Genomic DNA, 57,671 nt, shown 5'->3' on the forward strand with positions numbered 1-57,671 from the left:
AACCGCCCAGCCACCACCACCATCGACATCCAGCCGATCTTGACAACACCGCCGCCGACCTAACTGAACGGCTTTGGCTCTAACCCCCCCCACACCCCCGCGAGTCCGGCTTTCACCGCGGGTGAGTCCGGCTTTCACCGCACCCGAGTCCGGCTTCCACCCCGGACCAACGCCGTCACAGCAGGGAACGCAGTGTCGTCAGCGCACGATGCTGCGCCACCCGCACCTGGTTCACCGTCAGGCCCAGCACCACCGCGGTGTCGGCGGCCGACAACCCGGCCGCGACCCGCAGCAGCACGATGTCACGGTCCAGCGGCGGCAAGGTCGGCAGTAGGCTCGTGAGATCGGAATCGGCAGCGGGCCCGTCGACGGGCGCCAGTTCGTCGACCGTCGTGGTCACGACGGAGTACAGCAGCCGAAGGAACGGGCCGTCGCGATGACGGGGCACGGCCGCGAGCACCGCCCGCCCCGCCTCCGCGGCGACTTCGTCCGCCTCGTGATACGAGGTGCCGCGCCGGCCCAGCCGCGCCCGGCAGTACCGGACCACCAACGGCGCGACCTCCGCCAGCAGCCGGGCGACGAGCTCCGGTTCGCCGGTGGCGGCGTCGCGCGCGAGCCGGTCCAGCCGGGATTCCGGCTGGACCGGCACCGGACCGCTCGTCAGCTCGCCGTGCACGGTCAAGCGGGCATCGGGTTCGTCTTGATGACGCAGAAGGCCGCCCCGGCCGGGTCGCTCAGTACCGCGAACCGGCCCACCGGGATGTCGACCGGCGCCACCGTCACCTTCCCGCCGAGCCGGCTGGCGGCGGCGACCGTCTCGTCGGCGTCGTCCACCACGAAATAGGGGATCCAGTACGACGGCACCTCGGCCGGCCAGCTCTCGTCCATCGCCATCATCCCGGCGACCTGCCGCTCACCGACACTCCACACCGTGTATTCGCCACCCATCTGCTGATCGGCGGACTGCCAGCCGAAAATCGCCTGGTAGAAGCTTTTCGCGGCGTCGAGATGCCGGGTCGCGAGCTCGTTCCAGCCCAGCGTGCCGTGCTCGTTGACCAGTTCGGCCCCGGCGAACTCGCCAGGCTGCCACACCCCGAACACCGCCCCGCCCGGGTCGGCGAAGACGGCCATCCGGCCCGCGGACATGACGTCCATCGGCTCCACGAGCACCTGTCCCCCGGCCGCGGTGACAGCCTTCGTCGCGACGTCGGCGTCGGTGACCGACACGTAACCCGTCCAGCTCGGCGGCATGCCCGGCTGCTGCTGCGCCATCATGCCCGCCACGGGCTTACCGCGCAGGTGGCACATCCGGTAGCCGCCGACGTCCTCGCCTCCTTCGATCACCTCCCAGCCGAACAGCTCGCCGTAGAACCGCGCCGCTCCCTCGACGTCCGGTGTGGTCAGGTCGACCCAGCACGGAGTGCCGGGTTCGTATCCCGTCATCTCCACGTCCTTACACCCCTTCCCATTCCACGCACGCCCTCCTGTCGAGAATCGCTTTTCCGGTCCGCTTCCGGTTAGGGCCTAAAGGCCCCTATCCGGATGGGCCACCCGGACCGGCCCCGACCGGCTCGCCACTCCACTGTGGACCGGCCGGGTGGTGAGAAACCCTGATGTGACAGCGGGAAGTGACCACAAGTTCGTCCATCCGGTGCCTTGTCAGTCCCGCCGCCCGGTCCGTACCCTCAACCGAGGGTGATGGACATGACACGAGAAGTGATGGTAGACGTACTGCCCGCGCTGCTGCGCCGCGCCGTCCGGGTGGTGCCCGCGCAGGAGGACGACTACGGCACCCCGCTGCATCCGGGGCTGATCCGGCTCGCCGGCGCCGGAATGCTGCACCGGCTCACGCCCGGCTACTACGCGCTCGTGGCCAGCGACCGGATCGGCCGGTCCTGGCTGCCGGACCTCGAATCGGCGGCGTGGGGCATAGCCGCGGCGGACGACGGGCCCCGTTCGGTCGCGCTGATGGGCCTGTCGGCGGCGCGAGTGCACGGCGCGTTCGAGGACTCGCCCGGAGTCGGCGTGGTCGCCACCACCCGCAACCGGCCGACCCTGCGCCTGACCGACCGCGAAGCCACGGTGTCCTTCGTACGACGGGACGCGCGGCGGCTCAAGATCGAGCGCTACACCAGCACGTTCGGCGCCGGCTGGGTGACCACGGTCGAGCAGACCCTGCTGGACCTCGCGGCGTACCCGCAACTCGGCGGCAGGCCGGACCTCGCGGCGGAGGGCATCACCACGCTGATCGACAAGGCCGATCCGCATATCCTGCACAGCCTGGCCAATGCCCAGCGCCGCCTCGGCGCGCTCGACCGCATCCTGCTCCAGGTCTGAACGAGCGCTACTCGCCGTGCCTCGCCAGAGCCGCGGCCAGTAGCGCCTGCGCCGACTCGCGCATGAGAGCCGCGGCCTCCTTCCGTGAGACCGCGGCGATGTCGACCATCCAGATCCACGACTCGATCCCGCAGCCCGCGCGAATGGCCACGGCCAGCCGCCTGCGGTCGAGTGCCGGATGGGTCCGCGCCAGTGGCGCCAGTGCGTCTTCGATCCAGGCGATGGCCCTGCCCTGCCGCAGCACCGGCCGGGCGTCACGCGGGGTCCGCGGTTCCTGATCCAGCGAAAGCCGCAGCGCGGCCCGAAGCTGCGGTTCCCATCTGCGGAGGATCGCCACCTGCCCGGCGATGACCAGGTCGAGCCGGGCGCCGGCCTCGTCCGGCGCCTCCTCGCCGAGCAGGCTGGGCCGGTCGATGTCGGGGATCGCCGCCAGGAGCAACTGCCGCTGGTTCGGGAAGTACCGGTACGCCGTGGTGCGCGAAATGCCGGCCGCGTCGGCCGCCTGTTCCACGGCCGGGGTCTGCCCGCCCTCCAGCAGCGACCGGGCGGCCTCGACGAGCGCGTCACGAGTGCGCTGCTTCTGCCGGGTCCGCCCCGTCGATTCATATGGTACTGGCATCCCTTCATGGTATCGTAGTCCCATGAATGATCCAGTGGTGACCGACCCGCGGCTGTACCGGGTCGTATGGGAGAACGAACGCGTGCGCGTGCTCGAGTACCGCGACGCACCGGGAGACATGACGCATCTGCACGGCCATCCGGACAGCGTCATGGTGACCCTGTCGTCGTTCCAGCGGGTGATCTCGGCCGAGGGCCGGGAGGTGCCCGTCGAGCTCGAGGCGGGGCAGGTCCGCTGGCTGGACGCGCAGGAGCACCAGGGCCGCAACGCCGGCCGGACGGAGACCCATGCGCTGTTCGTCGAGCTGAAGGAACCCAGGCCCGGCGCCGGACACCCGGAGGCCGTGCTGGGTCCGTCCTGAACGCTCAGCCGGTGAAGTTGCGGCGGACGCCGCGCCAGACCGCGTCGTAGTCGGGCTGCAGGTACGAGGCCGAGCGCGCGAGCTCCGTGGTCACCACGGGCCAGCGCGTCTCGAACATGAACGCCAGCGTGTCGTCGATCTTCTGCGGCACCAGCTCCTGCGTGCTCGCCTTCTCGAACGTCTCGGCGTCGGGCCCGTGCGCGGACCACATGTTGTGCAGGCTCGCCCCGCCGGGCACGAAGCCCTCGGCCTTCGCGTCGTAGACGCCCTTGACCAGGCCCATGAACTCGCTCATGACGTTGCGGTGGTACCACGGCGGGCGGAAGGTGTCCTCACCGACGAGCCAGCGCGGCGCGAAGATCACGAAATCCGCGTTCGCCTGGCCCGGGGTGTCGGTCGGCGAGGTCAGCACCGTGTAGATCGACGGGTCGGGGTGGTCGTAGCTGACCGTGCCCATCACGTTGAACCGCGCCGTGTCGTACTTGTAGGCGGCATGGTTTCCGTGCCACGCCACGACGTCCAGCGGCGAGTGGTCGTAGTCCGCCGCCCACAGCCTGCCGCCGAACTTCTGCACGACCTGCACGGTCTCTTCGCGGTCCTCGAACGCCGCCACCGGATAGAGGAAGTCGCGCGGGTTGGCGAGCCCGTTCGCGCCGATCGGGCCGAGTTCGGGCAGGGTGAAGGCCTGGCCGTAGTTCTCACACACGTACCCGCGGGCCTGGCTTTCCAGCAGCGCGACGCGGAACCGCACGCCCCGGCCGATCACCGCGACCTCGCCGGGGTCGACACGCAGGCGGCCGTACTCGGTGTGCAGCAACAGCCCGCCCAACTGCGGCACGAGCAGCAACTCGCCGTCCGCGTCGACGAAGTAGCGGTCCTCCATCGACTTCGTCGCCAGGTACCAGTGGATGCCGATCCCGGCACGCTGCAGCACGTTCCCGTTGGCGCCCACCGTGGCCAGGCCGTCGACGAAGTCCGTCGGTGTACCGGGCAGCGGCGGCGCGCTCCAGCGCAGGCGGTTCGGATCCGCCACGCCGTCGAGGATCGGCGCGCTGCGCACGGCGCCGTCGGAGTACGGCCGGAACGCCGGATGCGCCGCGGACGGGCGGATCCGGTAGACCCAGCTGCGGCGGTTTCCCCCGCGGGGTTCGGTGAACGCGGTCGCGCTGTGCTGCTCGGCGTAGAGCCCCAGCGGCGCGCGCTGCGGTGAGTTCCGGCCTTCGGGCAACGCGCCCGGCACGGCTTCGCTGTGATGTTCGTTGCCGAACCCCGCCGAGTAGTCGAGCCTGGTACCCGTCCCCGCCTCGATCGTGCTCGTCATCGCACACCCCCGCCTCTCGTCTCCGCTGGCAGGGTTTCAGCCTGGTCCCAGCCCCTCCCCCGGTCAACCCGTGACGATCTAGAGTTGTGGCGTGGTGAAGACCAGCAGCGGTGAGCTCCGGGGCCTGGTCACCGCGTCCGGCCCGGCCGTGTTCCGCGGTGTGCCCTATGCCCGCGCGGACCGGTTCGCGCCGCCGGAGCCCGTTCCGCCGTGGAGCGGGGTACGGGACGCGACCGAGCACGGCCCGATGAGCCCCCAACCGCCGTTTCGCATCGGGGCGGTCATGGGCGAACCCCCGGCGGGCCTGCCCCAGGGCGAAGACTGCCTCAACCTGACAATCGTCACGCCCGCCGCCGACGGGCGGAAACGGCCGGTGCTGGTCTGGCTGCCGGGCGGCGCCTACGTCACCGGCGCGGGCTCGCTCGACTTCTATGACGGGCAGCGGCTCGTGACCGAGGGCGACGTGGTGTTCGTCGGCGTGAACTACCGGCTCGGCGCGCTCGGCTACCTCAAGCTCGACGGCCTGTCCCCCGGCAACCTCGGGCTGCTCGACCAGGTCGCCGCGCTGCGCTGGGTGCGGGACAACATCGCCGCGTTCGGCGGAGATCCGGACCAGGTCACGGTGTTCGGGCAGTCGGCGGGCGCGCATTCGATCGCGTGCCTGATGGCCGCGCCCGCGGCGGACGGGCTGTTCCGCCGCGCGATCCTGCAGAGCGCCCCGATGGCGATGAAGATCGCGAAACCCGCGCGGGCGGAACGGATCGCGCGGCTGTTCCTCGCCGCGCTGGGCACCGACCCGCGCACCGCGAGTATCGAGGAAATCCTTGCCGCGCAGGAAAAGGCGCTCGCGCGCGCGGCCGGCCCCGGCGGGCTGTACTCGGTGCCGCAGTTCTGCCCGGTCGCGGAAACCGATCCGCTGCCCCCACTCGCCGGCTGGCAGCCCGCCGCGGTGCGCCAGTCGCGTGAGGTGGACCTCATCATCGGCACGGTGCGGCACGAGACGAACGCGTTCCTCAACGGAAAACCGGGAATCACGCAGATCGAGGCGCTCCCGTTCGGCCCCGCAGTCGCAGCCGCGGCGAAGAACGCCATCACGCGCTGGATGTTCGACGCACCCTCGCGGCGGTTCGCCGACGCGCTCGCCGCGGCGGGCGGGCGGGTGTTCACCTACCGGTTCGACTGGTCCGCCCCGGCGTCGGGTTACGGTGCCTGCCACTGTGTCGAGTTGCCGTTCCTGCTGGGAGACCGGGAATCCTGGATCGGCGCCCCGATGCTCGCCGGCGCCGGATGGGACGATCTGGCGGAACTGGGCCGCAGGCTCCGCGGCGCGTGGCTGTCGTTCGCGAAGACCGGCGATCCTTCCCTTGGCTGGCAACGGCATTCGCCCCGGGGCCGGCCCGGGTACGTGTGGGCGCGAAGTGGTCCGGACCGCGCGCTCGCCCAGGCCGGGTCGCCGGAGTAGGGTGACGGGCGCCGATCCACGAGGGGGCCCTCATGCGAATTCCCGGCCGGTCACTGCAGGTCGCGCTCGCCATCGCGCTGGGCGGGGTGTTCGCCCTGGCCGGCTCCCACACCGAGGACGGGCTTTCGCCGCGGCAGCAAGCGGGCCAGCGCGTCATCTACTCGTATTCCGGGCTGACCCCGCCGCAGAGCCTGCTCGACCGCATTCGCGCCGGCGAGGCGGCCGGGGTGATCTTCTTCGGCGAGAACATCTCGGACACCGCGCAGATTTCGGGCGTGATCGCCCAGCTCGAGGACGCGAACGCGCAGAGCCCGGTGAAGGCGCCGTTGCTGCTGATGACCGACCAGGAGGGCGGCCAGGTCCGGCGGCTGCCGGGCGAGCCGGTGCTGTCGGAGAAGCAGGTCGCCGCGGCGGCCGATCCCGTCGCCGCCGCGACCGGCGCCGGGACCGGTGCCGGGCAGAACCTCGCCGGGGTCGGGATGAACGTCAACCTCGCGCCGGTGCTCGGTGTGTACCGCGCCGACGGTGACTTCCTGGACCGCTACGGCCGCTCGTACAGCAAGGACCCGGCACTGGCCGGGCAACTGGGCAAGGCGTTCATCGGCGCACAGCAGCAGGCGGGCGTCGCGGCGACGGCGAAGCACTTCCCCGGGCTCGGCGCGGCGACCGCCAGCCAGAACACCGACGCCGCGCCGGTGACCCTGGACGTGCCGCTGCAGACGCTCCGGGATGTCGACGAAGCGCCGTACGCCGCCGCGTTCTCCGCCGGGGTCAAGCTCGTCATGGTGTCCTGGGCGACCTATCCGGCGCTCGACCCGGACCGTCCGGCGGGGCTGTCGCCGGTGGTGGTGCGCCAGGAGCTGCGGCAGCGGCTGGGCTTCACCGGCGTGACGATCACCGACGCGCTCGAAGCCGGGGCGCTGCAGGGCAACACGGGCCAGCGCGCGGTGGCGGCCGCCGCTGCGGGGATGGACCTGATCCTGTGCTCGGCCCGCGACGCGACCCAAGGCGATGACGCCGCGAACGCACTCGTGGCCGCCGTGCAGTCGGGCCAACTGGACCAGAACGACTTCACCGCCGCGGTGAACCGCGTCTCCGCCCTCCGCGCAGCCCTGGCGCACTAGCCTGCCGCACCCCCGAACGTCGAGGGGTTACTCGCCGCGGTCTTGTTGTTCGGCGAGGAAGCGTTCGAACTCGGCGCCCAGCTCCTCGGCGGTCGGCATCTGGGCGACCTCATCGGCCAGCAGGTTCTTGCGGTCCATCGCCTCGGCGAACGTGTCGTACTGCCGCTCGAGCGCGCGTACCACCTCCGCGACCTCGTCGGATTCGGCGACCTGGCGCTCGATCTCGGCGTCGGTGCGCCGGGCCGAAGACACCAGGGCCTCGTCCGGGATCGACAGGCCGGTGGTCCGCGAGACCGAGCCCAGCAGCGTCAGCCCGGCGGCCGGATACCGCGACTGCGCGAGGTAGTGCGGCACGTGGGCGGCGAATCCCACCGCGTCGTGGCTGGACTCCCCGAGCCGGAACTCCACCAGCGAGGCCGCGCTGCCGGGCACCTGCAGCTGGTTGAACACGGGCCGGTAGTCCCCGATCAGCTCCCGCCGGGTCGCGTGCGCGGTCACCCCGAGCGGCCGGGTGTGCGGGGCGCCCATCGGGATCCCGTGGAAGTTCACCACCATCCGCACGTGCCAGCGGTCCACGAGGCTGCGCACCGCCACGGCGTACCGCTCCCATTCGTGATCCGGCTCCGGACCGGTGAGCAGCAGGAACGGCGTGCCCGCTTCGTCGTGGAACAGGCGCACGACCAGTTCGGGTGCCTCGAAGGTCTCCCAGTGGTCGGCGGCGAACGTCATCATCGGGCGGCGGGCCCGGTAGTCGACCAGGCGGTCCACGTCGAACCGGGCGGCCACGGTGTGCTCGAACTGGGACTCGAGATGCTCGGTGACGGTCTGGCCCGCCATGCCGGCGTCCACGAACCCGTCCAGCTGGTGCAGCAGCACCGCGCCGGACAGTTCGGGAAGCTCCGAGTCCACCTCGTAGAGCTCCTCGGGGTCGAACACCATAGCCTCCTGCGTCGGGTCAAGCTGTCCTTCTTCAGAATGAACGTAGCGTGGGGGCGAATTCATCCCGCGACGGGCAGCGGCCGGGCAACCCCCCTACTGAACCAAAACGCTGGGCCGGAAGGACGAAACCCGCACTTGTCGGCGCGTTGTGATGATACTTTGGGTGTCTCCCTGTCACAGCGGCCGCGAGTCCGCGGCGGAACCCGCCTATGTGCGCCGCCGCGATTTCCGGGGGGTGCACGATGAATTTGGCGAATCAGGCCCAGCGACTCCTCGCCGGGATGGCAACGGATTCCTTCGGGGATTTCTCCGCATCACTCTACGAAACGGGCCGGGTGGCCGCGCTGGCGCCCCTCCTGCAGGGCCACGAAGGCAGAATTCGCTTCCTCCTCCACGAACAGGGAAGTGACGGAAGCTGGGGCGGGCCCGGGGAGTATGCCCTGCTACCGACGCTGTCGGCGACCGAAGCCCTGTTCACCGAGCTGTCCCGGACGGCGGACACGCGGGTGGGCACGGCCGTACACCGAGGACTGGAGGCGCTGTTCGCGAAGCTTGGCGGCGAAGTGTCGCTGCCGGACACCGTGGCGATCGAGCTCCTCGTGCCGTGGCTGGTGTCCGCGCTCAACACCCACCTCGCCGCACTCGAGACGAAACCGTTGCCAGGATTGGAGATCTGGCGTGACGGCAAGCGGCTACCCTGCCCCGGCGGCACCTATCCCGAACTCCTGGTGCACCTGCGTGAGGCGGTCGAACACGGTGCGGTGCTGCCCGAAAAGCTCTGGCACTCGCTGGAAATGCTCGGTCCTCTCGCGCAGGGCGCTTCCTTCGTGCGAGCGGGCCGGTTCGGCGTCGGTTGCTCCCCCGCCGCGACCGCGGCCTGGTTCGGAACCGGGGCGCGGCGAGGGAATCCGCATCCGGGCGTGCGGTACCTGGAACAGGTTCAGGCTCGTCACGGCGGTCCGGTTCCGGTCGCCGCGCCGCTGGACGTGTTCGAACGCGCGTGGGTGCTCACCACGTTCACCGACGTCGGCCTGCCCGTGGCGGTCCCGTTCGAGCTCGTCGAAGGTCTGCGGTCGGCCTTCGGGGAGTCCGGGGTGGCCGGTGGCGCGGGTCTGCCGCCCGACGCCGACGACACGTCGACCGCGCTGCACGCGCTGGCGAACCTCGGCATGCCGTATCCCCTGGATTCCCTGTGGGAGTACCAGGTGGACGAGCACTTCAGCACCTTCCCGGAGGAGCGCACGCCTTCGGTGACGACCAACGCGCACGTCCTGCAGGCGCTCGCGGCGTACCCGCGCGGTGATCGCCGCACGGCCGACACGATGCTGGGGCTCACGGAATGGTTGTGCGGCCAGCAGCACGCCGACGGCAGCTGGACCGACAAATGGCATGCCTCGCCGTACTACGCCACTGCGACCTGCGTCGTCGCGCTCGCCGGCTGCGGTGAAAGCACGGCGGCGGAACGCAAGGCGGTGCGCTGGGTGCTCGAGACCCAGCATGCCAACGGTGCCTGGGGCTTCTGGGACGGTACGACGGAGGAAACCGCCTTCGCCGTGCAGATCCTGTTGCGCGCCAAAGGCATCCGTCCGGACGCTGCGATCGAGCAGGCGGCGGCCCGGGGCTGCTCGTACCTGCTCGAAGCCGGTGACGCACCCTCCCCGCCGCTGTGGCACGACAAGGACCTGTACACCCCGGGCCGCATCGTGCGCGCCGAGACCATCGCCGCGTTGCACGTCGCCGGGACCAATCCGCGCGTCGCCGCCCGTCTCGCCCGGTCACACGCCGAACGCGCGGGGCGGACGGCGTGATGAACCGGACGGAATTCGAACTCGCCTTCCGCACGCTGCCCTTCCTCGACGCGCATGCCGACCTGCCGGCAGGAGTGCTGCGGCAGAGCGCGGAGCCGCAGCAGCGGTACCTCGTGTGGGCGCCGGAAGCCGTCGCCGAACTCTTCCACGCCGATCAGCACCTCGGACATCCCGGCAGCCGGTCGTTCCGTCCCCTGCTGGGTCCGCGTTCCCTGCTGTGGCAGGAAGGATCGCGTCACGCGCAGTACCGCCGCGTGCTCGGCGCACCGCTGCGCGGCCGGAACCTGCGGGCCTACCACGGCACGATCGCGGAGACGGTGGGCACGGCGATCGACCAGTTGCGGCCGGGCGACGAACTCCGGATCGCCGACTGGACCCGGCAAGTCGCGCTGCGCGTGATGGCCTCGATCGTGTTCGGGCGCGCGCAAAGCGACTTGCTGGCGCCGTTCGCCCATTGGATGGACCGGGCGCTCGGTTCGCGCTACCGCACGCTCGCCTACCGCTACCTCCGCAGCCGACTTCCATTGCTGGACAATGAAGTCGCGGATCGGTTTGTCCACAGTGCACGGACAGCGGCCCGCGAGGACCCCACGACACTCGCGGGGCGGCTGCTGGCCCCAGGCGGTCCGTTCGCCGACATCGACGACGGCGAACTGCGGGACCAGCTCGTCTCGCTACTGTTCGCAGGACACGAGACCACGGCGTCGACGGCGGCGTGGGCGCTGTTCTGGCTGGACCGCAACGAGTCCATACGTGACGGCCTCCGCGCCGAGCTCACCACCACGGGCGAAGACGGCTTCGACGCCGAACTCGTTCCGCTGCTGAACGCGGTGGTGCAGGAGACGCTGCGGATAACCCCTCCAGTTCCGGCTGCCGGAAACCGTGTGCTGCCAACGGGATGCCCGCACGCCGGTGGGGAACTTCCGGCCGGGACCGTGCTCACCCCGAGCATCTACCTCGCCCACCATCGCGCGGAGTCCTTTCCGGACCCGCACCGATTCGACCCGGACCGGTTCCTGCACGGCCGTGTTCCCGCGGACCGGTACTTCCCGTTCGGGGGCGGGATCCGGTACTGCCTGGGCAGCCAGCTCGGACAACTCGAGGTCCGCATGCTCGTGGCCGCGCTCCTGCGCCGCCGCGAAATTCGCTGCGTGAATCCGCGGGCGGGCGTCCCGCAATTGCGCGGGCACGCGATGGCGCCATCGCCGAAACTGCGAATGAAGGTGATGTCTTGCCGCGATTGACCACGCGATCGACATGGCAGGATTTCGCCGTCGTACACCGTTTGCAGTTTCCGTTGCCCATCAATTACCTGTGCTACTCCATTTGGGGGTGCCTGTTTGCCGACCCCGATCCGCGCCGGTTACTCGATGCACCCGCCCTCCTGGCGATCGCCGCCGCGCTTCTGCTCATCGTGGCCCCGCTCGCGCTGAATGTCGCCGTCGACATGGCGACCGACGAGGCGCACGCGGACAAGCGATACCTCGCCGGCGCGGCCGGGCGATTCGGCAGTGCACGCGCGTTGCGCTGGGCCGGCGCCGAGATGGTCGCCGCTGTGGTCGCGGTCCTCGCGATCGGGATCGGCTGGGGACGGTGGTGGCCGCTCACGGTGGCCGAGGCGATCATCATCGCGCAGCTGATGTACAACCTCGAGCCCGCGCGCCTCAAACGGCACGGGCTGGTGGGTTCGGCCGCCTTCGGGGCCGCCTCGGTCGGGCTGCCCTGCCTGCTCGGGTACACGGCCGTGACCTCCGCCGTCGCGACACCGATCTGGCCGATCGCCGCCGGGGTCGCCGTGCTGTCCACCGGGCGCACGGTGTGGTGGGCCATACCGGACTACGACGCCGACACCGCGACCGGGGTCGGCACGCCGACGGTGCGCTACGGGCAGGCCCGCGCCTTGGTGCTCGCCTGCGCGATCCTGCTCGCCGGACTGCTGCTGACGGGCTGGGGACTGTGGTGGCGTTACGGGGTGTGGGGTCTGCTCGGCGTCGCGGCGCATGCCGCGTTCCTCGGGCTGGCGCTGGCACAACTGCGGCCGACGCTGCGGGGAAGACCACCACGCGCGGGCCCCATGCTCAGGCGCACGCTACCGGTGGCCACGCTCGGCGAGGTCATGATCGCGGTGGTACCGCTTGTCGCCTAGGCCTTGCGGCCGAGTCCGGCGTACATGTGCGCAAGCTCGGGGTTGCGGCCCAGCTCCTCCTCGGTGAGCGGATGCCACAGGAGCACCGGGACGACGCCGGGCTCGACCACCTCCGCGTCACCGAAGTACCGTTCGAGCTCGTCACGCTCCCGCAGGGTGACGACCGGTGGCTGCCCGAACATCCGGCTGAACATGTCGAGCCCTTCGCTCAGCTGCGAGTTCTCGCCACAGTGCGACATACCGAGGTAGCTGCCGCTGGGCAGCGCGGCCAGGTACGAGGCGACGAGTCCGCCGGGATCGTCGGAGTCGGGCAGGTACAGCAGCGTCTCGATGGCGAGCAGTGCGACCGGTTCGGTGAAGTCGATGAGTGCGCGCGTGCGGGCGTCACCGAGCACCGCGTCCCGGTCGCGGACGTCGGCGTGCAGGTAGACCGCGTTGTCGTTATCGGAGAGGATGGCGCGCCCGTCGGCGACCACACCGGGATCCAGGTCGACATACACGACACGGCATCCGGCGTTCAGCTCCTGCGCGACCTCGTGCACGTGACGCTGAGTCGGGATACCCGAACCGAGGTCGATGAACTGGCGGACGCCGTGTTCGACCAGGTAGCGGATCATCCGCCCGGTGAGCGCACGCGAGGCGCGGACGAGGTACGGGATGTGCGGTGCGCACAGCTCGATCCGCCCGGCGTACTCGACGTCGTCCGGGCCGTGGTTGTGACCCTCGAGCCAGCAGTCGTTGACGCGGGCGATGCTCGGGTATCTCGTCATGGTGCCATCAGCACCGCCGCGGCCAGGTGCTTCGGTAGGCGAGGCCACTTCCGGTACGCCTCCTCCAGGTGCTCTCCACCTATCGGTGACTGATCTTCAGTCACCGAGGTGAGCGATTCTACTGCGATATGCCGCGGTGTGGAGCGTTGCGTACCTCGGACTTCACTTACCGACCGATTGAGCGAAAGAATCCGCCGGACCGCCGGTACCACCTGACGGTCGGTGACCAGGAGATTCACCCACCTGGGTGGCGGCCAGGGTGGCGATTGCCGCCGGCTCTACCCGGCAGCAGCCGCCAGCCAGGTCAGCCCCCGCAACCCGATCGGGGCTGAATCTCGCCCGGCCGGACCATCGGCGCGCCCGGGCGTCCCACTCTTCGCCACTGTTCGGGTACGCGATCACGGGCTTGCCGCTGACCTCCCGCGCCACCGTGACGGCCCGCGCGGCGTCGTCCGGGTCGCAGCAGTTGACGCCGACCGCGACCACCTCGTCCCGGCCCGCGGCGACCGCGAACGCCTCCTCGATCGGCTGCCCGGCGCGGGTCCGGTCCCCCTCGATCGTGTAAGACAGCCAGGCCGGAAGCCCGAGGCCCTCGATCGCCGCGAGCATCGCGACCGCCTCGTCGACGTCCGGCACCGTCTCCAGCGCCAGCACATCCGGCTCCGCTTCGGCGAGCGCCTCGGCTCGCGGCTGGTGGAACGCCGTCAGCCGGGCCACGCTCAGCCCGTACCGGCCGCGGTATTCCGAGCCGTCCGCGAGTGCCGCGCCGTACGGGCCGACCGACGCGGCGACCCAGCGCCGGCCACCGGTGACGGCGCCCGCTTTCCTTGCCAGTTCGACACTTCTGCGCAACAGCGCCGCGGTCTGGCGGGCATCGAGCCCGCGCGCCGCGAACCCTTCGAAGCTCGCCTGGTAGCTCGCCGTGGTCGCGATCCGGGCTCCCGCGCGGAAGAACGCCTCGTGCGCGGCGACGATCGCCGCCGGATCGTCGGCGAGCAGCCGCGCCGACCACAGCGCGTCGGACAGGTCATGGCCACGGGCTTCGAGTTCCGTCGCCAGGCCACCGTCCAGAATGATCACCGCGGGGCACCCTCGCGCAACAACGTCAGCTCGCGGAACCACACATCTGCCAGGATGTCCAGCATCAGCTCGCGATCGTGCTCGACGCCACGGACGAGCCAGTGGTAACACAGCCGTTCCAGCTGCAGCACCAGCAGCGTCGCGCGGGTCAGCCCGACCCGCTCGCCGGTACCCGGCCACTCCGCGAGGCGCACGGCTTCGGCGATCCAGTGGTAATGCCGGGCCGCGACGGCGGGATCCGCCCCCATCGCGTGATTGACCGCCTCGACTTCGACACGGTACTGCGCCCAGAATCCGAGCACCTGCTCGCCGAGCCAGGCGCGCATGTGTTCCCGGGTCAGTTCGGGAAATTCCGCGACCCGGTGGTACATCGCGGCACCGGCCGGGAGCGCGCGCTCGAACAGGCAGGCCGCGATGTCCGCCTTGTCGCGAAAGTGCGCGTAGAAGGTCGCGCGGCTGCCGTTGGCCGCTTCGACGATGTCCGCGACGGTCGCTCCGTGGTACCCGAGCCGCTCGAAAACCGTGCGGGCGCAAAGAAGATAGCGTTCATGTGCCTCGCGCCGCTGCTGCTCACGGAAGGCGTTGCGCACCGGCGCGGCGGTCGTCGCAGAACTCACGTGTCCCATGGTAATGCCGCCAAAACCCCGGCGCCGCATGGAATCCGCAATGGACCGGTCAACCTACCGCGCGGTGGTCCGGGGACGCTCGTCGAGGGAATCGCACAGGTCCGAGAGCTGGCCCGCGAGCGCACCGCTGCCGGCGAGCTCCGCCTCGTGCGCGGCGACCCGGCGCCGCAGCAGCAGGTAGCGATCCTGCCCGCGGGGCGTGAGGTACGCGCGGACGCGGCGGCGGTCTTCGGCGTCCGCGCGGCGGTACACGAGATTGTCCGAAACCAGCCTGTCGACGAGCTTCGTCAGCGTCGGCGCGAGCAGCAGCGCGTACTCGGCCAGCTCGCTCATCGTGTGCCCCTCGGCATCCGAGAGGAGATCGAGCACACGCCATTCCTCGATCGACGCACCGTCCGGTTCCAGCGCCGCGCGCAGCCGCGCGGTGAGCCGGTGCTCCACCTGGCTGACCAGATGCGTGAGACTCCGAGGCGGTCGGTGAGGGCGCATTGCCTGAAACTCCTCCTCGGTCTACGTTCGGTCCTTGCCCAGTTAACCAGCCCCGGAGGCGCCCGTGACCGGTACGGCGCTCGCGATCGGTCTCGTTTTCCCTCTGCACGGCCCCGGCGGCGTTTTCGGCCCCTCGTGCGAGTTGTGCGCGCAACTCGCGGTCGAGGAGATCAACGCCGCGGGCGGGCTGCTCGGCCGTGAGGTCCGGCTGGTGCCCGTGGACGGTGGCGCCCCGCCCGCCCGGGTGGCGGCCGAGGTCGGCAGGCTCATCGCGACCGGGGAGATCCAGGCCGTCACCGGCTGGCACACCTCGGCCGTCCGGCAGGCTCTCGTCCCCCGCGTGGCCGGGCGGGTGCCGTATGTCTACACCGCCTTGTACGAAGGCGGCGAGCGCACGCCTGGTGTGTTCGTCACCGGCGAGACCCCGTCCGCGCAACTGCTGCCCGGGATGAGCGTGCTGGCGCGAGAATACGGCGCGCGCCGGTGGTGCCTGGTCGGCAACGACTACGTCTGGCCGCGCCACACGGCGAAGTACGCGCGCGGCTACGCCCGCGTGCTCGGCTGCCGCATCGAGACGGAAGCCTACGTCCCGCTGGGCACCGAAGACTTCCGTCCCGTACTGCGCATGATCGAGCGCGCGGCGCCCGACGCGGTGCTGATGCTGCTCGTCGGGGACGACGCCGTGCGGTTCAACCGTTCCTTCGCCGAGGCCGGGTTCGACCGGGACTGCCTGCGCCTGACCACGTTGATGGACGAGAACATGCTGCTGGCCACCGGCGCCGAGGGCACGCGCCGGCTGTATGCGACCTCCGGGTACTTCGAAACCCTTGCCACCGAGGAGAGCCTGGACTTCGCCGGCCGGTACGCGCGCCGGTACGGCGTCACCGCGCCGGCGGTCGGCAACCTCGGCGAGTCATGTTACGAGGGTGTAAGGCTGCTGGCCGCGCTGATCGAAGCGGCCTGTTCGGTCGAGACCGCAGCGATCGCCGGAGTCGCGGATTCCGTGTCGTACGAGGGACCTCGCGGTCGCTTGCGCCTGGAAGGCGGGCACGTCGCGCAGCGGATCTACCTGGCCGAGGCCGACGCGATGGATTTCACCGTCGTCACACAGCTTTAACACCGGTCGCGTTGACACTTCCCCGCGCGGTCACTTAATTTCCTAGGAAAGTACTTCGCATTCGGCCGATGCGCGCCCAACACCTCGCTCAACGACGAGCGGACACGGTTCCGTCCTCCCCGACCACGAGGTTTCCCGATGTCCGAAGCGCTCGACTCCCCGCCGGTGACCGCACCGGTTACGCCCGCCGGTTCCTCGCGCACCTATAACAAATGGACGCGAAACAGCACGCTGGAAGACTACTCACTGCGCTATGCGCCACGATCTTTTCGCAAGTGGACGCCGTATGTGGTCGCCACGACCGCACTCGGCGGGATCGCCTATCTCGCCGACTTCGCGATCGGCGGTTCCATCGCCATCACGCACGGGTTCGCCAGCGCAGTCACCGCCATCCTGGTCGCCGCGCTGGTGATCTTCCTGACCGGGGTGCCGATTTCCTACTACTCGGCGAAATACGCTATCGACATGGACCTGCTGACCCGCGGCGCCGGGTTCGGGTACCTGGGTTCGACGCTGACCTCGCTGATCTACGCGAGCTTCACGTTCATCTTCTTCGCGCTCGAAGGCTCCATCATGGCGCAGGCCTTCGAACTGGGCCTGCACATCCCGCTGGCGGCCGGCTATCTCATCGCCTCGCTGGTGATCATCCCGCTGGTGATCTTCGGCATGACGGCGCTGTCGAAACTGCAGGTGTGGACCCAGCCGATCTGGCTCGTGCTGATGTTCGCCCCGTTCGTCTCGATCGCCTTCATCGATCCCGGCAAGTACGCCGAATGGACGTCCTTCGCGGGCAACTCCACCACCGGTTCGTCGATCAGCCTGCTCGGGGTCGGACTCGGTGCCGGCGTCGCGCTCTCGCTCATCGCGCAGATCGGCGAACAGGTCGACTACCTGCGGTTCATGCCCGACAGGACGCCCGAGAACTCGAAGCGCTGGTGGACCGCGGTACTCGCGGCCGGGCCCGGCTGGGTCATCCTCGGCGCCTTCAAGCAGCTGGGCGGCGCGTTCCTGGCCTTCTACGTCGCCAGCGACGTCGGCCTGGTCAAGGCCGGTGAGCCGATCGAGCAGTTCCTCGCGGGGTTCAAGACATTCATGCCACCCTGGCTCGCGCTCACGATCGCGACGTTCTTCGTCATCCTGTCGCAGGTCAAGATCAACGTCACGAACGCGTACTCGGGTTCGCTGTCGTGGTCGAACTTCTTCTCCCGGCTGCTGCACAAGCATCCCGGTCGCGTCGTGTGGATCTTCCTCAACGTCGGGGTCTCCCTGGCGCTGATGGAGTTCGGCGTGTTCGGCTTCCTCAACTCCGTGCTCGGCTTCTACTCCAACGTCGCGATCGCCTGGATCGGCGCGGTCACCGCGGATCTGGTGATCAACAAACCGCTCAAGCTCAGCCCCTCCTACATCGAGTTCAAGCGGGCGCACCTGTACAACTTCAACCCGGTGGGCTTCGGCTCGATGCTCGTGGCCTCGGTCGTGTCGATCATGGCGTTCTTCGGGCTGTTCGGCGAGACCGCGCAGGCATTCTCCCCGTTCATCGCGCTGGTGCTGGCGTTCGTGCTCTCCCCCATCACCGCGCTGGTGACCAAGGGCAAGTACTACATCGCCCGCACCGACGACCAGGAGGAGCCGCTGTTCGTCGACGGTGCCCTGTCCGGTAAGGAATCGGAGTGCACGGTGTGCGCGGAGACGTTCGAGCGTCCCGACATCGTGGGCTGCCCGTTCCATTCGGGCGCGGTGTGTTCGCTGTGCTGCAGCCTCGAAAGCGACTGTCACGACGCCTGCAAGAAACCGGTCGACCTCGGCATGCCCGCCGTCGCACACTGAACGGAGACCCGCAGTGCCCAAGATCCTCAGCCCGGTCGACCTGTCGGTGACCCGGTTCGACCAGGCCGTGCCCGGGCACAACCGGTGGCATCCGGAGATCCCGGCGATCGACACCGTCGAGCCCGGTGAGGTGTTCCGGCTGGAATGCCTCGACTGGCTCGACGGGCAGATCAAGAACAACGACGATCCCTCCGACGTCCGCGACGTCGACCTGTCGGTCGCGCACGTGCTCAGCGGTCCCGTCGCCGTACGTGGCGCGGAGCCGGGCGACCTGCTCGTCGTCGACATCCTGGACATCGGCACCCTGCCGGACATGGAATGGGGCTTCACCGGGATCTTCGCGCGGGAGAACGGCGGCGGGTTCCTCACCGACGTGTTCCCCGAAGCCGCCAAGGCGATCTGGGACTTCTCGGGCATCTACGCGACTTCGCGGCATATCCCGGGGGTGCGCTTCGCCGGGATCACCCATCCAGGGCTGATCGGCTGCGCGCCCTCGCACGAACTGCTCGCGAAGTGGAACGCCCGGGAGCAGGCGCTGATCGACACGGCGCCGGATCGCGTGCCGCCGCTGGCGAACCCGCCGGTGAGCGACAACGCGCTGCTCGGGCAGGTCTCGTCGGGTTCGCCCGACTACGCGCGGATCGCCGCCGAGGGCGCGCGCACGGTGCCGCCGCGTGAGCACGGCGGGAACTGCGACATCAAGAACCTCTCCCGCGGTTCGCGGTTGTACCTGCCGGTGTACGTGCCAGGCGGCAACCTGTCGGTCGGCGATCTGCACTTCTCCCAGGGCGACGGGGAGATCTCGTTCTGCGGGGCGATCGAGATGGCCGGCTGGATCGACCTCAAGGCCGAGGTGATCAAGGGCGGCGTCGAGCGCTACGCGATCACGAACCCGATCTTCAAGCCCGGCCCCGTCGAGCCGCACTACAGCGAGTACCTCGTCTTCGAGGGCATCTCGGTGGACGAGAACGGGGAACAGCACTACCTCGACACGAACCTCGCCTACCGCAACGCCTGCCTGAACGCGATCTCCTACCTGCAGAAGTTCGGCTTCACCCCGGAACAGGCGTACCTGCTGATGTCCTGCGCGCCCATCGAGGGCCGGATCAGCGGCATCGTCGACGTGCCGAACGCCTGCTGCACGCTCGCGATCCCCACCGCCATCTTCGAAACACCCATCACTCCGTCCTAAGGAGACTGTCCAGATGCGACACGGAGACATCAGCTCCAGTGACACCGCCGTCGGCGTCGCCGTGGTCAACTACAAGATGCCCCGCCTGCACACGACGGGCGAGGTGCTGGCGAACTGCCGGAACATCGCCGAGATGGTGCGCGGGATCAAGACCGGGCTGCCCGGGCTCGACCTGATCGTGTTCCCCGAGTACTCGACGCACGGGATCATGTACGACCGGCAGGAGATGTTCGACACCGCGTCCGAGATCCCCGGCCCGGAGACCGAGATCTTCTCGGCGGCCTGCCGGGACGCGGGCGTGTGGGGCGTGTTCTCGCTGACCGGCGAGCGGCACGAGAACCATCCGGACAAGCATCCGTACAACACGCTCGTGCTGATCGACGACCAGGGTGAGATCGTGCAGAAGTACCGGAAGATCCTGCCGTGGGTGCCGATCGAGGGCTGGTATCCGGGGGACCGGACGTATGTCAGCGACGGTCCCAAAGGGATCAAGATGAGCCTCATCGTGTGCGACGACGGGAACTACCCGGAGATCTGGCGCGACTGCACGATGGCCGGGGCGGAACTGGTGGTGCGCTGCCAGGGCTACATGTACCCGGCGAAGGAGCAGCAGGTCCTCGTCGCGAAGGCGATGGCGTGGATGAACAACACCTACGTCGCGGTGGCGAACGCGAGCGGTTTCGACGGGGTCTACTCCTACTTCGGGCATTCGGCGATCGTCGGGTTCGACGGCCGGACGCTCGGCGAATGCGGCACCGAGGAGAACGGGATCCAGTACGCCGAACTGTCGCTGCCGCTGATCCGCGACGCGCGGGCGAACTGGCAGTCGCAGAACCACTTGTTCAAGCTGCTGCACCGCGGCTACACGGGCGTCTTCCACTCCGGCGACGGGGACAAGGGAGTGGCCGAGTGCCCGTTCGACTTCTACCGCACCTGGGTCGAGGATCCCGCGCGGGCGCAGAAGCAGGTCGAGGAGATCACCCGGTCGACACTCGGCACGGCGGCGGCTCCGGTCGAGGGCCTGCCCCACTGAGCCGGACCGGCCACTGTAGAACTCACCGTCCTGAATGTAGATCTCGGCGAGGTGAGGAGGCGGGGACCGCCCCTGCGCGGTCCCCGCGGCGGTGGAACGGCACCCGGCGCCGGATCTCGGCCCGGGACAAAGACTCAACCCGACGACGAGTGCCTGCCTCTAGGCTGAACGAAGGAATTCGTCACGGAAACGAACTGCTGTTGCACTTACGGTGCACTTGCGGCGCCCTTCGCCGGTTAACCTCATCGAGTGGTCACCGGGGACACCAGCCAGGTCGCCGCCACCGCCCACCACTGGAGTGGGCGCGAGGCGCGGCTGCTGAGGCACGCGCTGCGCCTGTCGGTCCGCTCCTTCGCCTCCTACCTGGGGGTCGCCGCCAGAACCGTGGCGAAATGGGAGTCCGGGGGCGCGAGCACGGTGCCGAGGCCGGACACCCAGGCGATCCTCGACACGGCGCTCTCCCGCGCCGGCGCCGACGCGCGCAACCGGTTCGAGATGCTGCTGCGGCAGCCGGACGAAGGCGCCGTGGCGCCCGTGACCGGGTACGACTACGACGCCTGGGCCGATGATCTCGACCGGACGCTGGCCTGCCTCGGCCGCCAGGAGTTCCCGCTCGCCCGCACCCTGCTCGACCGCTGGCTGCGCCGCTTCCACCCCAACAGCAACGACACCCGCGGGATGCACCTCTACGGCCGGTCGCTGCGCCTGCTCGGCGAGGTGCTGCAGGACCAGGGCGTCATCCACGGCCCGGCCTCGGCCGAGCACACCTACCGCAAGGCGCTGCGCGTGTTCACCGAACTGGGCACCCCGCGCCGGGTCGCGCAGATCGAACTGAAGCTCGTCGTGCTGGAGGAGATGGCGGGCCGGCTGGAGACCGCCGCCCGGCACTACGAGTCGCTCACCGCGGACGAGCGCCTGAGCGACCACGACCGCACCCGGGCCCGCCTGTGGATCGGCACGGCGCTGAGCAAGCGCGGGTTCAACGAGCCCGCGACCCGGCATATCGTGCCCGCCATCCAGGACTTCGAGACGATGGAGGAGCCCGAGGACTGGTCGATCGCCCACCAGAAACTCGCGCTCGCCCACCGCGGGGCCGGCGACCTGAGCGCCGCGGGGCACGCGATCGACGTCGCGCTGAACCACCGGGTCAACGACACCCCGCTGCAGAAGGTGCGCCTGGACACCGCGCACGCGCACATCCTGCTGTCCGACCGCGCGACCGCCGCGGGCGGCCTGACGATTCTCGACCGCTGTGCCCGCATTTCCACCAAATACGGGCTGCTGCATCAATTGCGGAGCATCGACGGGATCCGCCGCGCGTTCGAGCGGCAGGCGTGAGATCGGTACCGGACCGGATGCGGAAAGAACTGCTCGCGGACACCTGGGCGGACGCGGAGATCATCTGGCGTTATCACCGGCTGGGTCACCGGCCGAAGAAATGCGGCGCGGCCGTGGTCCTCGGTTGTCACGATCTGACCGTCGCCGCGTACGCGGCGGAGCTTTATCATCGCGGCCTTTTCCCGGTCGTCGTTTTCAGCGGGGCCAACAGCCGCGAAACGTTCGACATGTTCCCGCGTGGCGAGGGCGTGCACTACCGCGAGCGGGCACTCGAACTCGGCGTCCCGGACGAGGCGATCCTCGTCGAGCCGCAGGCGACGAACACCGGCGAGAACATCACCCTTTCGCGTGAAATCCTGTGCGGGGCCGGGATTTCCGCCGATCCGGTGATGCTCGTGTCGATGCCCTATATGGAGCGGCGCGCCTACGCCACGACTCGCAAGGTGTGGCCGGAGGTCGAGCCTGTCTGCGCCTCCGTCCCGCTGTCGCTCACCGAGTACCGGCAGGCCGGTGACCACGGCACGGAACTGATCGACATGATGATCGGCGATCTGCAACGGATCATCGAGTATCCCGGTCAGGGATTCGCGATTTTCCAGGATGTTCCCCCACCCGTGCGCGCCGCCTATCAGCGACTGGTGGCCGCCGGATTCTCCAGCCGCATGCTGTGATCGAATAGCGGCCGTGGCCGATACCGACCCGAGATCCTGTGCCGTCCATCAACCGAATTTCTTTCCCCGTTTGACGACTGTCGCGAAGCTTTTTCAGGCCGATGTGTGGGTGGTGCTGGACGATGTCCAGTTCAATGCCCGCGACTACCAGCACCGTGCCCGCCTGGCCCCGCTGGGCGACCCCGCGGTGCAGCGCTGGCTGACGGTGCCCGTGCACCGCCCGCGCGGGCGTGAAAGCCGGATCCGCGAACTGCTGCTCGCCGACCCCGGCGGCAGCCGGCGCCGCGTCTCGCGCCTGGTGCACCAGTACTACCGTCAAGGCCCGTACTGGGCGAGCACCCGGGACGCCGTCGAAGAGGTGCTCGCCGCCCTGGAGCTGACCGACCGGGTCGCCGACGTCGCCGAAGTGTCCACCCGGGCAGTGCTGGCGCGGCTCGGCTGGCGTGGCGAGGTCGTGCGCAGCAGCGAACTGCACGCCGGCGACGAACGCTCCGCGCGCCTGGCGGACCTGACCCGCGCGGTCCGCGCCGGCACGTACCTGTGTGGCCGCGGTGGGGCGCGCTACCTCGACGAAGCCCCGTTCGCCGCACGCGGGCTGACCGTCCGGTACCCGCCGCCGCCCGAACTCACCGGCAAGGACGGGATGCGCACGCTGAGCTCCCTGTGGGCCCTCTCGGTACTCGGGCCGGACGGGCTGCGTGAGGAGATCAACTCCGCGGTGACCGTCTGATCAGTTCCGGCACGTCCCCGAACCCGCCGACAACGTGGTCGGCTTCGCCGGTGTCGGTCTCCGGCCGGTACTTCCCCGTGCGGACCAGCACCCCGGTCAGGCCGCATGCCTGGGCGGCGAGGACGTCCGCCTCGATGTCGTCGCCGATCATGAACGATCCGGCCGGGGACGCGTCCAGCGCCGCCAGCGCCGAGACGAAGAACGCCTCCGCGGGTTTGCCCACGATCTCGGCCTCGACACCCGCCGCGCGTTCCAGTCCCAGCAGGAACGCCCCGGTGTCCAGTTGGAGACCCGCGTCGGTGCGCCAGTACAGATTGCGATGCATCGCGACGAGCTTCGCGCCCGCCTGCAGGAAACCGAACACGCGGTTGAGCTCCGGGTAGCCGAACTCGGGCCCGGCGCCGCCGACGACCACCACCTCCGGTTCGTCCTCGACGAGCCTCACGCCGTCCAGATCGTCCGCGATATCCCCGCTGTTGAGCAGGAAGCACCGCGCGTCCGGATAGTGGGCGCGCAGGTACCGCCCGGTGAGCACCGGCGCGGTGAAGATGTCCTCGGTCCCGACCGGAAACCCGCCGTCCACCAGTACCGCCGCGATCGACGCCCGCGTCCGCGACGTCGTGTTGGTCAGCAACGCGAAGTCCTGACCGTCTTCACGCAGGCGGCGCAGCGCCTCGACCGCCCCGGGTAACGGCCGCCACGAGAGCGTGAGCACGCCGTCGATGTCGATCAGAACCGCCATCAGGTGGTGAACCGGTCCAGTGCGCGGATCTTGTTCGTCGCGTCGAGCGCGGCGACCTTGTACGCCTCGGACAGCGTCGGGTAGTTGAACACCGCGTCGACGAGGTAGTCGACCGTGCCGCCGCAGCCCATCACCGCCTGTCCGATGTGGACGAGGTCGGTCGCCCCGGTGCCGAACACGTGCACGCCGAGGAGCTTGCGGTCCGTTGTGGACACCAGCAGCTTGAGCATGCCGTAGGAGTCGCCGGCGATCTGCCCGCGCGCCAGCTCGCGGTACCGCGCGGTGCCGACTTCGTACGGTACGGAGGACGAGGTCAGCTCCGCCTCGGTCGCGCCGACGTAGGAGATCTCCGGGATGGTGTAGATCCCGATCGGCTGCAGCGCGCCCAGCTCCTCGGCCGGCTCACCGAACGCGTGGTAGGCCGCGAGCCGCCCCTGGTCCATCGAGGTCGCCGCGAGCGCCGGGAAACCGATGACGTCGCCGACCGCGTAGATGTGCTCGACCCCGGTCCGGTAGTGCTCGTCAACCGACAGGCGACCGCGGTGGTCCGCCTCCAGGCCCGCCGCCGCCAGCTCCAGGTCCTCGGTCAGGCCCTGGCGACCCGCCGAGTACATCACCGCGTCGGCCGGCATGCGCTTGCCGCTGACCAGCGTCGTCACGGTCGCGTCGGCGGAGACGTCGACGTTCGCGACCTTCTCGCCGAACCGGAAGGTGACCGCGAGATCGCGCAGGTGGAACTTGAGCGATTCGACGATCTCCGGATCGCAGAACTCGAGCATCCGCTCCCGCTGCTCGACGACCGTGACCCGGCTGCCCAGCGCGGCGAACATCGACGCGTACTCGATGCCGATCACCCCGGCGCCCACCACGACCAGCGAGGACGGGATCTCCTCCAGCTGCAGGATCTCGTCGGAGTCCAGTACCCGCGCGGCGTCGAAGTCCACCTGGCTGGGGCGCGCCGGGCGGGTTCCGGTGGCGATCACGATCTTCGCCCCGGTGATCGCATGCCGGTCGCCGCGGTGCGTGCCCTCGACGGCGACCGTGTGCTCGTCGAGGAACCGGCCGGTGCCGATGAGCAGGTCGATGTGGTTGCGCAGCAGTTGCGCCCGGACGACCTGGACCTCGCGGCCGACGACGTGCCGCGTGCGGGCGAGCAGGTCCGCGACCGTGATGTCCTGCTTGACCCGGTAGCTCGCGCCGTAGAGCTCCCGCTGGTTCATCCCCGTCAGGTAGAGCACGGCCTCCCGCAAGGTCTTCGACGGGATCGTGCCGGTGTTGACGCAGACGCCACCGACCATGTCCTGCCGGTCGACGACGGCCACCCGCTTGCCCAGTTTCGCGGCGGCGATCGCCGCCTTCTGCCCGCCCGGGCCCGACCCGATGACGATCAGGTCATAGTCGAATTCGGTCACGCGCCAAGCCTGGTCACCCCGCGGGCATCGCGCAAGAGCGCCACGAAGGTCAAGGACAGCCCAGCAAAAGGTAAAGAGCAAGGCCGCAACAGAAGTCTCACCGAAACCTGACTATCGTCGCGGGTGTGCAGCTTTCCCGTAACCTCCCCCGATTTGTCGGTTCCTGCGCGATCGCGGGTGTCCTGGTCGCCGGGGTCCTGGCGCCGGTGGCGATGGGCGCGGGCGTCCTGTCGAACCAGGTGAGCGATTCGGTCGACGGGATCTCGGCCAGCCTGACCGCGAGCCAGCAGCCCCTGGTCACCACGGTCACCGACCGCGACGGCAACCCGATCGCGACGCTGTTCGACCAGTACCGGATCCCCGTCACCTACAACCAGATCGCGCCCACGATGACCGCCGCGATCGTGGGGATCGAGGACCGCCGGTTCTGGTCCGAAGGCGGGGTCGACCCGAAGGGCATGGTGCGCGCGGCGCTGCACGACAGCTCCGGCGGTGCCACCCAGGGCGCGTCGACGATCACCCAGCAGTACGTCAAGAACTACCTGATCAACGTCGTGGACCGGACCGACAAGGCGGCCCAGTACGCCGACCGCGCCGACACGATCGCCCGCAAGCTGCGCGAGGCGAAGATCGCGGTGCAGCTGGGCCAGACCCAGTCCAAACAGGACATCCTCACCGGGTACCTGAACGTGGTCGAGTTCGCCGGGAACATCTACGGGATCGGGGCCGCCGCGCAGGCGTACTTCCACACCACGCCGGACAAGCTCAACGTGCAGCAGGCGGCGCTGCTGGCCGGCATGGTGAACAACCCGAACCTGTACAACCCGTACACGCATCCGGAGCAGGCGCTGCAGCGGCGGAACACGGTGATCGACGCGATGGTCACCAACCGGACGCTCGCCGCCAAGGACGCCGAGGCCGCCAAGGCGAGCCCGCTCGGCGTGATCGACAATGGTCCGGACATCCCGCCGAGCACCTGCATGGGCGCCCCCGCGGACGCGGGCTTCTTCTGCTCGTACGCGGAAGGCTACCTGCAGCAGGCCGGGTTCACCGCGGACCAGCTGGCCACCGGCGGCTACACGATCAGGACCACGATGGACCCGGTGGTGAGCCAGACCGTCAAGAACGCGGTCGACGCCAACGTGCCGACCACCCAGGACGGCGTCGCGAACACGTTCGCGGTCATCTCACCGGGGCAGGACACCCACGAGGTGCTCGCCATGGTCGCGAACCGCAACCTCGGCACCGATCCGGCGCAGGGCGAGACCTCGACGGACATCGTCTCGCATCCCAGCAACGTGTTCGGCGCGGGTTCGTCCTTCAAGATCTTCACGTCGGCGGCCGCGATGGAGGCCGGGAAGGCCGGGCTCAACACTCCCCTGCCGAACCAGGGCGGCCACTGCTTCGTCCAGCCCGGGGCGAACAAGTACACCCCGCCCTACTGCATCCAGAACGACGGGCTCCACTACCCCGACCCGATCTCCCTGCGCGATGGCCTGGCCACGTCGCCGAACGTCGCCTTCGTCGGGCTGGAGCAGGAGGTCGGCATGGCGGCGGTGCTCGACATGGCGCGGCGGCTCGGCCTGCGCAACACGCTGACCACCAACGACGCGGGCGCCACCCCCGATCCGAGCTCGTCGAACCCCCAGTACAGCGAGCCGCAGTCGCAGTACTTCCAGAACAAGCTGTCGTTCACCCTCGGCAACAGCCCGGTGAGCACGCTGGAGATGGCGAACGTGCCCGCGACGCTGATGAGCGCGGGCAAGTGGTGCCCACCCAACCCGATCCTGTCGGTCACCGACCGGTTCGGGAAACCGGTGCCGGTCAAGCAGCAGCCGTGCGAGCAGGTGGTGCCGCCCGGCCTGGCGAACACCCTCATGGCCGGACTGAGCCAGGACACCGTCAGCGGTACCTCAGCCCAGGCGGCCCACGCGGCGGGCTGGACCCACCCCGACATCGGCAAGACCGGGACCACGCAGGAGAGCGAGTCCGTCGCGTTCGTCGGCGGGGTCGACAACTACGCCGTGTCGTCCATGGTCTTCGCCGACGGCCGTCATCCCGAGGAGATCTGCCCGGGCACCCCGGTGCACCTGGGCAGCTGCGGGCACGGCGCGTTCGGTGGCACGGTGGCGGCGCCGCCGTACTTCAGCGCGTTCAACCAGCTACTGGCCGGCAAACCGGACGTGCCGATCCCGGCGCCGGACCCGGCGTACCTCAACGCGCACTGAACACGCCGATCCCGTTCGCCACCGCGCGTTCCGTGCCGTCGGACGGGATGTTGCGCACCGTCGCCGCCTGACCGTGCCCGCCGACGGCCATCGTGGTCGAGCCGCCGCCGTCGAGGTTCACCCCGACTGCGGCGCCGGCGGAGTGCAGCAGATCCGCGAGCTCGGCGACGCTCATACCGGAGCTCGCCGCGCTGCGGCCGTCGACCGTGAGCAGGTATGCGGTGCGGCCGTCCGCGCTGGCGCCCGCCGCCGTGCGCGGCGCGAGGGTGGCGGCGTCCAGACCGGGCACCGGCTGCCCGCCGGAGAGGATCGGGAACCCGCCGACGGCGAACTCGAACGGCGGCACGTTCCGCGCGCTCAGCCGCCCGCCGACCACGACGTGATCACCGGGCGCCAGCCGCTCCAACTCGTCCGCGCCCTGCTCGCGGCCGACCAGGACCACGGTGCCCTCCGGGATCGGGCCCGCGCCCAGCGTCTCCGATTCCGACGTCACAACCCCGTGCCGTACCACGACTTCCTCGACCTGCGTCGTGCATCCCGCGGACCGGTTCGTATCGGTGCCGCACGCCGCGCGGGCCCGCGAGACCTCGCCCCAGTCGTGCGTGTACTCGCCGATCCCGCCGACCGGGATGGCGTACTGGTTGAGCCCCTCGAGCTCGAAGGTCCCCTTCGACGACACGACCGCACCGTGCAGGTCCACACTGGACACTCGGGCGCGCTGGTCCTCGCCGAGCCCGAACACGATCTTGGTGGTGGCTCCGGGCGGCATCGCGGGCCCGAACCGCTGGCCGTCCGGCACGGCGAACTTCAGATCCTGGCCGCCGGCGATCTCCGGGCCGACCGACGAACCCGTGGCCGGCACCCCGGCGTGGGTCTCGCTGATGTTGAAGAAGTCGCCGTTCGTGCCCGCCACGGCGTGCTGGGCGGTGGCCATCTCCGCCACTCCCTCCCGTTCGGCCACGTCAGCTGGATGCAGCAGGTCAAGCCGCGCCGTCCGCAGGTCCACGGTCACGAGATAGGCCGTGACCGGTCCATGTGCGGTGGACACGGTGAAAGTCCGGTAGCCGACCCCGGGCGCGACGAGGTCGTCGGCCGAGGCGGCGGGAGCGGCAACGGAAACCAGTGCGGCCGCGGCGAGCGCGGCGGCCGTGCGGGCGATGGTCTTCACCGCCCCACCCGATCATGCGTGCGTGAACGGCGGTCAGACCTTGCTGATCCGGGCGATGAACGCGTCGATGTCGAGCAGTTCGCTCTCGGTGCCGGGCGCGACGACCTGGCAGGTCGCGTCGACGAACTTCTCGACGTCGCGGCGGCGCATCTCGACGACGGCGTACCCGTCCGGTGATTCGAGTTCGATCACCAGCAGGTCCCTTTCGAACGCCAGATCCGGGCGAACGCGCACGTCACCGAGCCCGGCGGGTTCGACGAGGCCCTCGATGAGCAGATCCCGGCCGAAGGACCACTCGATCCACCGGCCGCGGTCGGTCCGGAACGCCAGCATCACGACATACGGGTCGCCCGCGATGTAGGACCAGCGGGAGAACACCGGGGTACCACATCCGTTGAGGGTCACGAACTGATGCTGTTCCACGACGTCGGTGCGCACAGCGGTCCTCCGTTCACCAGGTCTGTCAGGGAGGAGACGCCGGAGAAACCCGGACGTTACGCGGCATCCGGTCACGAATTCGCCACGCGCCGCACCCGGGCGCACCACGCCCGCCGGCGCTGTGCACGATAACGCGGTGGCAAGTGACGACATCGCCGAGGCCGAGACCGGCCCCATCCGCCGCATCACCGGTGAGCCGCCACGAGTCCCCCGCCGGGAACCGGCCAAACCGCCCGCCCGCCGCCGCGCCCCGGCCACCGGGCACGGGCATGGACATGGCCACGGCCCGGCGGCGCCCGCGTCGCGCCGGGTGCGCCGGCTGCTGGCCTGGCTGCTCATCCCGATCGCGGCCGCCGCGGTCGCCGGGATGATCGTGCTGTACCCGTGGGGGAAGGCGAAACCGGCCGGCGCCTACGAGCAGGGCGTGCCCGTGCGGGGCACCATCGTCACGGCACTGAGCGGGCCGTGTCTGGCGCCCGGCCAGGTCCAGGTCGGCTCCGAACCCCAGCCAGGCCAGAAGCCGTGCCTGACCACGGACGTCCAGCTCACCGACGGTGCCGCCGCCGGGACCAGCATCAAGCTCATCGTCCCGATCGAGCCCAGCACGCCGCGGTTCAGCGCCGGCGACAAGGTGGTCTTGTCCTACAACGGCGGCGACGCGAAGGACCCGAGTTCGTACCAGATCGTCGACTTCCAGCGTGGCGTGCCGCTGGTGCTGCTGGCCGCGCTGTTCGCCGTCGCCGTGGTCGTGCTCGGGCGCTGGCAGGGCGTGGCCGCGCTCGGCGCGCTGGTGATGAGCTTCGTCGTACTCGTGCTCTTCGTCCTGCCTTCGATCCTCGCCGGGGAGAACCCGCTGCTGGTCGCGATCGTCGGCGCGGGCGTGATCATGTTCGTGGCGTTGTACGTGACACACGGGCTCTCGGCGAGAACCTCGGTCGCGGTACTCGGCACGATGGCCAGCCTCGCGCTCATCGGCGTCCTGTCGGTGATCTTCTCCGTGGCGGCCTCGCTGACCGGGCTCGACGACGAGACGTCCACGCTCATCGGCACGCTCGGGCACGGGATCGACGCGCGCGGCCTGCTGCTCGCCGGGATCGTGATCGGCGCGCTCGGCGTACTCGACGACGTGACGGTGACGCAGACGAGCGCCGTATGGGAACTGCGCCGCGCCAACCCGGACCTCGGCTGGCGCGAGCTGTACCGGTCGGCCCTGCGGATCGGCCGTGACCACGTGGGCTCGGCGGTGAACACCCTCGTCATGGCGTATGCGGGCGCCGCGCTGCCGGTGATGCTCTACTCGTCGCTGTCCGGGGTCGGGCTGGGCGCCATCCTCAGCTCACAGGATGTCGCCGAGGAGATCGTCCGCACGCTCGCCGGCAGTGTCGGGATCGTCGCCGCCGTCCCGGTCACCACGGTGCTGGCCGCGCTCATCGCGAGCCGCGAAACCGTTCCCAGGGACCACAACAGTCACAGAAGTAAACACAAGCCACAGGTCAAGGCCCCGGTTTCGTCGCGACAGGAAGCGTGAGGTACGAAGTCCGGCAAGCGAACAAGAGGGGTGTCGCGATGGATCTCGCACTGCCGCGCCGCCTGTCCCGCTTCGCCCGGACCACGTTCAAGGCCGTGCAGAGCCTGCCGCGGCTGACGACCGTGCTGACCGAGCTGCGGGACGCGGTGAAGCAGCTCGAACGGCTCGCCACCTTCGCCGCCGAGGAGCTGACGGAGGTCGTGTACCAGCTGGAACGGGTCCGCGAACAGCTCGCCGAGATCGAGCGCCGGATGCCCGGCGCCGCGGGCTCCCGCAACGGGGAGGTCACCCGGACCGGGCCTCGCCGGTCCGCCTCGCCTGAGTGACGATTTCCGCGACACCGCGGCTCAGTCGAGGTGCGCGACGAACCGGCTGACCGCGTCCATGGTGAACCGCTGGGCGAGCCGGCCGGCCGGCGCGGCGGCGGCGAGCCGGTAGAGCGGCCGGTCGGCGGCGGCGTCCCCGCGGGCTTCGGACTTCAGCTGCGACACCAGCAGTTCGGAGAAGACCATGCCGTTGGCCTCGATGTTGTTCATCAGCGCGTTCGCCAGCCTGCGCAGGGCGAGCACGTTCAGCTCGCGCCCGCCCGTCCCGGCGTATACCGCGAGGTCGATCTTCGCCGTCTTGCCGCGCCGGCCGGAGTTGAGCATGAGGCTCACCGTGCGCATCCCCCGCACGTCGGTCACCAGCAGGTCGATCCGGCTCGCCTCGACGATGTCGACGCGCCGCGTCCGCCAGGTGCGCACCAGCACCGCGGAGCCCTCGAGCCAGAGCCGCCGCCGTGCCGCGAAGATCACCACGTACAGCAACGGCACCGCGACCACGGCCGCGACGATCAGGCCGGTGAGCTGACCGCCGATCAGCCCGCCGATCCCGCCGAACGCCGCCGCGAACACCACCGCGCCGATCAGGCCGGACAGCAGCCGCCGCCGGCGGGCCGCCGGATCCTCCTGATGCAGCGGCAGGCGTTCCGGTTCCTTCGGTTCGTTCACCGGGCCACCGCCTGTCCGGACAGGAACGCCCGCTCACGCCCGATCGTCGTCGCGTTCCCGTGACCGGGCAGGACCACGGTGTCGTCCGGCAGCGGCAGCAGCTTGTCGCGCACCGAAGCGGCGAGCGTCTCCCGGTCGCCCCGGCCGACGGAGCCGGCGAACACCGTGTCACCGGTGAGCACCACGCGGCCCCCCTCGTGGGTGTCCAGACGGAAGATCATCGAGCCCGGGGTGTGACCGGGGGTGTGCCAGGCGTGGACCGCAAGGCCGGCGAGTTCGAGCGTCGTCTCGGCAAGATCACAAGTGGATATCGGGACGAGATCCCGGTCGCCCGGATGCAGCCACACCGGCAGCCCGAACGTGCCCGCGGATTCGGCATGGTCGGCGTGCCCGTGCGTCACGAGCACCGCGACAGGTGTCAAATCGTGCTCCCCCAAGGCTTTCTCCACGCCCGCGAGCGCGTCCTGGCCCGGGTCCACGATGATGCAGCGGCTACCGGCCGCGGGTGCGAGCAGGTAACAGTTCGCCCGTAATACGCCGGCGGCGAATCCGACGACGAGCACGAAACGCCACCTCCAGTCAGTCCGGGTGTTCACCCTAACCGGCCCTGTACGGGGTTCTCACAGGCTGTGCCCATAGACTGCCGCCACCCGATCGGTGAAGTCGATACAGATTCTGGAGGGGCAGGTGGCGACCAACCAGCAACGCCGTGAGGCCGCGAAGCGCAAGCTCGAACGGCAGCTCGTCCGCCGCGCCGAGCGCGCCCGCCGGCGCAAGATCATCGGCGTGGGGGCGACCGTGGGCGTGGTGGTCGTGGTCGCGGGGCTGGTGGTCTTCTTCGCGACGAGGAGCAGCGGCGACAGCGCCAATTCGGCGGCCCCGCCGTCGAGCGCGCCGGAGAGCCCCCCGATCCAGATCCCGACCCAGCGGGTCAACGAGGTCAAGCGGCCGGCGCCGCTGCCGAACCCGACCACGTGCGACTACCCCGCGGCGTCCGACCAGCAGAGCGCCAAGAAGGCCACCGTCCCGGGCGGGAAGAACGTCCCGTCGGCCGGCACCGTGAACGTCACGCTGAAGAGCACCGCCGGCGACATCCCGCTGACGCTCGACCGCGCGCTCGCCCCGTGCACCGTCAACAGCTTCCTGAGCCTGGTCAACCAGGGCTTCTACACCGGCACGTCATGCCACCGCCTCGGCACGCAAGGCCTGCAGATGCTGCAGTGCGGCGACCCGACCGGAACCGGCATGGGCGGGCCCGGTTACACCATCCCGGACGAGAACTTCCCGCAGCTGACCTACGGGCGCGGCATCCTCGCGATGGCGAAGACCTCGCAGCCCAACAGCGGCGGCAGCCAGTTCTTCATGGTGTACGGCGACGCGCAGCTCAGCCCGGACTACACGGTCTTCGGGTCCATTTCGGACGCCGGCCTGCAGGTGCTGGACAAGGTCGCCCGCGCCGGTATCGACCCGGCTTCCGCCGCGCAGAGCCAGGACGGCACCGGCACCCCCAAGATGGCGGTCAAGTTCACCGGCGCCACCGTCGCCGCCTGAGGGATCACGCCGTTCTCGAGACCCGGCGCGGTTTTTCCAGCGCCGGGCTCCCGGCTGTCGTCCGCAGGAATTCAATTTCCGGAGGCGCACCGGCTCGCCTCGCGATTATTGAACAATGTTCGCGAATCGATTTCGCGTCACCGTCCCCACGAATCGCGTCTTGCTTTTCACCCATTCGAGTGTTGTGATCGATCACCTGGCGTGGCGACAACGCCGCGCGATCACGCACAGGGAGCGGCCATGGGTGGGTTCCGGTCACGACGGTCGGGTCGACGGCTTGCGACGACGGCGATGGCTGCGGCGTTCACCGTGGTGCTCGCCACTCCCGGCGCGGCAGGGGTGACGACCGGCTCGGGTGCCTTCTCCACCGGTCAACTGCAGGTCCAGACCGCGGGACAAACCGGATGCGGCACGAACCAGGCCGGGGAGCCCTCGATCCACGTCTCGCGGGCCGGGCTCGTCGGGATCAGCTCCGAAACCGGCCTCGGCGGGGGCAGCCAGTACTGGCGCGGCTCCAGCGCCGCCACCGCGTGCGGCCTCACCTATGCGGGACAACCCAACGCGATCGGCGGGATCGGCCTGTCCGGCGGGGACACCGACACGGCATTCGCGCCGGTCAAATCGTCGTCCGGGACCTACCGGATGTATGTGGCGAGCCTGAATCTCGGCTCGGTCAACGTGGCGGTGTCCAACGACAACGGCGTGACCTTCAGCCAGATGCCCGTGCAGGCCGGGCTGCCGCTGGACGACCGCGAGTGGATCGCCGCCTACGGCGCGGACACCTCCCTGCTGAGCTATCACGACGTCGCCACCGACAACATCGACATCCTGCGCTCGGACAACGGCGGGCAGCTCTACACCCAGCTGGCCCGCGTCATCCCCGACACCGACTACAAGGCGACCAACAACGAACTCGGCAACCTGGTCATCGACCACCGCAACGCCTCCCCGGTCGCGGGCGGGTTCTGGGCCTATCAGTCGTTCGTGGCGCCCAGCACCGCCACCGGATCCGCCTACGACGAGGCGTTCGCCGGGGTGTCGGACGACGGCGGCAGCACCTGGGCCATCAAGCCGATCGGCTGTTCCACGAGCTTCGGCAAGAACGGCCTCGGCCACGTCTTCCCCAACGTTTCCGTCGCGCCCGACGGCACGCTGTACTACGCCATGTCCAACGGCTCGGCGATCTACGTCGCCCGCAGCGGCGACCACGGCGACACCTGGACCTGTTCCGGGCCGGTGTCCACGACCAAGCAGGCCATCGAACCCTGGCTCGTGGCGACCAGCGCGGGTGTCGATCTGGTCTACTACGGCACGCCGGACGCGCGCACCTGGTACGTCTACTTCGCGCAGCACACCAGCGGCGACCTCACCTCTTGGTCGACCAGGCAGGTCACGGCCGTGCACCAGGGCAGCGTCTGCGAGGGCGGTATCTCCTGCACCGGCGGCCGCCAGCTCTTCGACGACTTCGGGGTCGACACCGATCCCGCGGGCTACGCGCATATCGCCTACACCATGGACAGCCCCGCTCTCGGCGGCTCGAACAGCGCCACCGGCTACGCGGTCCAGACCGGCGGAACTCCTGTGGGCTATCCGAACTGAGCCTGCTCGGCGATCGGGACCGCCCCGGCCACTGACCATTGTGGACGGTCCCACCGGGCGCGGATAACGATCTAGGGAACTCCTGGCCGTCAGGGGTTTCCCCGCGGGCGCATCGGCGCGACCCTGGGTACCGGCACAGTTGCGGCGCGGGGCCAGAGGTGACGCTATGGCTGAGCGGGTCGAGGTCGTACGCACGACGGATGCTGTCCGCCTCCGGCGGTTGCTGCAGATCGCGAAGCTCACCCCGCCACAGGCACACTTCCTCGCCCGAGAGATCACCGCCGCGGCGATGTCCTCGCACGCCGCGGACCTCGAGTCCGTGTTCGTCGACCAGTACGGAGACGTGGTCGTCGCTCCGGGAGCCGATCCGGACGGGCTGGCCGGCGTGCTGCGCGTGCTGGCCGCCGTCGCCGGACAGGACGGGACACCGTTGCGGGCCGCGGCCGAAGCCGCTGCCGCAGGAGCCGGACCGGCGGCAATACTGTCCATAGTGGACGAAGTACCGCTGGCTCCCGAACGGCCGCTGGCCGAGGTATCGGCGCTGGTCCGGGCCGCGATCGGGCACGAAGCACCGCCGCCGGCGCGACCCAGCCCCGCGCCATTGGCGGCACCGGAGAGTGCGCGCCGCCCGAAACTGCGCGCCACGCTGCGTCCCCTTTGGCGCGCCTTGGCCGCGCTCCTGGTGCTCGCCGCGGCGGTCGTGGCCGAGTTCGTGTTCCTGCACGACCACATCGCGGGCGACCTGAACCTGCTGCTGGGCGGCGAGAAACCGGCGGCCCCGCCACCCCAGGCCGTTCCTGCGCCGCTGCTGCCGGTGACGGCTCCCGCGCCGGCGTCCGCCGGGCCGGTCAGCGGCGTCGACCTACGTGCCCTGCAGCCATGTGACCCCGCGACGACCTGCGACGTCCGGATCCTGGTCCGGCTGCTCCCACCGCCCGCGCCGGTCACGGTGCGGTGGGAATTCCAGGTCACCGACCGCTGCACGGGCACGCGCACCACGGTGCCCGGCGGCTCGGTCGTCGCCGGTGGCACCGGCCCGACCGTGGTGGGTCAGGTGCCTCTGCCGGCGGCACGAGCGCTCGCGGTGCACGTCGTCACCACCTCGCCCGCGCGAGCCACCGGCGCGCCGCTCTTGCTGGGAGCCACCTCATGCTGACCCTGGAACGCGGTGGGACCGGCGGCTCCTGGCGCCCGGGCAGGCTGAACCGCCGTCAGCGGCGGCGGCTCGGCGGCGGCCGGCACTGGCCCCGGTTTCGCTTGCCGCACATCGCGTCCGGCGCGTTCGACCTGCTGGCCGTCGTGGCGATGGTGGTGCTGGTCGGGCTGGGCCTGCTGAACCTCTACGCGATCGGCGGAACGTCGCTCGCCGGGCACCAGGCGATCATCGCGGCCGCGGGCGTGCTCGCGCTCGCGGTGTTCTGGCGCCTGCGCGCCTCGGTGCTGACCGTGCTCGGCTGGACCTGTTACGCGCTCGCCGTGCTGTTCCTGCTCGCCGTGCTCGTCGTCGGCACGCACGCCAACGGCGCGCAACGCTGGCTGGCGCTGGGCACGCTCACCTTCCAGCCGTCCGAACTGGCCAAGCTGGGGCTGCTGATCGTGCTGGCCACCGTGACCGGCTCGACCCGCCCGGCGTGGCAGCGGTTCACCTTCGCCGTCGTGCTCGCGGTGGTGCCGATCGGGCTCACCGTGCTCGAACCCGATCTGTCCACCGCCACCCTGCTCGTCGCGATCACCGTGGCGATGCTCATCCTCGGCCGGATCCCGATGCGGTTCCTGCTCCCGCTCTTCGGCGGTGCCGCGGTCGCCGCGCCGCTGGCCATCAGCCTGCTGCGGCCCTACCAGATCGAGCGGATCACCACGTTCCTGTCGGCCAACCCCGCCGACGCCGGACCAGGATGGGCCGTGCTGCAAGCGCATATCGCGCTCGCCTCGGGCGGCTGGCGGGGACAGGCGGGCAACCCGCTGCGGCAGTTGCTCGCCGAATACCTCCCCGACCGGGAAACCGACCTCGCGCTCGCCAGCCTGGTCGAGCAATGGGGACTGGTCGCCGGCGCGGCCGCGGTGCTGGCCGCGCTGGTCCTCGTGTGGCGGCTGGCGCTGGCCGCACGCGTTCCGCGCAGCCGCCCGGGGGCACTCGTCGCGGCCGGGTTCGCGATGCTGCTCGGTGTGGAAGCCGTCGTGTCGCTGGGCGGCAACCTCGGCCTGCTGCCGGTCGCGGGCGTCCCGTTCCCTCTGGTCAGCTATGGCGGCACCGCGGTGGTGGTGCATCTGATCGCGCTCGGGATCGTGCTGAGCGTGCGCCGCGACGGCGCCCGCCGGCGGCTGTGGTCGGCACCGTCGTGGCGGTACGCCCGCCCTCGCCTCGCCCGGTTCGCCGCGCTCGCGCTGACCGGCCTGCTGGTCGTGTTCAGCCTCTACGCCTGGAACCTGCAGACCACACAGGGCGACGCGCTCCGCACGGCCGCGCAGTCGCAGATGACCCGGTGCACCACCATCCCGGCCCCCCGCGGAATGATCACCGACCGGCACGGCACCGCGCTGGCGGCCGGCGCCGGCACCGAGACGGTGCTGGCCACACCCGCTCTGCTGCGGAGTCACGCGGACGACGTCCGGCGCCTGTCCACGCTGACCGGCATTCCGGCGGGCACCCTGCGTTCGGCACTCGACGCGGCGCCCGCGACCGCGCTGTCGACCCCGCTCGCCGACGTGCCGGACGCGCTGGGCGACAAGATCACCGCCGCCAACCTGCCCGGGGTCGTGCTGGCCCCGAAACCCACCCGCCACTATCTCGAAAGCGCCACGCTCGCGCCGGTCCTCGGTTTCGCCGGAGTCGCGACACCGGCCGATCTGCGCCGCTGGCCCGGCCTGCCGAACGGCGAGATCGTCGGCCGGAGCGGGCTCGAACAGACCTATGACGCGGTGCTGCGCGGCGTGGACGGGAAGGACTGCTTCGCCGTCGACCCGGCGGGCGTGCCGGTCGCGCAGGGTTCGTTCCAGGGGGCCGTCCCCGGCGCCAACCTGCGGCTTTCCCTCGACCTGGCGTTGCAGCGGCAACTCACCGCCTCTCTCGCGACCGCACTGGCCGCCGAGCCACCGGGCGGTCTCGGCTCGGCGGTCATGATGGATCCCAAGACCGGCGCGATACTCGCGATGGCGAGCCTTCCCTCTTACGACAACAACATCTACGGGCCACCGGTGGACACGGCCGGGCTGCGCGACGCCGAGCACGCCCAGGGCCAGCCCATGCTCGAACACACCACCCAGGTCGCCATGCCGCCCGGGTCGACGTTCAAACTCGTGGTCGCCTCGGCCGATATGGCCCATCCGGTCTTCGACCCCGGCAACGTGATCCCCACCGGCGCGTCGTTCACGCTGGGCGGCCACACCTTCCACAACTGGAGCGCCCTGCCGCCCCAGAACCTGGTGCAGGCCATCGCGTGGTCCAACGACGTGTACTTCTACAAGCTGGCGAACGCTTTGGGCCCGGACGCGCTGACGAGCGTCGCTTCGCAGTTCGGCGTCGGGGCGCCGACCGGCATCGACCTGCCTGCCGAAAGCGGCGGCTACCTCGGCACCCCGAAGACGGTCCAGCACTGGTACGCGGGTTCCACCGTGATCCTCGGGATCGGCCAGGGCTACCTCACCGTGACGCCGCTGCAGGACGCGCGCTGGACGGCGGCCGCGGCGACCGGCAGCCTGGTCACGCCGCGGCTCGGCCTCGCGACCGGCACCTCCACCTACACCGCGCTGCCGCCCCAGGCCCGCGTCGCGTTACCGTTCGCCGGAGCACTCGGCCCGGTGCGTGACGGTATGCGCGCCGCCGTCACCTCGGGGACCGCGAGTCGCCTGAAGGCGCTGCCCGTCCCGGTCGGGGCCAAAACCGGGACCGCGCAGGACCCGTCCAGCCCCAACGGCGGGCTCGATGACTGGATGACCGCCGCCGCACCGATGAACGACCCGTCGATCGTCGCGACCGCGGTGGTGCAGGGGCCGGGCGAGGGCGCCACCAGCGCCGGACCCGTTGTGCAGGAGGCACTCGGCTACTATTTCGCCCACCAGAACGAGATTCTCGCGATGCCGCCGGTGCAGGCGCCCGGCCGGTGACTCACCAGCCGCGGAACGCGTCCAGCAGGCGACGATCGCGCAATGCCTTGGCCGCGCCCTCGGCGACGCAGGTCAGCGGCCGTTCGGCCGGTTTGACCGAGAAGCCGAGCGCCTCGTCCAGCCGGTGATGCACGCCGCGCGCCAGCGAACCGCCGCCGAAGGCCAGCAGCCCCTCGGACAGCACGTCGCCGACGCTCTGCGGGGGCAGGTCGTCCATACATGCGGCGAGGGTCTGCACGATCGCGTCGATCACCGGGCGCATCGCGGCCTGCAGTTCCTCGATCGTCACCGTCGCGACCTTGGGCCGCCCGGTCGCGGCGTCCCGTCCGGCGACCGCGATGGTCGGGCCTTCCTCGGTGCTGCACCGGACTTTGATGTCCTCGGCGTCGAGTTCGCCGAGCAGGATCCCGTGCTGTTCGCGCAGGTGGTGAAACACCGCCATGGTCATCTCGTCGCCGGCGACCCGGGACGAACGGTGGGCCACCACCTCGCCGAAACAGAACGCGGTCACTTCCGCGGTGCCGCCGCCGATGTCGACGGCGAGGTGGGTGCGGCGGTCCAGCGGATCGATCCCGCAGCCGATCGCGCCCGCGATCGGCTCGGCCAGCAGCGCCGGCCGGTGCAGACCGGCTTCCTCGGCGGCCTCCAGCAGCGCCCGGCGTTCGAGCGGGGTCGCGCCCAGCGGCACGCCGACGACCGCGTGGATCCGCAGCCGCTGCCAGCGATGCGGCGCGAGCTTGTGCAGAACCGCACGGATGTAGGCCTGGGCGGTGTCGAGGTCGGTGATCACGCCGTCGCGCAACGGGCGCACCGCGGACACGCCGTTCGACGTGCGGCCGACGAGGCTGCGCGCGTCGTGCCCGACCGCCGCGACCTTCGGGCGCCGGGCACCGGAATCTCGCAGCAGCATCACCGAGGGTTCTTCCAGCAGCAGTTCGCTGCGCGCCGCGCAGACGACCGTGTTCGTGTTGCCGAGATCAATGCCCAATGCACCCACAGTCGCCTCCAGTTCCGAAGCGGACACGGTGCGCAACGATCAGCGCCACCCCATCGTAGATCGCTTTTGCCCCGAAAGGCTGCGGGGGCAACAAAACCGATACCGGCCGATCATGCGCCGGCGCCGCCCCGATCTCACACCGTTTGCGCTACCATGAGATGCCTGTTTCATTTATAGCGACTCGGCGCCTGACAAAGGAGTTCAGCCGATGAGCAGGAGCGCAGTCAAGAAAAGGCCCGCCAAACGGCAAGCCGTCGTGCTCGAGCGCAGGGCGTCCGGTCCGGTCCTGGCACTGCGCGGGGCCGTGCTGGTGCTGGTGATCGCGCTCGTCGTCGCTCCCTGGCTGCCGTGGCAGGAGCAGAAGACGGGCTGGGCGCTGCTGTCCGGAAAGAGTTTCGCGGATCTCGCGCTCGCCGTGGTGTTCGGCCTCGCCGCGGTGGTCGCCTGGCTGATCACGCTGACCCGCCGCTCCCGATGGGCCGGGACTACAGCGGTGCTCATCACCGGCATCGGCGCGGCGGCGGTGCTCACCGCCGCGCTGTCCGGCGGGCCCGGCTGGCCCGGCCTCGGGCTCGGGCTGGCGGTCGTCGCGCTGCCGGCGCTCCTGATCCTCGCGATCCCGGTGACGCTCACCTGCGATCGCCGGGTACCGAAGAAGATCACTACTTCGAAGGCAGGCGCGGTCCTCCTGGCCGTCGTGCTGGCGGCGTCGGCCGTGGGCTACGGAGCCAACTGGTACACCACCCGCGTTCTGACCAGCACGACCGCGGCGGCGGCGCCTGCCGGCGTCCCCGAGGGCCCGCCAGGAAAGGCGCTGTGGACCGTGTCCGCCGGTCCCGATGCCGGGGCGGTCGTGCTGCCCGGCGGTCTCGTGGCGCTGAAACATGTTGAAGGAACGGACGTGGAGGTTCGCGACGCGGCGACCGGCGCCGAACGCTGGCAGTACACCCGGCGCGGAGCGAGCCTGTCGGACCTGGTGCTCTCCGATGACGGCAGCACGCTCATCGCGGTCTACCGCGTGAACGACTACGTCGCCGTCGGGCTCGACCCGGTCACCGGAGCAGTCCGCTGGCACCAGTCCTTCAGCGACACGTTCCTGCCGCTGCCCGGCGCGCTGGTGCATCTCGGGGACAAGCAGATCAGCGCCTACGACCCGGACACCGGCCGGCCGATGTGGCACCTGCCGCTCGCCCAGAAGTTCTGCGGGAACACCGGCTCGCTCGCCGCGGCCGCGGGCCTGCTGGTCGCGCTCGCCCCGTGCGTGTCCGTGCCGCCCGCGAAAACCGGGGACGTGGTGGCCATCGACATGAGCGGCCGGATCCGCTGGACGGCCCCGACCCAGAGCCAGGCGCAGGACAGCTCCAGCTCGCAGGTCACGGTCGTCAACCGCGACGCGGTGGTCGTGAGCCTCGCCTCCGCCATGCGGGCGCTGGTCGTCGACCCGGCGACCGGTCACGTGCGCTGGAACGCCGACACCAACACGGAAACGGTCCAGGCGGTCGGCGACGGGGTCGCGCTCACCGCGACGAACGGCCGGATCGCGCTGCGAAACGCCGTGACCGGCGCGCCGTCATCCGCGCAGCCGCCCGCCGAACTAATGCCCACCGGGGCGTCGGTCGCCGCCGCCACCATCAACGGGGCTCGCGCCTACATCCTGCTGGACGGCGACCACCCGCGGCTCGCGGTCGTGGACACCGCGACCGGCCGCGCCCTCGGCAGCTACGCCCTACCGGGGAAAGTCTCCAGCGGCACTGTGCAACCCACGTCGACGGGCACCACGGTCGTCACCGCCCAGAACGGTTCCTCGACACTGATCACCGCTATTCGCTGAGGCTCTGCAGGATCTTGGTGGCCATGATGGCGGGGTCTCCGTCGTCGGGCCGCAGCACGAGCTCGGGTGAGGTGGGCTGTTGGTACGCCTGGTCGATGCCGGTGAACCCGCGAATTTCACCGGCGCGGGCTTTCGCGTACATGCCCTTGGGGTCGCGCGACTCGCACACCTGCAGTGGCGTGTCGAGGAACACCTCCACGAACGGCAGCCCCGCATCGTGATGCGCGCCCCGCACCCGGGCCCGGTCGGCCCGGTACGGACTGATCAAGGAAACTATTGCCACGATCCCAGCATCCGCGAACAACTTCGCCACCTCACCGACCCGACGCACGTTCTCCGCCCGCTCCGCCTCACCGAACCCGAGATCCGCGGTCAACCCATGCCGCAGATTGTCCCCGTCCAGCACATACGCCGGGCGCCCCGCGGACACCAGCAACCGCTCCAACTCCACCGCGACACTGGACTTCCCAGACCCCGACAACCCGGTCAACCACACCGTCGCCCCCCGCGACGCCCGCTGCCCACGCGTGAACGCGCTGCCATGCCACACCACCCCCGACGCCGCCAGGCTCGGCCCGATGATCATCCCCGCCGCAACCGTGTTATGCGTCGCCGGATCGATCAGGATGAAACTGCCCGTCGCCCGGTTCCGCCGGTAGGGATCGAACAGCAACGCCCGCCGCGTCCGCAGCCGCACCCGCCCGATCTCGTTCAACGCCAACGACGACGCCGCCTCGTCCCGGTGCAGCGTGTTGACATCCAACCGGTAATCCAACCCCCGCACCTGCGCCGTGGTCAACTGGGTGGTGTGCCGGATCGCGTACGACGCACCCGGCCGCAGCGTCGACTGCTCCGCGAACCAGCACACCATCGCATCCACCTCGGTGCCGGCCAGCGGCCGGTTCCCGGGACGGCAGAACACATCACCACGCCCGGCATCCAGTTCGTCTGCCAGCTCCACCGACACCGCCGCCGCGGCCGCGGCCTCCGCCAACCGCTGCCCGCCCGGCCCCCACAAGGCCCGCACCTTCGTGCGGAACCCCGACGGCAACACCACCAGTTCGTCGCCCACCGTCAGCGCACCACTGGCCACCGTCCCCGCATACGCACGGAAATCCGTCTCCTGACGGCGGATCACATACTGCACCGGGAAACGCGCGTCGATCAGATTCCGGTCCGACGCGATATGCACCTGCTCCAGATGAGGCAGCAGTGGCAACCCCTCAAACCACGGCATACTCGCCGACCGATGCACGATATTGTCCCCATGCAACGCCGACACCGGCACGAACGTCACATCGTGCACATCCAGCTTCGCCGCGAACCGGCGGAACTCCCCGCAGATCTCCGCGAACCGCGCCTGGGACCAGTCGATCAGATCCATCTTGTTCACACACACCACCACATGCGCAATCCCCAGCAACCCCGCCAGAAACGCGTGCCGCCGCGACTGCTCCAGCAACCCCTTCCGCGCATCCACCAGAATCAACGCCAAATCCGCCGTCGACGCCCCCGTCACCATATTCCGCGTGTACTGAACATGCCCCGGCGTGTCGGCGATGATGAACCTCCGCCGCGGCGTCGCGAAATACCGGTGCGCCACATCGATCGTGATCCCCTGCTCACGCTCCGCCCGCAACCCGTCCGTCAACAACGCCAGATTCGGATACGACTCCCCACGCTCCCGGCTCGCCCGCTCCACCGCCGCCAACTGATCCGTAAACAACGCCTTCGAATCAAACAACAACCGCCCGATCAACGTCGACTTCCCATCATCGACACTGCCCGCCGTCGCCAACCGCACCAACTCCGGCATTACTCCCCCTCCTTTGACGCGTACCTTCGGCGAGCGCGCGTCGTGTGTGGTCGCCTTGTATGCAGGGCTACCGCTGATTTCCCACAGGGCATCAGAAGTACCCTTCCCTCTTCCGGTCTTCCATACCGGCTTCGGAGATCCGGTCGTCGGCGCGTGTCGCGCCACGCTCGGTCAACCGGGTCGCCGCGACCTCCGACACCACCTCCGCCGGGGTGGCAGCGAGCGACTCCACACAGCCGGTGCACGTGGCGTCTCCCACGGTCCGGAACCGCACCATCGCCTCCTCCGACTGCTCCCCATCCAGCAGCCGCAAATGGCGAGTGTGCGCGAGCACCATGCCGTCGCGCTGCACCACCCGCCGCCGGTGCGCGTAATACAAAGACGGCAGCTCGATGTCCTCGGCCGCGACATACGACCAGATATCCAGCTCCGTCCAATTCGACAACGGGAAAACCCGGATATGCTCACCGCGCCGGTGCAGTCCGTTGTACAGATTCCACAACTCCGGCCGCTGGTTCCGCGGATCCCACTGACCGAACTCGTCACGGAAGGAGAACACCCGCTCCTTGGCGCGCGCCTTCTCCTCATCCCGCCGGGCACCCCCGAACACCGCGTCGAACCCGCCCTCCCGGATCGCCCGCAGCAACGTCACCGTCTGCAGGCGATTGCGCGACGCACGCGGCCCGGACTCCTCCACCACCCGGCCCGCGTCGATGTCGTCCTGCACCTGCGCCACCAGCAGCCGCACGCCCAGTTTCTCGACCGTGGCGTCGCGGAACGCCAACACCTCGTCGAAGTTGTGTCCCGTGTCGACGTGCAGCACCGGGAACGGCAGCGGCGCCGGCCAGAACGCCTTCGCCGCCACATGCAGCATCACCACGGAATCCTTGCCGCCGGAGAACAACAGCACCGGGTGCTCAAAGGTCGCGGCGACCTCACGAAAGATATAGACCGACTCGGCTTCCAGCGCCTGCGAATACGACGATTCCAACGTAGTCATCGCTGATGACGCTAAACCACGAAACACCCGCTCAGCGCGGGGTTCTCTTCCGCCACACCCGGGCGAAACCAGCCCTCACCGCTTCCACAGCGAACCCGCCTACGGTGGCCAGGTGGACTTCTCGTGGCTACTGGTACTGGCCGGTGCGCTCGTCGGGTTTTCCGTCGGGCTGACCGGGATGGGCGGCGGGGCACTCATGACCCCAATCATGGTGATACTCTTCGGCATCAACCCCACCACCGCCGTCGGCAGCGACCTCACCGCCTCACTGGTGATGAAACCGATCGGCGCCGCCGTACACCACACAACACGCACGATCCGCTGGGACATCGTGCGCTGGCTACTGCCCACCGCCATCCCAGCCGCCTTCGCCGGCGCATTCGCACTCCCCCTCCTCGGCCACGGCGACCCGCTCCAACACCACCTACGACTGGCCATCGGCACCGCACTGCTGCTAGCCGTACTCGGCATCCTCGCCCGCGCACTGCTCGGCCGCCGCACCACCGAAACCCCCCACACCCAAGCCCGCCCAGTACCCACCCTGATCATCGGACTCACCGGCGGGCTCATCGTCGGCGTCACGTCGGTCGGATCCGGATCACTCATCATCGTCATGCTCATGCTGACCCACCCGCGGCTGCGCGCCAACGAACTCGTCGGCACCGACCTCGTCCAGGCCATCCCCATGGTCGCCGCCGCCGCGCTCGGCCACCTCATCGTCGGCGACACCAGCTTCGGCCTCGCCGGCACCGTCCTCATCGGAGCAATCCCCGGCATCATCGCCGGCTCACTGCTGTCTGCCCGCGCACCCAGCGCCTTCCTACGCTGGACACTAGCGATCCTGCTACTCGGCTCCGGCCTCGCCCTCTGGCACATCCCCACCCCGGCCGCCCTGATCAGCTGCGCCACGCTCGCCATCCTCGCGCTCGCCCGCGCGGGCATCCGCCGCGCCATGCCCGGCCGCCGCCCCCAGCCCGAACCCGCTCGGTCCGGAAGCTAACCTCGCATGACCTGGTGGCGCCGGGGCCAGTGCGACCAGAACGCGCCGGTGTAGCCCAGCTCGAGCAGGCGCAGCAGAAACGGATTGTCGGCGTAGTTGTTGTCGTCCTCGGTCAGGCCGGGCAGCGTCGGCAGCATCACCCGGTGCTGCTCCGACTCCGGTACCAGGTCCCACAGCAGCCGCACCGTGTTCGCCCAGCGGCCGTTCGGCGACGCGAGCGTCCCCGGGTCCTCGGGCAGCTCGGGCGAGAGGTAGTAGACCGGGCGGAAGTGGCCGTGGCGGTCGAAGATGAACTGCCGCTCGTACTCGATGACGCTCTCGCATGAGGATCGGGGTGTGAGCACGATCGGCTCAGTGGCCGTGTCCGACTGCAGGCCCGGCACCGTGCGCTCCCCCGCGCACTGCTGCGCGAGCCGGATGCCCAACGGCGAGTAGGGGAACAGGCGGATGCCGAGGCTGTAGCCGGCGACGGTCGCCTCGAGCCCGAGCGTCTGCTCGACCGCGTCGGTCAGCGTTTCCAGCGTCTCCCCAGGCATGCCGAGCAGCACTTCGAGCATCACGGGAAGCTCGTACTTCCGCACGAGATCCACCACGTGCCGCACGTCGTCGAAGCCGTAGTAGCGGCGGCCGCCGCGGGTGACCTTCCAGCCGTCGAGCACCTTGTCCCGGACGTGATCCGGCGCCAGGTTGACCCCGGCACAACCCGCCTGCACGAGCAGGTCGAGCAGTTCCTCGTCGAACGGGGTGGGCTGGGCATAGATCCACAGCCGCAGTTCGTGCAACGGCGAGGACCTGTCGACGACCTTGCGCCGGATCACCTCACGCAGTACCGCCTTGCTGTGCGCGATCACCAGGTTGAACTCGCTGTCGGCGGTGTGCAGGTCGTGCACGCCTTGCGCGCACAGCGTTTCCATCTCGTCCACCACCGCCTCCACCGCGCGTCGGGTGAAATGCGTGCCCTTGGCGTCCGGCTCCACGCAATGCGCGCACGAATACGCGCAGCCGTTCTTGGTCAGGATGTTGCCGAGCCCGCCGCGCCGGTAATAGCGCAGGTTGTCCACTTTGAACTCGATCCCGGACCGGCGCGTGTAACTGGTCGCCGTGTTCAGCGGAGTGAACACCGCCTCGCGCCGCCTCGGCACGGCCATCCGCTCCACCCGCCCCGGCCCTCGATTGACGAGCAGGCCGGGCACCGTCTCCGGAGGCTCCCCGGCGAGCAGCGCATTGGCCAGCCGCACGATGACGTTCTCCCCTGGCCCCTTGACGCCGAAGGGGATGCCGAAATAGTCAGTCAGCGCGAACGGCATCGATGAGAAACCCACACCTCCGGCGACGATCGGCGCCGCGGTACCGGCTTTGATCTCTGCAATGATGTCTCGGTGGTCACCGAGGAAGACACGCTGCTGCTGCGCGTAAATGGTGTCGGTGTTGCGAATGGTCACCCCCACGAGCAACGGCGACCGTGCCGCGAAGTACTCCCGGATGGCACTCCGCCAGTCCTCGCGGTGAAACGTCAGATCGACCACTTCGACGTCGAAACCGTCCGAGTCCAGTGACGTCGTCAGGATATCGAGCGCGTACGGCGTGATCGGCGGATGGACGAGATTAGGATTGACCAGGGCTACCAGCGCTTTCCCCATTGACTCCCCCTTCTCACAAGGATTTCCCTACCGAAGAGGGTGCGATCACGGGTGAAACAGGGGCCAGGAGGCCACTTTCACCGCCACAGCCTCCGCAGCGCGCGAGACCGCTGGGCGGCAGCATGCAACTCAGGACGAGAAATGTCGAGGACCAGGCTGAGCCACCTCTGCCAGTAGGCGCTGGGAATGCGCCTGCCGCGTTCCCAGCGCGCCACTTCGTCACGGCCGACGCTGTCGTTACCGGAAGCGGCCCGCAGCGCGGTGGCCAGCTGCTGCTGGGTCAGCTCATGATCGTGGCGCGCGGATCGGATCAACTGGCCGACCGGAAACCGGGCGCCCGGCCCGGCCACTCAACTAACCTCTTCGGATGTGCCGGCGGCTCAGGGTCTGCCTCGGCGGCTCGCCGAACCGTTCCCGGTATATCGCAGAAAAGCGGCCGTCGTGCGTAATACCCCATCTGCTGGCGATTTCGCGCACGGTCGTGGCATCCGATCGCGCCACCGACAGCTCGTCGTGCACCCGCTGCAGGCGCACGCCCCGCAGATACTCACTGGGCGAACTGTCTAATTGTTCCCGGAACGCCTTCTGCAATGCCCGCACGCTGACGCCGGCCTGCCGGGCGAGACTGGCCGGCGTGTGCGCCCACTCCGGATGCCCTTCGAGCAGGTCGACCACGGTTCCGACCAGCCGCGAGGGCACCGGGCGCTCGTCGCCGAGGAGGGCTGCCGTGTAGTTGTGCGGCTGCGTCAGCAGCAGCCCGGCCATGACGGTCCCTTCGAACTGCTCGACCGCGCGCGGGTGGGCCAGGATGCTCTCCGGGTCGTCCAAATCGGACACGGCATGGGTGAGCAGCTTGTACCAGCTGCGAGCAGGCTCACTCGCGGTATCCATATCCAGCGTGAAGCGAAGCGGCTCCGGTAGCGAGCTGTCCAGCATCGCGGAGAGCTGGGCCTCCAGCGCCGTTCGTTCGATCCTGATCACCAGCTGCCTGCAGCTGCCCGACAGCCGCATGCGCAGCGCTTCGGTCGCGGTCACCACGCAGATATGGCGCGGCGTCGTGTGCGCCTGCTGACCACCGCAGTGCAGGACGCCGTCCCCGGCGACCGGTGCGAACACGACGAAGAAGGAACCGAGTTCGCCGGGATCGACCTGCACCTCCTGGCCATAGGCGACGTACGACATCGCCACATTGCGCAGGCGACGGCAGTGCATGACCGCATCCAGCCGTGGCGCGCGGCCCGGGGTATTCATCGTATGCGGGCAGAATACTTTCGCGACGCGTTCACGAGTGTCGTCGACATCGCGCGATTCGAAGATCTTGTAGCGTTGCAGCGGGTGTCGCGTCATGATCCCGGGGCAGCCGATGAGATGACGATGGCTTGCGTGATGCCCCCCTTCTCACCTCCATCCCCAACCTCCTCCATTCGGGATTCCCACGATACAGCCAAACGGGTGGTCTTTGCTGAATGCAATTTGCATTAACTTGATCGCCGGCACGCATCCCCCACCCGAACACCGGCGTACCGAGCCCCAGAACCCGCACCGGCCGGCGAGGTACAAACCGCTGGTGAACGTGGTCGCGACCTGCCGCGACGGCGATTCGGCATAGCCGGCGTCCCGCCGCGCGTTCAGATCCAAGTTCTGGACAAACTGGGAGACATCAAAGAAGCGGGGTATTCCGTACCGGTCACACAATGAACGCGCTCCCGACACGGTCGATACCGAAACCGGCCGCCCACCATTGGCGTTGTTGGTTACGGTCAACACGACATACCGAACCCGATTCGCAGCAGGGCTTTCGAGGAAGTCGGCTGCGGCAAAGGCAGATCCGGCGCCTGCGCCCCGGCCACAAAAGATTGCCGGTCAGGATCCGCGCGGCCGGCCCGCCCTGACGGACGGGGCACTTCCGGCTCGACGGTCCCGAACCGGAACGGCTCCATGAAACGCGGCACGGCATCTCCCCATCCCAGCGTCCCCGGGGACAGCTCCCGGCATCAACAGGGGCTGGTTCCGCCTTACCCCTAACGAAGAGGTCCCGGCGCCAAGGGGGGATGGCGCCGGGACCCGAATGCCTGACGCCCCGAGGGGGAGGGCTGGCGCCAGGCAAAACCGAGAACGTGAAATTTTCTTTTCGTTCTTCATGTTTTAGCATACGTCATTGGTCGCGGTCTGCATAGCTTTGCATCCCACTGTATTACTACGATCACGCACCGTCGTCGGCATGCGGCCACCACCGGTTGAGCAGGTCCATCCGGGCGTCCAGCAGTCGCGGGCTCTTCAGATCGACGACATGCGCCTCGCGCCAGCGACGGAATCCGATCCGTTCCAGGAGCAGCCCAGCCCGGACACTCGCGAGCTCCGCGGACACCCGGTCCGGGTAGGTGTGCCCGAAATCCAACGGGGATATGCGGCACACGGCCAGGCGAGCCGATGGTGCCAGGATCCGCAACACACCGGCGATCAAGGCGGACGCGAGCCCATGCCCCCGCCAGCATTGCGCGACGGTGAGGTGCCGCAGGATGATCATGCGAGCCGGCCCGGCGCCGATTTCGGCGCCGAGTTCGGGATGCAACCGGCCGGAGGGATCCAGCACCGTTTCTGCGAGGAACTCCAGCGCCCACTCCCCCACACTCACCGAATCCAGCAGGTTGCGCTCCGCGGTCAGGTCGGCGATCAGGAACTCGACGTCCGCGACATGCCGGGCCGGCTCGACGCATTCCCCCAGCCGGAACACATCGGCCGAGGCCGTCCAATGTTCCGGGTAGTCGTCCTCGTCGTCGGTGTGCCAGAACAGACGCCGATGGCTCACCGTCAACTCGATCGACAGCGGATTGCCTGGCAGCTCGCTCACCGTGGTGCTCCTCTCGGACCGACCCGCACCAAACGGGCATGCCGCTCTCTTTCGCGGCCACTCACCACTACCCGCGACACGCCACTACACATCTATTTGCATACGTTAACTATCCTGTTCATAGCCTAGTTGTATACCTCTGTCTATATACGTTGGCAAGTGCAGGTATGCATATCCAGGCGCTAACGTCCCGGCGTGCCATCACGTGATCATTCAGGCGAGCGGAAAGCGGACCGGTCAGGCCGGATAATCAGGGAGGGCCCGGCAACTATCTGGGGGCAGGTAGCGAAGGACCTCATCGCCCGGATCAAGTCCGGGGAATTCCCGCCCCACTCTCGGCTGCCGAACGAGAACGAGATGGCCCGCGACTACGGCGTCGCGCGGGACACGCTGCGCGCCGCAAAGAAGCATCTCGTCGAAGAGGGCTACCTCGAGGTCACGCAAGGCCGCGGCACCTTCGTGCGCGCGAACCGCCGGAAGCGCGCAGCGACGTGATCCCCCTCCCCAACGACGAATGACCAGTGGCGCACCCACAGACGCGAGCCGCGCCACCGGAGCTACCTCTTGACTGTCGGATCAAAGAGCAGCCGCGTCCACGGTAATCGCCTACCTCGTAGTCGTCTACCGCCGACGCGACTCGACACGGGGCTTCATCACATCGTGACCCCGGGAAGGGTGCAGGGACAAAGTGGACCTGACCGCGGCGGGCCGCACCGAGGTGCTCCTGTGGCTGGCCGATGAGCTTCGGCGCCTGCGGGGCAGCCGCAGCCGCGCCGACGCGGCGCGCCGCATCGGGACCACCGCAGGCCACATCGGTCATCTCGAAACCGGACGGAACCCGCCGAGCAGGATGGATATCGAGGGCCTGCTCGACCTGTACGGGGCGACCGACCAGGTCGAGCGACTGTGCGCGCTCCGCGACGCCAGCCGGCACGCGCAGGACTGGTGGTCCGAGTACGCGGACCTCCTCCAGTCCCCCGTCCAGGCCTGGCTCGGCCTGGAAGCGGTGGCAGCCCGGCTCCACACCTTCGACAGCCATGTACTTCCCGCGCTGTTCCAGATCGCCCCCTACACCGAGGCGGTGCTCCGCGCTCAGCAGGCCTCGCACGAGGATCAGCAGCGACGCCTGATCGAATTCGAGCAACACCGTCAGCACATCCAGAACGAGCGAGCTGACCCGGCCCAGTTGCTGGCGATCATCGACGAGCAGGTGCTGCACCGCCTGGTCGGTGACGCCACCGTGATGAGGCATCAGCTGACCCACCTCGCCCGGGCGTCCCTGCAGCCGCACGTCACCATCCGCGTCCTGCCCCGCGACCGCGGTCTGCACACCAGCACGGACGCCGCCTTCGCCATCGCGACCATGCCCAGCCACTTCGGGCCTCATCCCGGCGGCGTGTTCGTGCCGTCGCATGTGCACCGAGGCTGGCTGCAGAATCCACCGGACAGAGACGTCGCCGCGATCCGCCAAGGAGCATGCTATCGGCGACAGCGGGAGATCCAGACCTATCGCGCGACCTGGGAACGGTTGCGCGAGCAGACGCTGGATCCCGAACGGTCACGCGAAATCATCGAGCAGACCAGGCGCGACTGGTGAGCGTCAGCTTTCGTTACGATGCGGCCACCACTGCCGCATCATATCGATCCCGGCGTCCACCAGGGACGGGCTGCGCAGGTCGATGATGTGTACCTCGCGCCATCGCCGGAAGCCGATCCGCTCCAGCATCGCCCCGGCGCGCAGGCTCGCCAGCTCCGCGCACATCCGGTCCTGCCCAGGGCAGTGGAAGTCCGCCGGGGAAACCCGGCAGGCCGCCAGCCGGCCGGACGGCGCCATGATCCGCAGCGCGCTCGCTATCAGCACCCCGCCCAGACCGTGCCCGCGCCATGGCTCGGACACCGTGATCCGGCGCAGCACCACCAGCCGCGGCGGCCCCGGGGTGATCCACCGCTCCAGGTCGTGATGCAGCCGCCCGCCCGGTTCGATGACGGTTTCCGCGATGAACTCCAGCGCCCACTCCCCGAGCCCCACCGAATCCATCAAATTCTGCTCGCCACTCAAATCCGCGACCGCAAGGTTGATATCCGCGACGTGACGTTCGTCGTCGGGGCATAACCCGATCCGCCAGATATCCGCGGAAACGTCCCACAATTCCGGCTGCTCGTCCTCCTCGGCGACATGCCACCAGAGCCGTCGATGAGAAACCGTCAACTCGATGGACAACGGATTCGCCGGAAGAGCAGGACTCATCACACCTCCTCATTCCCCGCTGGCACCATTTCGCGAGCCCGAGTCCCCCACGCTAAGTCCTTATCACCCGTTCAGACTACCCCTATCCCCCTATTGAGGCAGAATCAGATGGGGAATCGGAAAACCTGGTCACCAACGATACGGCCTGAGACCTATTGGATACCGTTTCGAAACAACAACGAGATCATTCAGAAAGGGCAACCATCCGGTGTAATATGAAGAAAATTCGGCAATTGCGCCCTGTTCGCCCAACGCAAAGAACTCGACGGCGGCTCGCCAGAGCATGTTAACAGCAAGCCGAGAGCCAGCAGGCGGGTTACGAACCGCGACAACTGACAAGCAGACGTGCACAACCGCTCACCGGAACCGTGTGGTCACACCAGTCCCTTTAACTTTCATCGCGCACCCACACTCGCGCGAACCCCGCAATCAAGGTATCCTCAAATCTTCTGCCAAGCTTCCCGAACCAGAACAACGGGGCGCAATTTGAGCCGTCCTGACGGAAGCCCTCCCGACCCATCAACTGATTAATTCTGTATTCTCATCGTAATACTGCGCACGCCGTACCACGTCAGAATCACCGAAAATTCGCAGCAAGTATTCGCGCCACGGCTCACAAGTTCCACCTGCCGGCAATCTGACGTTTCGGAGACCGCCCGTCCGGCCAGCTAAACCGGGCCAAGGAGGTCACGACCCTTGTCCTGGCACGGCCAAACCAGGTTACTATATAAAATCTCAACACTACCCACTGAAATGAGGTGCGATCGTGGGGAGCACGCAGCCACCCGATCCCGACGGCAGCACCCCGTCACCACGCCGGGCCCAGCGGGTCAAGCGTGACTATTCCGTCCGTGCCGTCGAGCGCGTTTGCCTGATCCTGAACCGCCTCCAGGAGAACGTCGACGGTATCACCCTGAACGAAGTGATCAGCACGACCGGCCTGCCGAAAGCCTCAGCGTTCCGCTACCTGCGGACACTGCAGAACAACCACTACATCGAGCGCGGAGAGGACAGCGTGTTCCGCCTCGGCCTCGGTTTCCTCGGTATGCAGTCCCGGCACCTGGAGATCCTGCGCAGGCGTGCCCTGCCCACCCTGGAACGGCTACGCGACGAGTTCGGGGAAACCGCGAACCTCGGCCTGCTCGACCAGCACGAGGTGATCTACATCGACATCGCCGAGAGCCGCCGGGGCGTCCGGCTCGCGGCTCTCCGCGGCGATCACACCCACCTGCACGCCAGCGCGCTCGGCAAGGCGATCGCGTCCCGGCTTCCCGATGACCGGGTAGCCGAAATCCTGACGGCGACCGGACTGCCGCAGCGCACGGCCAACACCATCACCACACCCAAGCGCTTCGCGAAGGAACTCGACAAGGTACGCCGGCTCGGGTACGCCATCGACGACCAGGAGGAACAGGAGGACGGCCGCAGCGTCGCCGTGCCCCTGCTCGGCACCCATCTCCCCGCCGCGATCAGCGTCAGCGGCCCCGCCTTCCGGTTCGCACTGCCGGACATGGAAACCGTGGCCGAAAAGCTCGTCGCCGCAGCCGCCGATCTGATCGCCGGAGGACCCTGATGACATGTTTCGATATGTCGACCACGTTATTGGTCACCTCATTTGAGCCCGGCCTCCGCGGCTGAGAAAATATCGACCCAACATCGGGACGCAAGAGGAAACTTTCATGGAGAATTCGTCAGCACAAAGTCGAAAGCCGGCAGTTTTCGATACAATTTTCGACAAATCCGCGCAATCACCAGACGGCACGCTGAACCGCCCGAACATCGTGATGATCGTGTTGGATGATCTCGGATTCGGTGATTTTGGATGCCATGGATCGGGTATCGCAACACCGAATATTGACGCATTAGCAGATCACGGCCTTCGGTACAATAGCTTTCATGTAACGGCCGTTTGCTCGGCGACGCGGGCGTGCCTGTTGACGGGGCGCAACCATCACGCGGTCGGCATGGGAGCTTTGGCGCATTTGTCGTTCCGTTTTCCCGGCTACACTGCTCGCATTCCCAAGTCGGCAGGCACGGTAGCCCGGCTACTGTGTGATGCCGGTTACAACACGTTCGCGGTAGGAAAGTGGCACCTGACCCCGACTGCAGAGATAGGGCCGGCGGGACCCTTCGATCGGTGGCCTCTCGGGCTGGGATTCGAACGCCACTACGGCTTCCTCGACGGGATGACAGACCAGTGGATGCCCGATCTGGTGCGTGACAACGGTTTCATCGAGCCACCCGCCTCGCCGGATGAGGGTTATCACCTGACCGAGGACTTGGCCTCGCAAGCCATCCGGCTGGTCCAGGACCAGCAGCAGGCCATGCCGGGCAAGCCGTTCTTCCTGTACCTCGCCACCGGCGCCCCGCATTGGCCGCACCAGGTACCGGCATCGTGGGCGCAGCCGTATCGGAACCAGTTCGACGCCGGCTGGGAAACCTATCGCCACGACATCTTCGAGCGGCAGCTCAAGCTCGGCGTCATACCGCCCACGACCATGCTCACCGAGCGGCCGTCGTGGGTGGCACAGTGGGAGGGCCTGCCCGCTGGTGAACGCCGCTTGTACGCCCGGATGATGGAGGTCTACGCCGGATTCCTCACCCATGCCGACGCCCAGATAGGCCGGGTCCTCGACTTCCTGAGGACTCTTGGGGTCCTGGACGACACACTCGTCATGGTCGTGTCCGACAATGGCGCCAGCGCCGACGGCGGACCCCATGGGATGCTGAGCAGCCCGGACGACGAGATCGCGACGATGCTCAGCCGCATCGACGAGCTCGGTGGGACGCGCAGCGCCTATAACCATTACGCGTGGGGCTGGGCCTGGGCTGGCAACACACCCTTCAAACTGTGGAAGGAGTACACCTGGCTGGGCGGGGTGCGCGTCCCCCTGATCGTGCACTGGCCAACGGCGATCGCCAACGAGAACCACGGCCAGGTACGTGACCAGTTCTGTCACGCCATCGACCTGATGCCCACAATCCTCGACGCCGCAGGCGTTGAGCTACCCGAGTCGGTCGACGGCGTCGCCCAGCAACGCGTCGACGGACGAAGTCTGCGGGCTACCTTCAATGCCCCGAAAGCCCCGAGTCCACGAAGCACCCAATATTTCGAAATGCTGGGCTCCCGTGCCATCTATCACGACGGCTGGAAAGCAACCACAAACCATGTCATCGGTTCGGCCGTGGACCGCCAACTCATCGAAGGCAGCCATTCCTTCGACACCGACAGCTGGTCATTGTATAGCCTGATCGACGACTTCTCCGAGGCAAACGACCTCGCTTCCGCCCGTCCCGATCAACTTCGCACCATGATCGAACAATGGTGGTTCGAAGCCGGCCGCAACCAGGTACTGCTCATGGAGGACCCCTACCGCCGTGCTGATGCGATGGAACCAGTGCCGGGCATGGAACCGCCCGTCTCCGCACCCCGTCGGGAAGCTCTGCCCGGTGGTGGCCGGGTCGACACCCCATCGTTTCTCGCCGGCTTCCGCCTCACCGCCGAGGTTGAGCTGGCCAGCGATCGAGCGGCCGGCATCGTCGCCGCCCAACGCAACCGGGTCCTGGGCGGGCCGCGACTTCCCAGAAGCGGATGGGCATGCTATTTCGTCGAGGGCCGTATGACAGTCGCATTCAACCTCGACGGCAGCGCGCACACGAGCACCACCGACGAGCCGATCGCCGCCGGCCGGCACGACATAGAGATCACCTATACGCCTTGCCGGGGCACGAGCCAGGGCACGGTTGCCATCATTCTTGATGGCCGGGAGGTATCCGCTCAGCCATTGCCATCCGAGGCGCAGGCTCCTCCATCGTGGCAGCACGTGCCGGCGACGCTGCTGGTCGGCCGCGACCACGGCTTCCCCCTCTGCGAGGACTACCAACCGCCCTTCCCGTTCACCGACCACATACACCGGATCACGTTCGAACTGCCCAAGTCTGAGTCACCGCCCCAGCTACACGAGCAGATCACGACGGCCCTCAAGCACGACTGACACCCAACGGCGGGAAGCTTGTGTCGTACATCACGTCAGCGCGTCAGGTTCCTGTCCGGCTGGTAGAACGGCCAGTTCAGCCACACATGGTTACCTCCCGGCGGTCTCTTTCACCGGTAGTCATCACGCGTTCTGGAACTGGCCCCTGACATGCCCGTTCCACTCCCGCTAGCATCTGAAACATTGAAGCCGACGATCAAAACACAGGAGGCCTCCGTGGCGCGACGCAAGAAGAAGGACCGAGACGAGATCGAGGCCTCGGAGGTCGAAGAGCTATCGGAAGAGCGAGATTACTCCGTTCGCGCCGTCGAGCGGGTGTGCTTGATCTTGAACCTGCTGCAGGAGTCCGTCGACGGTATCGGGCTCAACGACGTCGCGCAGACCACGGGCCTGCCCAAGTCCTCGGCCTTCCGTTACCTGTGGACCCTGGAGAATCACCGCTACGTCGAACGCGATCAGGACACCAGCCTGTATCGCCTGGGGCTCGGCTTCGTCGGCATGCAGTCGCGGCACCTGGAGATCCTCCGCGAGCGTGCGCGGCCGACCCTGGAGAACCTGCGTGACGAGTTCGGCGAGACCGCCAACCTCGGCCTCCTCGACGGTGACCACATCATCTACATCGACATCGTCGAGAGCCGCCGGGGCGTGCGCCTCGCCGCCACCCGTGGTGACCGGGAACCCGTCCACTGCACCGCCCTCGGCAAGGCCATCGCCGCTCAACTGCCCGAAGACCGCGTGCGCCGGCTGCTGAACGAAACCGGCCTGGAGCGCCGCACCGCGAACACTGTCACCACCGTCGACGACTTCTTCGACGAGCTGGCCAAGGTCAAGCGGCTCGGCTACGCGGTCGACGACCGGGAAAACGAAGAGGACGGCCGCTGCGTCGCCGCGCCGCTGCTCGGCACTCACCTTCCCGCAGCCATCAGCGTGAGCGGCCCGTCGTCCCGGTTCACCCTGCAGGAGGTGAAGAAGGTCGCGAAAACCCTGCTCGACGTCGCCGCCGGGATCGCCACGAACCCCATCCCCGACCAGCGGACCGGCCCCTCGGCGTAGCGACCCGTCAACGGGAGCGGCGGGCCACGTCATCGCGAACGGTCGCCAAGTCTGCGCCTGCCTCGCCGCGGCGGAGCGCATTCAGGCTCTCACCGATGCGAGCCATCGTCTCGCTGTCGCCGAGGATCTCGAGGGTGACCTCCCCGCCTTCAAGATCCTCGGACCCCGAATCAGGCGATGGCGGCAATGTCCCCGTCCTCGAAGTAGATCGATTGGTGCAGCCTGCCACCAATGCCGCCGCGTAACGTGCCAACGTGTCCTGACCCGAGATCTTGCCCTGCTCGATCTGGCAGATCCGTCGCTTCGTCACACCGACCCGGTCGGCGAGCTGTTGCTGGGTGAGGCCACGGTGCGGCGGATCTCGGCCAAACGGTAGCCCCGCACCGTCGCGAGTAGCTCGCGCTTACCCGCTTCAACGGCCTCCTCATCGCCGGCACGCTCCACATGCTCCGCGCGAATGTCCTTCCACCGTGCGTAACCCATTACGA

The 57,671-nt window shown here is 68.9% G+C and carries 54 protein-coding genes; 28 read left to right on the forward strand and 26 right to left on the reverse strand.

Features of this window, described 5'->3' with window-relative positions; all coding sequences use genetic code 11:
• Positions 1-175 precede the first annotated feature (175 nt).
• Complete coding sequence (locus FG385_RS25760; RefSeq protein ID WP_235022799.1) at positions 176-676, reverse strand: sigma factor-like helix-turn-helix DNA-binding protein; 501 nt, start codon at positions 674-676, stop codon at positions 176-178.
• A 2-nt stretch (positions 677-678) separates the two neighbouring features.
• Positions 679-1,443: a VOC family protein gene (locus FG385_RS25765; RefSeq protein ID WP_139099384.1), complete on the reverse strand. Its 765-nt coding sequence runs from the start codon at positions 1,441-1,443 to the stop codon at positions 679-681.
• A gap of 261 nt (positions 1,444-1,704) precedes the next feature.
• Between FG385_RS25765 and FG385_RS25770 the strand changes: the two genes are divergently transcribed.
• Positions 1,705-2,337 (forward strand): type IV toxin-antitoxin system AbiEi family antitoxin, encoded by a 633-nt coding sequence (locus tag FG385_RS25770; protein WP_200834649.1) that lies wholly within the window; start codon positions 1,705-1,707, stop codon positions 2,335-2,337.
• 7 nt (positions 2,338-2,344) lie between these two features.
• Here FG385_RS25770 and FG385_RS25775 read toward each other — a convergent pair whose 3' ends face one another.
• A complete protein-coding gene (locus FG385_RS25775) occupies positions 2,345-2,956 on the reverse strand; it encodes a TetR/AcrR family transcriptional regulator (protein WP_139099385.1) in 612 nt (203 codons plus the stop codon).
• 22 nt (positions 2,957-2,978) lie between these two features.
• On the opposite strand from FG385_RS25775, the gene FG385_RS25780 reads away from it, so the two are divergent.
• Positions 2,979-3,317 carry a cupin domain-containing protein gene (locus FG385_RS25780; protein WP_139099386.1) on the forward strand — a complete coding sequence of 113 codons (339 nt, stop codon included), beginning with the start codon at positions 2,979-2,981 and terminating at the stop codon, positions 3,315-3,317.
• 4 nt (positions 3,318-3,321) lie between these two features.
• Here the strand turns inward: FG385_RS25780 and hmgA are convergent, their stop codons facing one another.
• Positions 3,322-4,638: a homogentisate 1,2-dioxygenase gene (gene hmgA, locus FG385_RS25785; protein WP_139099387.1), complete on the reverse strand. Its 1,317-nt coding sequence runs from the start codon at positions 4,636-4,638 to the stop codon at positions 3,322-3,324.
• A 91-nt stretch (positions 4,639-4,729) separates the two neighbouring features.
• Here hmgA and FG385_RS25790 point away from each other — a divergent pair, with 91 nt between their 5' ends.
• Both FG385_RS25790 and FG385_RS25795 read left to right on the forward strand, forming a co-directional pair.
• Positions 4,730-6,100, forward strand: coding sequence for a carboxylesterase/lipase family protein (locus FG385_RS25790; protein ID WP_139099388.1), 1,371 nt, complete (start codon positions 4,730-4,732; stop codon positions 6,098-6,100).
• Positions 6,101-6,132: 32 nt separating this feature from the next.
• Positions 6,133-7,224, forward strand: coding sequence for a glycoside hydrolase family 3 N-terminal domain-containing protein (locus FG385_RS25795; protein ID WP_139099389.1), 1,092 nt, complete (start codon positions 6,133-6,135; stop codon positions 7,222-7,224).
• 27 nt (positions 7,225-7,251) lie between these two features.
• Here FG385_RS25795 and FG385_RS25800 read toward each other — a convergent pair whose 3' ends face one another.
• Positions 7,252-8,163, reverse strand: a complete 912-nt coding sequence (locus FG385_RS25800) for a proteasome assembly chaperone family protein (RefSeq protein ID WP_139099390.1) — start codon at positions 8,161-8,163, stop codon at positions 7,252-7,254.
• Positions 8,164-8,405: 242 nt separating this feature from the next.
• On the opposite strand from FG385_RS25800, the gene FG385_RS25805 reads away from it, so the two are divergent.
• Genes FG385_RS25805 through FG385_RS25815 form a run of 3 tightly spaced genes read left to right on the forward strand, consistent with a single transcriptional unit; the run spans position 8,406 to position 12,117 of the window.
• Positions 8,406-9,971, forward strand: coding sequence for a prenyltransferase/squalene oxidase repeat-containing protein (locus FG385_RS25805; RefSeq protein ID WP_235022791.1), 1,566 nt, complete (start codon positions 8,406-8,408; stop codon positions 9,969-9,971).
• Complete coding sequence (locus FG385_RS25810) at positions 9,971-11,215, forward strand: cytochrome P450 (RefSeq protein WP_139099392.1); 1,245 nt, start codon at positions 9,971-9,973, stop codon at positions 11,213-11,215. The genes FG385_RS25805 and FG385_RS25810 overlap by 1 nt, the downstream gene beginning before the upstream one ends.
• 53 nt (positions 11,216-11,268) lie before the next feature.
• Entirely contained in the window at positions 11,269-12,117 is an 849-nt protein-coding gene (locus FG385_RS25815; RefSeq protein ID WP_160148880.1) for a UbiA family prenyltransferase, read from the forward strand.
• Here FG385_RS25815 and FG385_RS25820 read toward each other — a convergent pair.
• The 4 genes from FG385_RS25820 to FG385_RS25835 all read right to left on the reverse strand — a co-directional run bounded on the left by FG385_RS25820 (position 12,114) and on the right by FG385_RS25835 (position 15,082).
• Complete coding sequence (locus FG385_RS25820) at positions 12,114-12,887, reverse strand: SAM-dependent methyltransferase (protein ID WP_139099394.1); 774 nt, start codon at positions 12,885-12,887, stop codon at positions 12,114-12,116. The two genes, FG385_RS25815 and FG385_RS25820, sit on opposite strands and share 4 nt — an antisense overlap.
• Before the next feature lie 162 nt (positions 12,888-13,049).
• Positions 13,050-13,967: a homocysteine S-methyltransferase gene (gene mmuM, locus FG385_RS25825; protein ID WP_139099395.1), complete on the reverse strand. Its 918-nt coding sequence runs from the start codon at positions 13,965-13,967 to the stop codon at positions 13,050-13,052.
• Positions 13,964-14,584 carry a TetR/AcrR family transcriptional regulator gene (locus FG385_RS25830; protein WP_235022792.1) on the reverse strand — a complete coding sequence of 207 codons (621 nt, stop codon included), beginning with the start codon at positions 14,582-14,584 and terminating at the stop codon, positions 13,964-13,966. Before FG385_RS25830 ends, mmuM begins: the two co-directional genes overlap by 4 nt.
• A 63-nt stretch (positions 14,585-14,647) precedes the next feature.
• Positions 14,648-15,082 carry a MarR family winged helix-turn-helix transcriptional regulator gene (locus FG385_RS25835; RefSeq protein ID WP_139099397.1) on the reverse strand — a complete coding sequence of 145 codons (435 nt, stop codon included), beginning with the start codon at positions 15,080-15,082 and terminating at the stop codon, positions 14,648-14,650.
• A 64-nt stretch (positions 15,083-15,146) separates the two neighbouring features.
• On the opposite strand from FG385_RS25835, the gene FG385_RS25840 reads away from it, so the two are divergent.
• From FG385_RS25840 to FG385_RS25870, 7 genes are all read left to right on the forward strand, one after another.
• Positions 15,147-16,199: a substrate-binding domain-containing protein gene (locus FG385_RS25840; protein ID WP_139099398.1), complete on the forward strand. Its 1,053-nt coding sequence runs from the start codon at positions 15,147-15,149 to the stop codon at positions 16,197-16,199.
• Positions 16,200-16,337: 138 nt separating this feature from the next.
• The gene (locus tag FG385_RS25845; protein WP_139099399.1) at positions 16,338-18,026 is read left to right on the forward strand and encodes a purine-cytosine permease family protein; all 1,689 of its coding nucleotides are present in this window, start codon (positions 16,338-16,340) and stop codon (positions 18,024-18,026) included.
• Between the two features lie 13 nt (positions 18,027-18,039).
• A complete protein-coding gene (gene fmdA, locus FG385_RS25850) occupies positions 18,040-19,218 on the forward strand; it encodes a formamidase (protein WP_139099400.1) in 1,179 nt (392 codons plus the stop codon).
• Positions 19,219-19,231: 13 nt separating this feature from the next.
• Positions 19,232-20,251, forward strand: a complete 1,020-nt coding sequence (locus FG385_RS25855; protein ID WP_139099401.1) for an aliphatic amidase — start codon at positions 19,232-19,234, stop codon at positions 20,249-20,251.
• Between the two features lie 249 nt (positions 20,252-20,500).
• Entirely contained in the window at positions 20,501-21,589 is a 1,089-nt protein-coding gene (locus tag FG385_RS25860; RefSeq protein WP_139099402.1) for a helix-turn-helix domain-containing protein, read from the forward strand.
• A 17-nt stretch (positions 21,590-21,606) separates the two neighbouring features.
• The gene (locus FG385_RS25865) at positions 21,607-22,260 is read left to right on the forward strand and encodes a YdcF family protein (protein ID WP_139099463.1); all 654 of its coding nucleotides are present in this window, start codon (positions 21,607-21,609) and stop codon (positions 22,258-22,260) included.
• Positions 22,190-22,990 (forward strand): WbqC family protein, encoded by an 801-nt coding sequence (locus FG385_RS25870; protein WP_139099403.1) that lies wholly within the window; start codon positions 22,190-22,192, stop codon positions 22,988-22,990. The genes FG385_RS25865 and FG385_RS25870 overlap by 71 nt, the downstream gene beginning before the upstream one ends.
• On the opposite strand, the gene FG385_RS25875 is transcribed toward FG385_RS25870, so the two are convergent.
• Both FG385_RS25875 and sthA read right to left on the reverse strand, forming a co-directional pair.
• The gene (locus FG385_RS25875; RefSeq protein WP_200834651.1) at positions 22,968-23,732 is read right to left on the reverse strand and encodes an HAD-IIA family hydrolase; all 765 of its coding nucleotides are present in this window, start codon (positions 23,730-23,732) and stop codon (positions 22,968-22,970) included. The genes FG385_RS25870 and FG385_RS25875 overlap by 23 nt on opposite strands.
• Complete coding sequence (sthA, locus tag FG385_RS25880; protein ID WP_139099405.1) at positions 23,732-25,144, reverse strand: Si-specific NAD(P)(+) transhydrogenase; 1,413 nt, start codon at positions 25,142-25,144, stop codon at positions 23,732-23,734. The genes FG385_RS25875 and sthA overlap by 1 nt, the downstream gene beginning before the upstream one ends.
• 125 nt (positions 25,145-25,269) lie before the next feature.
• Between sthA and FG385_RS25885 the strand changes: the two genes are divergently transcribed.
• Positions 25,270-27,372 carry a transglycosylase domain-containing protein gene (locus FG385_RS25885; protein WP_139099406.1) on the forward strand — a complete coding sequence of 701 codons (2,103 nt, stop codon included), beginning with the start codon at positions 25,270-25,272 and terminating at the stop codon, positions 27,370-27,372.
• On the opposite strand, the gene FG385_RS25890 is transcribed toward FG385_RS25885, so the two are convergent.
• Both FG385_RS25890 and FG385_RS25895 read right to left on the reverse strand, forming a co-directional pair.
• On the reverse strand, positions 27,359-28,540 hold the full coding sequence (locus FG385_RS25890) for a phosphodiester glycosidase family protein (RefSeq protein WP_139099407.1): 1,182 nt from the start codon (positions 28,538-28,540) through the stop codon (positions 27,359-27,361). The genes FG385_RS25885 and FG385_RS25890 overlap by 14 nt on opposite strands.
• Positions 28,541-28,573: 33 nt before the next feature.
• Positions 28,574-28,978 carry an SsgA family sporulation/cell division regulator gene (locus tag FG385_RS25895; RefSeq protein ID WP_139099408.1) on the reverse strand — a complete coding sequence of 135 codons (405 nt, stop codon included), beginning with the start codon at positions 28,976-28,978 and terminating at the stop codon, positions 28,574-28,576.
• A 136-nt stretch (positions 28,979-29,114) separates the two neighbouring features.
• On the opposite strand from FG385_RS25895, the gene FG385_RS25900 reads away from it, so the two are divergent.
• On the forward strand, positions 29,115-30,506 hold the full coding sequence (locus FG385_RS25900; protein ID WP_139099409.1) for a YibE/F family protein: 1,392 nt from the start codon (positions 29,115-29,117) through the stop codon (positions 30,504-30,506).
• 38 nt (positions 30,507-30,544) lie between these two features.
• Positions 30,545-30,832, forward strand: a complete 288-nt coding sequence (locus tag FG385_RS25905) for a hypothetical protein (RefSeq protein ID WP_139099410.1) — start codon at positions 30,545-30,547, stop codon at positions 30,830-30,832.
• 21 nt (positions 30,833-30,853) lie between these two features.
• Here FG385_RS25905 and FG385_RS25910 read toward each other — a convergent pair whose 3' ends face one another.
• Together FG385_RS25910 and FG385_RS25915 are read right to left on the reverse strand one after the other, a co-directional pair.
• Positions 30,854-31,498, reverse strand: coding sequence for a hypothetical protein (locus FG385_RS25910; protein WP_139099411.1), 645 nt, complete (start codon positions 31,496-31,498; stop codon positions 30,854-30,856).
• Positions 31,495-32,061, reverse strand: coding sequence for an MBL fold metallo-hydrolase (locus FG385_RS25915; protein ID WP_139099412.1), 567 nt, complete (start codon positions 32,059-32,061; stop codon positions 31,495-31,497). Before FG385_RS25915 ends, FG385_RS25910 begins: the two co-directional genes overlap by 4 nt.
• 124 nt (positions 32,062-32,185) lie before the next feature.
• Here FG385_RS25915 and FG385_RS25920 point away from each other — a divergent pair, with 124 nt between their 5' ends.
• The 4 genes from FG385_RS25920 to FG385_RS25935 all read left to right on the forward strand — a co-directional run bounded on the left by FG385_RS25920 (position 32,186) and on the right by FG385_RS25935 (position 38,752).
• A complete protein-coding gene (locus FG385_RS25920; RefSeq protein ID WP_139099413.1) occupies positions 32,186-33,049 on the forward strand; it encodes a peptidylprolyl isomerase in 864 nt (287 codons plus the stop codon).
• 291 nt (positions 33,050-33,340) lie between these two features.
• On the forward strand, positions 33,341-34,648 hold the full coding sequence (locus FG385_RS25925) for a sialidase family protein (RefSeq protein ID WP_139099414.1): 1,308 nt from the start codon (positions 33,341-33,343) through the stop codon (positions 34,646-34,648).
• Positions 34,649-34,814: 166 nt separating this feature from the next.
• On the forward strand, positions 34,815-35,804 hold the full coding sequence (locus FG385_RS25930; protein WP_139099415.1) for a hypothetical protein: 990 nt from the start codon (positions 34,815-34,817) through the stop codon (positions 35,802-35,804).
• Positions 35,798-38,752, forward strand: a complete 2,955-nt coding sequence (locus tag FG385_RS25935; RefSeq protein ID WP_139099416.1) for an FtsW/RodA/SpoVE family cell cycle protein — start codon at positions 35,798-35,800, stop codon at positions 38,750-38,752. The genes FG385_RS25930 and FG385_RS25935 overlap by 7 nt, the downstream gene beginning before the upstream one ends.
• Position 38,753: 1 nt before the next feature.
• On the opposite strand, the gene FG385_RS25940 is transcribed toward FG385_RS25935, so the two are convergent.
• Positions 38,754-39,776: a rod shape-determining protein gene (locus FG385_RS25940; RefSeq protein ID WP_200834652.1), complete on the reverse strand. Its 1,023-nt coding sequence runs from the start codon at positions 39,774-39,776 to the stop codon at positions 38,754-38,756.
• 181 nt (positions 39,777-39,957) lie between these two features.
• Here FG385_RS25940 and FG385_RS25945 point away from each other — a divergent pair, with 181 nt between their 5' ends.
• The gene (locus FG385_RS25945; protein ID WP_139099417.1) at positions 39,958-41,580 is read left to right on the forward strand and encodes an outer membrane protein assembly factor BamB family protein; all 1,623 of its coding nucleotides are present in this window, start codon (positions 39,958-39,960) and stop codon (positions 41,578-41,580) included.
• Here FG385_RS25945 and cysC read toward each other — a convergent pair.
• On the reverse strand, positions 41,570-43,396 hold the full coding sequence (gene cysC, locus FG385_RS25950) for an adenylyl-sulfate kinase (protein ID WP_139099465.1): 1,827 nt from the start codon (positions 43,394-43,396) through the stop codon (positions 41,570-41,572). The genes FG385_RS25945 and cysC overlap by 11 nt on opposite strands.
• Before the next feature lie 91 nt (positions 43,397-43,487).
• A complete protein-coding gene (cysD, locus tag FG385_RS25955; protein ID WP_139099418.1) occupies positions 43,488-44,396 on the reverse strand; it encodes a sulfate adenylyltransferase subunit CysD in 909 nt (302 codons plus the stop codon).
• 112 nt (positions 44,397-44,508) lie between these two features.
• Between cysD and FG385_RS25960 the strand changes: the two genes are divergently transcribed.
• Positions 44,509-45,396 carry a sulfite exporter TauE/SafE family protein gene (locus FG385_RS25960; RefSeq protein ID WP_139099419.1) on the forward strand — a complete coding sequence of 296 codons (888 nt, stop codon included), beginning with the start codon at positions 44,509-44,511 and terminating at the stop codon, positions 45,394-45,396.
• On the opposite strand, the gene tsrT is transcribed toward FG385_RS25960, so the two are convergent.
• The 5 genes from tsrT to FG385_RS25985 form a co-directional block, all read right to left on the reverse strand.
• Positions 45,393-47,036: a tryptophan 2-C-methyltransferase gene (tsrT, locus tag FG385_RS25965; protein WP_139099420.1), complete on the reverse strand. Its 1,644-nt coding sequence runs from the start codon at positions 47,034-47,036 to the stop codon at positions 45,393-45,395. The two genes, FG385_RS25960 and tsrT, sit on opposite strands and share 4 nt — an antisense overlap.
• 77 nt (positions 47,037-47,113) lie before the next feature.
• Positions 47,114-47,350 carry a helix-turn-helix domain-containing protein gene (locus FG385_RS25970; protein ID WP_235022793.1) on the reverse strand — a complete coding sequence of 79 codons (237 nt, stop codon included), beginning with the start codon at positions 47,348-47,350 and terminating at the stop codon, positions 47,114-47,116.
• A gap of 40 nt (positions 47,351-47,390) precedes the next feature.
• Entirely contained in the window at positions 47,391-48,383 is a 993-nt protein-coding gene (locus FG385_RS25975) for an AraC family transcriptional regulator (protein WP_200834653.1), read from the reverse strand.
• Positions 48,384-48,434: 51 nt separating this feature from the next.
• A complete protein-coding gene (locus FG385_RS35705; RefSeq protein WP_139099467.1) occupies positions 48,435-48,893 on the reverse strand; it encodes a beta-eliminating lyase-related protein in 459 nt (152 codons plus the stop codon).
• Positions 48,894-49,239: 346 nt separating this feature from the next.
• The gene (locus FG385_RS25985) at positions 49,240-49,887 is read right to left on the reverse strand and encodes a GNAT family N-acetyltransferase (RefSeq protein WP_139099422.1); all 648 of its coding nucleotides are present in this window, start codon (positions 49,885-49,887) and stop codon (positions 49,240-49,242) included.
• A 195-nt stretch (positions 49,888-50,082) separates the two neighbouring features.
• Here FG385_RS25985 and FG385_RS25990 point away from each other — a divergent pair, with 195 nt between their 5' ends.
• Both FG385_RS25990 and FG385_RS25995 read left to right on the forward strand, forming a co-directional pair.
• Entirely contained in the window at positions 50,083-50,382 is a 300-nt protein-coding gene (locus tag FG385_RS25990) for a GntR family transcriptional regulator (RefSeq protein WP_139099423.1), read from the forward strand.
• A 193-nt stretch (positions 50,383-50,575) separates the two neighbouring features.
• Entirely contained in the window at positions 50,576-51,484 is a 909-nt protein-coding gene (locus tag FG385_RS25995; RefSeq protein ID WP_139099424.1) for a helix-turn-helix domain-containing protein, read from the forward strand.
• Between the two features lie 3 nt (positions 51,485-51,487).
• Here the strand turns inward: FG385_RS25995 and FG385_RS26000 are convergent, their stop codons facing one another.
• Positions 51,488-52,135, reverse strand: a complete 648-nt coding sequence (locus FG385_RS26000) for a hypothetical protein (protein WP_139099425.1) — start codon at positions 52,133-52,135, stop codon at positions 51,488-51,490.
• Positions 52,136-52,901: 766 nt separating this feature from the next.
• Between FG385_RS26000 and FG385_RS26005 the strand changes: the two genes are divergently transcribed.
• The 3 genes from FG385_RS26005 (at position 52,902) to FG385_RS26015 (ending at position 57,183) form a co-directional block, all read left to right on the forward strand.
• Positions 52,902-53,708, forward strand: a complete 807-nt coding sequence (locus FG385_RS26005; RefSeq protein WP_139099426.1) for an IclR family transcriptional regulator — start codon at positions 52,902-52,904, stop codon at positions 53,706-53,708.
• Positions 53,709-53,814: 106 nt separating this feature from the next.
• Entirely contained in the window at positions 53,815-56,130 is a 2,316-nt protein-coding gene (locus FG385_RS26010) for an arylsulfatase (protein WP_139099427.1), read from the forward strand.
• A 216-nt stretch (positions 56,131-56,346) separates the two neighbouring features.
• On the forward strand, positions 56,347-57,183 hold the full coding sequence (locus FG385_RS26015) for an IclR family transcriptional regulator (RefSeq protein ID WP_235022794.1): 837 nt from the start codon (positions 56,347-56,349) through the stop codon (positions 57,181-57,183).
• A 7-nt stretch (positions 57,184-57,190) separates the two neighbouring features.
• Here the strand turns inward: FG385_RS26015 and FG385_RS34465 are convergent, their stop codons facing one another.
• Positions 57,191-57,493 (reverse strand): hypothetical protein, encoded by a 303-nt coding sequence (locus FG385_RS34465; RefSeq protein ID WP_200834655.1) that lies wholly within the window; start codon positions 57,491-57,493, stop codon positions 57,191-57,193.
• Positions 57,490-57,666 carry a hypothetical protein gene (locus FG385_RS34470; protein WP_200834656.1) on the reverse strand — a complete coding sequence of 59 codons (177 nt, stop codon included), beginning with the start codon at positions 57,664-57,666 and terminating at the stop codon, positions 57,490-57,492. The genes FG385_RS34465 and FG385_RS34470 overlap by 4 nt, the downstream gene beginning before the upstream one ends.
• Positions 57,667-57,671: the final 5 nt, after the last annotated feature.

Origin of the sequence: Amycolatopsis alkalitolerans (assembly GCF_006152065.1) — a bacterium.
Classification (GTDB): domain Bacteria; phylum Actinomycetota; class Actinomycetes; order Mycobacteriales; family Pseudonocardiaceae; genus Amycolatopsis_E; species Amycolatopsis_E alkalitolerans.

Coding starts and splice junctions, on each gene's coding strand:
- FG385_RS25865 (WP_139099463.1), top strand. CDS start 21,607: ATGCGGAAAGAACTGCTCGCGGACACCTGGGCGGACGCGGAGATCATC.
- FG385_RS25845 (WP_139099399.1), top strand. CDS start 16,338: ATGTCCGAAGCGCTCGACTCCCCGCCGGTGACCGCACCGGTTACGCCC.
- hmgA (WP_139099387.1), bottom strand. CDS start 4,638: ATGACGAGCACGATCGAGGCGGGGACGGGTACCAGGCTCGACTACTCG.
- FG385_RS26010 (WP_139099427.1), top strand. CDS start 53,815: ATGGAGAATTCGTCAGCACAAAGTCGAAAGCCGGCAGTTTTCGATACA.
- FG385_RS26000 (WP_139099425.1), bottom strand. CDS start 52,135: ATGAGTCCTGCTCTTCCGGCGAATCCGTTGTCCATCGAGTTGACGGTT.
- FG385_RS25935 (WP_139099416.1), top strand. CDS start 35,798: ATGCTGACCCTGGAACGCGGTGGGACCGGCGGCTCCTGGCGCCCGGGC.
- FG385_RS25875 (WP_200834651.1), bottom strand. CDS start 23,732: ATGGCGGTTCTGATCGACATCGACGGCGTGCTCACGCTCTCGTGGCGG.
- FG385_RS25800 (WP_139099390.1), bottom strand. CDS start 8,163: ATGGTGTTCGACCCCGAGGAGCTCTACGAGGTGGACTCGGAGCTTCCC.
- FG385_RS34470 (WP_200834656.1), bottom strand. CDS start 57,666: ATGGGTTACGCACGGTGGAAGGACATTCGCGCGGAGCATGTGGAGCGT.
- cysD (WP_139099418.1), bottom strand. CDS start 44,396: ATGACTACGTTGGAATCGTCGTATTCGCAGGCGCTGGAAGCCGAGTCG.
- FG385_RS25975 (WP_200834653.1), bottom strand. CDS start 48,383: ATGACGCGACACCCGCTGCAACGCTACAAGATCTTCGAATCGCGCGAT.
- tsrT (WP_139099420.1), bottom strand. CDS start 47,036: ATGGGGAAAGCGCTGGTAGCCCTGGTCAATCCTAATCTCGTCCATCCG.
- FG385_RS25795 (WP_139099389.1), top strand. CDS start 6,133: ATGCGAATTCCCGGCCGGTCACTGCAGGTCGCGCTCGCCATCGCGCTG.
- FG385_RS25765 (WP_139099384.1), bottom strand. CDS start 1,443: ATGACGGGATACGAACCCGGCACTCCGTGCTGGGTCGACCTGACCACA.
- FG385_RS25905 (WP_139099410.1), top strand. CDS start 30,545: ATGGATCTCGCACTGCCGCGCCGCCTGTCCCGCTTCGCCCGGACCACG.
- FG385_RS25780 (WP_139099386.1), top strand. CDS start 2,979: ATGAATGATCCAGTGGTGACCGACCCGCGGCTGTACCGGGTCGTATGG.
- FG385_RS25945 (WP_139099417.1), top strand. CDS start 39,958: ATGAGCAGGAGCGCAGTCAAGAAAAGGCCCGCCAAACGGCAAGCCGTC.
- FG385_RS25810 (WP_139099392.1), top strand. CDS start 9,971: ATGAACCGGACGGAATTCGAACTCGCCTTCCGCACGCTGCCCTTCCTC.
- FG385_RS25855 (WP_139099401.1), top strand. CDS start 19,232: ATGCGACACGGAGACATCAGCTCCAGTGACACCGCCGTCGGCGTCGCC.
- FG385_RS25835 (WP_139099397.1), bottom strand. CDS start 15,082: ATGCGCCCTCACCGACCGCCTCGGAGTCTCACGCATCTGGTCAGCCAG.
- FG385_RS25770 (WP_200834649.1), top strand. CDS start 1,705: ATGACACGAGAAGTGATGGTAGACGTACTGCCCGCGCTGCTGCGCCGC.
- FG385_RS25820 (WP_139099394.1), bottom strand. CDS start 12,887: ATGACGAGATACCCGAGCATCGCCCGCGTCAACGACTGCTGGCTCGAG.
- FG385_RS25930 (WP_139099415.1), top strand. CDS start 34,815: ATGGCTGAGCGGGTCGAGGTCGTACGCACGACGGATGCTGTCCGCCTC.
- cysC (WP_139099465.1), bottom strand. CDS start 43,396: ATGCCGGAGTTGGTGCGGTTGGCGACGGCGGGCAGTGTCGATGATGGG.
- FG385_RS25775 (WP_139099385.1), bottom strand. CDS start 2,956: ATGCCAGTACCATATGAATCGACGGGGCGGACCCGGCAGAAGCAGCGC.
- FG385_RS25925 (WP_139099414.1), top strand. CDS start 33,341: ATGGCTGCGGCGTTCACCGTGGTGCTCGCCACTCCCGGCGCGGCAGGG.
- FG385_RS25870 (WP_139099403.1), top strand. CDS start 22,190: ATGTTCCCCCACCCGTGCGCGCCGCCTATCAGCGACTGGTGGCCGCCG.
- FG385_RS25805 (WP_235022791.1), top strand. CDS start 8,406: ATGAATTTGGCGAATCAGGCCCAGCGACTCCTCGCCGGGATGGCAACG.